The organism is Pseudomonas jessenii, from assembly GCF_002236115.1.
Taxonomy (GTDB): domain Bacteria; phylum Pseudomonadota; class Gammaproteobacteria; order Pseudomonadales; family Pseudomonadaceae; genus Aquipseudomonas; species Aquipseudomonas jessenii.
Genome location: NZ_NIWT01000002.1, coordinates 285,729 through 343,233, shown reverse-complemented (window position 1 = coordinate 343,233; position 57,505 = coordinate 285,729). Strand labels below are relative to the sequence as shown.

The window sequence follows — 57,505 nt, the reverse complement described above, 5'->3', positions numbered from 1 at the left end:
AAAGATGACAGTCGGTGAAAAATGCGAAAAATCAGGCTTACAAAGTGAATATAAAGTTGTATACAATCAGCCCATCGCTGTGACGCAAGCCCGCCATCCCATTTTCAGCTGCGTCACACCAACCGTCATCATCGAATAAGAAGGAAGCCTGCAGTGAGCGCTGACTACCCACGCGACCTGGTCGGTTACGGCAGTAACCCTCCTCACCCCCACTGGCCGGGCAATGCCCGTATTGCCCTGTCGTTCGTACTCAATTACGAAGAAGGCGGCGAGCGCAACATCCTGCACGGCGACAAAGAATCCGAAGCGTTCCTCTCGGAGATGGTTTCAGCCCAGCCGCTGCAAGGCGCGCGCAACATGAGCATGGAATCCCTCTACGAATATGGCAGCCGTGCCGGCGTGTGGCGGATCCTGAAGCTGTTCAAGGAATTCGACATTCCACTGACCATCTTCGCCGTGGCCATGGCCGCCCAGCGTCACCCGGACGTGATCCGCGCCATGGTCGATGCCGGCCACGAGATCTGCAGCCATGGCTATCGCTGGATCGACTACCAGTACATGGACGAAGCCCAGGAACGCGAGCACATGCTCGAAGCGATCCGCATCCTTACCGAAATCACAGGCACTCGCCCGCTGGGCTGGTACACCGGCCGCACGGGTCCAAACACCCGTCGCCTGGTGATGGAAGAAGGTGGTTTCCTCTACGACTGCGACACCTACGACGACGACCTGCCCTACTGGGAACCGAACAACCCGACCGGCAAGCCGCACCTGGTGATCCCGTACACCCTGGACACCAACGACATGCGCTTCACCCAGGTCCAGGGTTTCAACAAGGGCGACGACTTCTTCGAATACCTGAAAGATGCGTTCGACGTGCTCTACGCCGAAGGCGCCGAGGCTCCGAAGATGCTGTCGATCGGCCTGCACTGCCGCTTGATCGGCCGTCCGGCGCGTCTAGCTTCGCTCAAGCGCTTTATCGAATACGCTAAAAGTCATGAACAGGTGTGGTTCAGCCGTCGCGTCGACATCGCGCGTCACTGGCAAGAAACCCACCCGTACACAGGGGCTGCCAAATGAGCACCTTTCAAACCGTCAAACCTTCGGCCCTGAGCCGCGACGCCTTCGTCGCCGCTTTCGCCGACATCTACGAACATTCGCCATGGGTGGCCGAGAAGGCCTACGACCTGGGCCAGGATGCCTCGATCGATGAGATCGAAACCCTGCACCAGCGCATGAGCGACATCCTGTTGAGCGCCGATCACACCAGTCAGCTGGCATTGATCAACGCTCACCCGGACCTGGCCGGCAAAGCCGCCGTCCAGGGCCAACTTACCGAAGCCAGCACCAATGAACAGGCTGGCGCCGGTATTCACCAATGCACGGCCGAAGAGTTTTCTCGCTTCACCGAGCTGAACGACGCCTACAAAGCCAAGTTCAAGTTTCCCTTCATCATGGCGGTAAAAGGCAGCAACCGGCATCAGATCCTCGCAGCGTTCGAAACGCGCATCCACAACCCGGTCGACACCGAGTTCAAGTGCGCGCTGGCGGAGATCAACAAGATCGCCCTGTTCCGATTACTGACCCTATAGCAAGCCTGGCCCCAGCGGATTCAAGAACGCCGAAACCGCCCGGGGGCCTGGCAAGTATCCCAAGCCACTTATTTAAAGGCAGACAAGAAGAATGAAAGCTTACGCCGTACCTTTCGAGAAGTTCGTCAACCTGGCCGATGCCCGCCTGGGCACCAAAATCATCTCGGTCACCGATGACTGGTTCGCAGACGCCAACCGTCTGTTCCAACCGACCCCGGCCGTATGGAAGGAGGGCGTGTTCGATGACAACGGCAAGTGGATGGACGGCTGGGAATCGCGCCGCAAGCGCTTCGAAGGCTTCGACAGCGCAGTGATCCGCCTGGGCGTACCGGGTTCGATCAAGGGCGTCGACATCGACACTTCATTCTTCACCGGCAACTTCCCGCCATCGGCGTCCCTGGAAGCCTGCTTCCTGACCGAAGGCGAGCCGAACGAAAACACCCAGTGGGTTGAAGTGCTGTCGGCCGTCGAGCTGCAAGGCAACAGCCACCACTACCACGAAATCAACAACGACCAGGCCTTCAGCCACCTGCGCTTCAACATCTACCCGGATGGCGGCGTGGCCCGTCTGCGCGTGTACGGCGTGCCGTTCCGTGACTGGTCGGCTACCGGCGACAACGAGCAAGTCGACCTGGCTGCGGCCCTTAACGGTGGTCGCGCCCTCGCCTGCTCCGATGAACACTTCGGTCGCATGAGCAACATCCTCAACCCGGGCCGTGGCATCAACATGGGCGATGGCTGGGAAACCGCGCGTCGTCGTACTCCGGGCAATGACTGGGTCATCGTCGCGCTGGGTCATGCCGGCGAAGTCGAGAAAGTCATCGTCGACACCCTGCACTTCAAGGGCAACTACCCGGACAGCTGCTCGATCCAGGGCGCGTTCGTGAAGGGCGGTACCGACAGCCAGATCGAAACCCAGTCGCTGTTCTGGCGCGAACTGCTGCCAAGCCAGAAGCTGGAAATGCACGCCGAGCACACCTTCGCCGAGCAGATCAAGGCACTGGGCCCGATCACCCACATCCGCCTGAACGTGTTCCCGGATGGTGGTGTGAGCCGCCTGCGTGTACTGGGCAAGGTCGCTAAATAAGCGGTGGGACCAATCGCGAGCAAGCTCGCTCCCACAGGTTTTGTGAACGCCACAGTCCACTGTGGGAGCGAGCTTGCTCGCGATGGCGATAGAACTAACAACACAGAATTCGGATAAGAACAGCATGCGCACACTGACGATTGAACCGCTGACCAAAGAAGCCTTCGCCCCTTTCGGTGACGTGATCGAAACCGACGGCAGCGATCACTTCATGATCAACAACGGTTCGACCATGCGCTTCCATAAACTGGCTGTGGTCGAAACCGCCACGCCAGAGGACAACGCGATCATCAGCATCTTCCGCGCCGATGCGCAGGACATGCCGCTGACCGTCAGCATGCTGGAGCGCCATCCGCTGGGCAGCCAGGCTTTCATTCCGCTGCTCGGCAACCCCTTTCTGATCGTGGTCGCGCCACTTGGCGATGAACCTGTATCAGGCTTGGTCCGCGCCTTCGTCACCAACGGCAGGCAGGGCATTAATTACCATCGCGGCGTCTGGCACCACCCGGTGCTGACGATCGAAAAGCGGGATGACTTCCTGGTGGTTGATCGCAGTGGCACAGGCAATAACTGCGATGAGCATTTTTTCAAAGAGGATGAGCGTTTGATCCTCGCCCCCCACCAATAAGAGAAGGTCTGATCACTCGACAACAGAGTGACAGGCGAGAGGTAAAGACTGTGGAAGCACATCTGTTGGAATGGCTGAACCTGAGCGTGCGCTGGGTTCACATGATTACTGGCGTGGCCTGGATCGGTGCGTCGTTCTACTTCGTCTGGCTGGAAAACAACCTCAATCGGGTCAATCCGAAAAGCGGTCTGGCCGGTGATTTGTGGGCGATCCACGGCGGCGGTATCTATCACCTGGAAAAATACAAACTGGCTCCACCGACCATGCCGGACAACCTGCACTGGTTCAAATGGGAAGCCTACTTCACCTGGATGTCGGGTATCGCGCTGCTGTGCGTGGTGTTCTACTCCAACCCGACGCTCTACCTGCTGGCTCCGGGCAGCACCCTGAGCGGTCCTGAAGGCGTGGCCATCGGCCTCGGCTCGCTGTTCATCGGTTGGTTCATCTACTCCTTCCTGTGCGACTCGGCCCTGGGCAAACGCCCTGCCCTGTTGGGTTTCATCCTGTTCGTCCTGATCATCGGCGCTGCCTACGGCTTCAGCAAAGTGTTCAGCGGTCGGGGTGCGTACCTGCACGTCGGCGCGATCATCGGCACCATCATGGTCGGCAACGTGTTCCGCATCATCATGCCGGCACAGCGCGCACTGGTTGCGGCGATTGCCGAGAACCGCACGCCGGATCCGGCGCTGCCGGCCAAAGGCCTGTTGCGTTCGCGTCACAACAACTACTTCACCTTGCCGGTGCTGTTCATCATGATCAGCAACCACTTCCCGAGCACCTACGGCAGCCAGTACAACTGGTTGATCCTGGCCGGGATCGCGGTACTGGCGGTGTTGGTGCGTCACTACTTCAACACCCGTCACGACAGCCACAAGTTTGCCTGGACCCTGCCAGTGGCAGCGGTGGGCATGATCTGCCTGGCTTATGTGTCCGGTCCGAAGCCGATGTCCAGCGCCCCAGAAGTGGCCAACGCTCCAGCGAAAATCGAATACCAGCCGCTGCCGGAAACCGCAGTGGGCGGTGGTTTGAAACCTGCTGAAGCCAAACCTGCACAAGCACCTGCTGCCGCTCCGGCTCAGGCATCCAATGCCGGCCCGGGTTTCGACAAGGTGCACAGCGTGATTCAGGAACGTTGCACGGTTTGCCACTCGGCCAAACCAACCAGCCCGTTGTTCAGCGCGGCCCCGGCCGGGGTGATGCTGGACACTCCCGAGCAAATCCGCCAGAACGCACCGCGGATTCAGGCGCAAGCCGTCACCAGCCAGATCATGCCACTGGGCAACATCACGCAGATGACTCAGCAGGAACGTGACCTGATCGGTGCCTGGATTGTGCAGGGAGCCCAGACCAATTAATCGCTAAAGCATCGCGGGCAAGCTCGCTCCCACAGGTTTTGCATGGCCTGTGTGGGAGCTGGCTTGCCTGCGATTGGCCGCAACGCGGTCCACCAGATTCGAATACAGCTGCCAGCAGCACTGCAGCTGTAAATCACAAGAATAAAAAGATCCGAGGTGTTGCATGTCCGAGCTATCCGAAGCGCGCATCCCCGACGCACCCGCCATTCAGCGTTTGCCCCTCTTGCAACTGATCCTGGTCGGTTTGCAACATGTTCTGCTGATGTACGGTGGTGCCATCGCGGTACCGCTGATCATCGGACAGGCCGCTGGCCTGAGTCGTGAAGAAATCGCCTTCCTGATCAACGCCGACCTGCTGGTGGCGGGTATCGCCACCATCGTCCAGTCCCTCGGCATCGGCCCCATGGGCATTCGCATGCCGGTGATGATGGGCGCCAGTTTCGCCGCCGTCGGCAGCATGGTCGCCATGGCCGGCATGCCCGGTATCGGCCTGCAAGGGATCTTCGGCGCGACCATCGCCGCCGGGTTCTTCGGCATGATCATCGCCCCGTTCATGTCCAAAGTCGTACGCTTCTTCCCGCCGCTGGTGACCGGCACAGTCATCACCTCGATCGGTTTGTCGCTGTTCCCCGTGGCTGTGAACTGGGCCGGCGGCGGTGCCAGCGCCACTCAATTCGGTTCGCCGATTTACCTGACCATTGCCGCGCTGGTGCTGGGTACCATTTTGCTGGTGCATCGCTTCATGCGCGGTTTCTGGGTCAATATTTCCGTGCTGATCGGCATGTGCCTGGGCTACGTGCTCTGCGGCCTGCTCGGCATGGTCGACCTCAGTGGCATGGCTCAGGCGCCATGGCTGCAATTCGTCACTCCGCTGCACTTCGGCATGCCGAAATTCGAACTGGCACCGATCCTGTCGATGTGTCTGGTGGTAGTGATCATCTTCGTCGAGTCCACCGGGATGTTCCTGGCGCTGGGCAAGATCACCGGCCAGGAAGTCTGTCCACGGATGCTGCGTCGAGGCTTGTTGTGCGATGCCGGCGCTTCGTTCTTCGCCGGGTTCTTCAACACCTTCACCCACTCCTCCTTCGCCCAGAACATCGGCCTGGTGCAGATGACCGGCGTGCGTTGCCGTTCGGTGACCATCGTTGCCGGCGGGTTGCTGATCGTCTTGAGCCTGCTGCCCAAAGCCGCGTTTTTGGTGGCGTCGATTCCTCCGGCAGTACTGGGCGGCGCAGCGATTGCGATGTTCGGCATGGTCGCCGCCACCGGAATCAAGATTCTCCAGGAGGCCGACATCGGTGACCGTCGCAACCAGTTGCTGGTGGCGGTGAGCATCGGCATGGGCCTGATCCCGGTTGTACGCCCGGAGTTTTTCGCCCACCTGCCCGTGTGGATGAGCCCGATCACCCACAGCGGCATCGCCATGGCCACCCTCAGCGCGCTGACGCTGAACCTGCTGTTCAACATCCTTGGTGGCGCCGAACGCGCGGCCATCAATGACTGCCACGCCCACTAACAGGTAAAGACACAACTCCTGTAGGAGCGAGCTCGCTCGCGATGGACCTGAGAGCATCACGGGTATTCAGACAACACGCGTAATCGTTGACGACCATCGCGAGCAAGCTCGCTCCTACAGGGTTTGGGGTTGCCTGCGCCTCGCAAAAATAAAAACAAGAGGGAGCAACAGATGATTCGGACACAAACCAACCTGCTGTTGGGTGCTGGCCTGCTGGCCGCGAGTCAGGCCATGGCCGGCGATCTGCTGCTGTGGCAGACCAACAGCCTGAGCTATCTGTATGGCAAGAACTTCGCGATCAACCCGGCGATCCAGCAGACGATAACCTTCGAACACGCCGACCGCTGGAAGTACGGCGACAACTTCATGTTTATCGACAGCACCTACTACAACGGCGAGAAAGACCGAAACAAAGGCGTTCATGCCTATTACGGCGAGTTCAGCCCACGCCTCTCCTTCGGCAAGATCCTCGACCGCCGTTTCGAATTCGGCCCGATCAAGGACGTGCTGCTGGCCATGACCTACGAGAACGGCGAAGACGACACCGAGGCCTACCTGATCGGTCCCGGTTTCGACCTAGCGGTACCGGGCTTCAACTTTTTCACCCTGAACTTCTATTACCGCCAGACCGAAGGCTCGCGCCCTGGCGATGATGTCTGGCAAATCAGCCCGGCCTGGTCCTACACCCTGCCACTGGGCAACTCGAACCTGTTGATCGACGGCTACATCGACTGGGTGGTGGATAACGACCAGAACGCCCGCGGCACCTATCACGCCAACCTGCACTTCAACCCGCAGATCAAATACGACCTGGGCAAAGCCCTGGGCTGGCGCGAGAAACAGGTGTATGTCGGCACCGAATACAGCTACTGGAAAGACAAATACGGCGTCCAGGACAGCTCCCGTTTCAACACCAATGAAAACACCGCCAGCCTGCTGGTAAAGGTGCACTTCTGATGCTGCTCCGCAACCGTGCCCAAAACCTGCCGTCGGTGCGCCGTTGCGGAGCACTTGAGACCTGGCCGAGGAGTCAGTATTCTCCGCGGCCGCCCGAATCCGGTTTAAAAAAAAGCCCGGATGTAAAACCTGACCAGAAAGCCAACTTATCCCGGCTCTGGCAGGCACCAAGGCACTCCAAAACCCCTCTCAATCGACCGCTCTTGAGCCGTCGAACGGGAGTTTTTTTGCTTTTTGAAAGCCTTGGCTCAGCTCTTGCTAACAGCATTAAAGCTGACCGAATGGATGATTTTTTACCGCTACAGAAAAAGGCGCCACACCAGAGCGCCGACCTTAAAAAAATAACGTGGAACCACCTACTTTTTGGGAGCAACCGAATGAAACGTACGTGCACTAGCCTGATGCTGGCGGGATCGATGCTGGCCGGGGGCCAGGCCATGGCCGGCGATTTGCTGCAGTGGCAAAACAACAGCCTGACCTATCTGTATGGCAAGGACTTCCAGGTCAACCCGCGCATCCAGCAGACGGTGACCTTCGAACACGCCGATGCCTGGAAGTACGGCGACAACTTCTTCTTCATCGACAAAATCTTCTACAACGGCAAGGAAGACCATTTCGCGGGTGAAAACACTCACTACGGCGAATTCCAGCCACGCCTGTCGTTCGGCAAGATCTTTGACCAGAAGCTGGAGTTCGGCCCGATCAAGGACGTGCTGCTGGCCATGACGTATGAGTTCGGCGAAGACGACACCGAGTCGTACCTGGTCGGTCCTGGTTTCGACCTGGCCATTCCTGGTTTCGATTACTTCCAGTTGAACTTCTATAATCGTCACACCGAGGGTGGCCGTCCGGGTGACGATGTCTGGCAGATCACTCCGGTCTGGTCCTACACCATTCCGGTGGGTGGCTCGGACGTCCTGATCGATGGCTTCATGGACTGGGTGGTAGACAACGACGTCAACAGCAAAGGCGAGTACCACGCCAACCTGCACTTCAACCCGCAAGTCAAATACGACCTGGGCAAGGCGTTGAATCTGGGTGCCAAGCAGCTGTACGTCGGTGTCGAGTATGACTACTGGAAAAACAAATACGGTATCGAAGACAGCCAGGGCTTCAAGACCGATCAGAGCGTGACCAGCTTCCTGGTCAAGGTTCACTTCTGATCTGAAAACCTCCTGTAGGAGCGAGCCCGCTCGCTATCGTCGTAAACGATAACGCTGGGGTCCTGATACCCCGCGGTGTCCTTTCGTCCATCGCGAGCGGGCTCGCTTCTACATCTCAAGCCGAAACCAAAGACTCCCCAATTCCAAGAAACCGGCACAACTCCCCGCGCTTGGCCAACGCATCCCGCCGCCCCAGTTCAATCAATTCGCTGCAATACCCCGCCTCGAACAGCAGGTAGCTCAAAACCCCCGCCCCACTGGTCTTGGTCGCCCCCGGCCCGCGCAGAAACAGGCGCAATGCCGCCGGCAATTCCTGGCGATGACGCGCGGCAATCTCATCGATCGGCTGGCTCGGAGAAATCACCAACACGTCCACTGGCGCCACGCCCAAAGCGCGGGTGGGTGTACCGTCGGGCATCAGGTGACTGAACTGGTTCAGCCGCTGCAACAGCTCGATGTCGCTTTCCAGGCTGTCAATGAACGTACTGTTGAGCATGTGCCCGCCGATCTGCGCCAGTGACGGCTGCTGACCGGTGTAGCTACGCAACAAGGGTTGTCGCGGGTCAATCCCGCGGGGGTTGCCACTGACGCCCACCACCAGCACCCGACTGGCACCCAGATGCAACGCCGGACTGATCGGCGCCGACTGACGCACCGCGCCATCACCGAAATACTCTTCGCCGATTTTCACCGGGGCGAACAGCAGCGGGATGGCCGAACTGGCGAGCAGGTGTTCAACGGATAACCGGGTGGGAACACCGATACGCCGATGGCGCAACCAGGCATCGATCTTGCCGCCGCCCTCATAGAAGGTGACGGCCTGGCCGGACTCATAGCCGAACGCGGTAACCGCCACCGCATGCAATTGCTTCTGTGCGATCGCTTCGGCGATGCCACCCATATGCAGCTTGTCGTTGAGCAAATCCCGCAACGGAGAACTATTGAGCAGCGCCACCGGAACCTGGGCACCGATGCCGAGCAAACTGTGGCTGACAAAGCGGCTGGCCTGGCGGATCACCCCGGGCCAGTCGCTGCGCAACACCAGATGACTGCGAAAGCCCTGCCAGAATGCCGTCAGGCGCTCGATGGCGTTACGAAAGTCCATCGCCCCGCTGGCGAGGCTGACGGCGTTGATCGCGCCCGCCGAGGTGCCGACGATCACCGGAAACGGATTGCGGGCCCCCGGCGGCAGCAATTCGGCAATCGCCGCCAGCACCCCGACCTGATAGGCCGCCCGAGCCCCGCCACCGGAAAGAATCAACCCTGTAACCGGTTCGCCTGGACTCATGCACAACTCTCCATGGTGCTTGATGGGATTTCGTTGTTTCAACCTGTTCCCTTGCTCGCGATGGTTGTGAAAACGCCGCGGGGGTCAGGTGTCCCGCGTTATCGTTGGCCACCATCGCGAGCGAGCTCGCTCCTACACGCGTTTGGCGTACAGCTTGGGCTCGCCCGGTGGGCGGCTCTTGAAGCGGCGATGGGCCCACAGGTATTGCTCGGGATGCTCGCGCAGAACGCTTTCGATCCATTGGTTGATGCGCAGGCAGTCGGCCTCCTCGGTTTCGCCTGGGAAGCCTTCGAGCGGCGCATGGATCACCAGGCGATATCCGCTGCCGTCCGCCAGACGTTCCTGGGTGAACGGCACCACCAGCGCCTTGCCCAGTCGCGCAAACTTGCTCGTGGCGGTGACGGTCGCGGCCTGAATGCCGAACAGCGGCACGAAAATGCTTTGCTTGGCGCCGTAGTCCTGATCCGGTGCGTACCAGATCGCCCGGCCCGAGCGCAGCAGTTTGAGCATGCCGCGCACGTCTTCGCGTTCCACCGCCAACGAATCGAGGTTGTGCCGCTCGCGGCCCTGGCGCTGGATGTAGTCGAACAGCGGATTCTTGTGCTCGCGGTACATGCCGTCGATGGTGTGCTGTTGACCGAGCAACGCTGCGCCGATTTCCAGCGTCGTGAAGTGCAGGGCCATCAGGATCACGCCCTTGCCCTCACGCTGAGCCTGCTGCAAATGCTCCAGCCCTTCGATATGAGCAAGATTTGCCAGGCGCTTGCGCGACCACCACCAGCTCATCGCCATCTCAAAGAACGCGATGCCGGTGGAGGCGAAGTTTTCCTTGAGCAGGCGTTTGCGTTCGGCGGCGGTTTTTTCAGGAAAACACAGTTCCAGATTGCGCTTGGCAATGCGCCGTCTGTCGCCGGCCACGCGATACATCAATGCGCCCAGTGCGCGACCGATCCACAGCAGTGCCGGGTACGGCAGCTGGACGATCAGCCACAACAGCCCCAGGCCACACCACAGTGGCCAGAAACGTGGAGATAGAAATGCTTTTCGAAAACGCGGGCGGTCCATTAATGCTTCCGGAATGACAATGGCCGCGCATTCTACATCGTTCGACCCGGCTTGCGGCCCGCGGGCGTTCTCGTTATAAGTCTCGGCACTTTTAGTGACAAGTCGTTGTATGCCGACCATGAGCCAAACCGAACCGCTAGACCAAGATCCCGTGTTCCAGTTGAAGGGCAGCATGCTGGCCATTACGGTGCTGGAACTGGCCCGTAACGACCTCGAAAGCCTTGATCGGCAACTGGCCGCCAAGGTCGCCCAGGCGCCCAACTTCTTCAGCAACGCGCCACTGGTACTGGCCCTGGACAAACTCCCGGCCAACGGAGGCGCGGTCGATCTGCCAGGGCTGATGCGCGTCTGCCGCCAGCATGGCCTGCGTACCCTGGCGATCCGCGCCAGCCGCATCGAAGACATTGCCGCCGCCATCGCGGTCGACCTGCCGGTGCTGCCACCGTCCGGTGCCCGGGAGCGTCCACTGGACCTGACCGAAGGCGAACCGAAGAAAAAACCGGAAAAACCGCCCGAGCCGACCATCAAGCCGACGAAAATCATCACCTCGCCGGTACGCGGTGGCCAGCAGATTTATGCCCAGGGCAGCGATCTGGTGGTGATCTCCTCGGTAAGCCCGGGGGCGGAACTTCTCGCCGATGGCAACATCCATGTATACGGCCCGATGCGTGGTCGCGTGTTGGCCGGCGTCAAGGGCGACACCAAGGCGCGGATTTTCTGTCAGCAAATGAGTGCTGAACTGATTTCCATCGCCGGGCATTACAAGGTTTCCGAAGATCTGCGCCGCGACCCGCTATGGGGTTCGGGTGTGCAGGTCAGCCTGTCCGGCGACGTGTTGAACATCATTCGGCTTTAACGGATACTGCCGCATTTTCCAAGCATCTCTAAAACGTAGCGAAAACGGCTCAAACGAAGTAGGAAAAAGGCCGAAAGCAGTGTTTACCGGGGGTAAACGCCGCTCAAAACCGGATTCCAGCCAAGGCTGTCCGACTGCAGTAGTTTTTCAGGAGATGTTTTTCAGGGACTGAAAAGTCCTTTTTCCTTAGGGGTGAAACACCTTGGCCAAGATTCTCGTGGTTACATCCGGCAAGGGTGGTGTGGGTAAGACCACCACCAGCGCCGCTATCGGTACCGGCCTCGCTCTGCGCGGCCACAAAACAGTGATCGTCGACTTCGACGTGGGCTTGCGCAACCTCGACCTGATCATGGGTTGCGAGCGCCGCGTGGTGTATGACTTCGTCAACGTGGTCAACGGCGAAGCCAACCTGCAACAGGCTCTGATCAAAGACAAGCGCCTGGAAAACCTCTACGTGCTGGCCGCCAGCCAGACCCGCGACAAAGACGCGCTGACCGTCGAAGGCGTGGAAAAAGTCCTGATGCAACTCAAGGAAGACTTTGAGTTCGTGGTCTGCGACTCCCCGGCAGGCATCGAGAAAGGCGCCCACCTGGCCATGTACTTCGCCGATGAAGCGATCGTCGTGACCAACCCGGAAGTCTCCTCGGTACGTGACTCCGACCGCATGCTCGGCCTGCTGGCCAGCAAGTCCCGTCGTGCCGAACGCGGCGAAGACCCGATCAAGGAACACCTGCTGATTACCCGTTATCACCCGGAACGTGTGAGCAAAGGCGAAATGCTCGGCGTAGAAGACGTCAAGGACATCCTTTCGGTGACCCTGCTCGGCGTGATCCCTGAATCCCAGGCGGTGCTCAAGGCATCCAACCAGGGTGTTCCGGTGATTCTCGACGACCAGAGCGATGCCGGCCAGGCCTACAGCGATACCGTGGACCGCCTGCTGGGCAAGACCGTGGATCATCGATTCCTTGATGTACAGAAGAAGGGATTCTTCGAGCGCCTGTTTGGAGGCAACTAAGCAATGAACCTTTTTGACTTCTTTCGTGCCAACAAAAAGCAAAGCACCGCGTCGGTAGCGAAAGAGCGTCTACAGATCATCGTGGCGCACGAACGCGGCCAACGCAGTACCCCGGACTACCTGCCAGCCTTGCAGAAGGAACTGGTCGAGGTGATCCGCAAGTACGTCAATATCGGGTCCGATGACGTGCACGTCGCACTGGAAAGCCAGGGCAGCTGCTCGATTCTGGAGCTCAATATCACCCTGCCAGATCGCTGAGTCGATCCGGCTGGAGCCACGGCGGCTCAGGCCCCTTGCGCGACTGCAAGGGACCTGAGCCGCCGTTGGCGTTTGTTACGAGGCTGTTTTAATGCCGCTGTCCAACATCCACATCATCCATCAGGATGCCGCCGTACTGGTGGTGAACAAACCGACCCTGTTGCTCTCTGTCCCTGGCCGGGCCGACGACAACAAGGACTGCCTGATTACCCGCCTGCAGGAAAACGGCTACCCGGAAGCGCGAATTGTCCATCGCCTGGACTGGGAGACTTCCGGCATCATCCTGCTGGCCCGCGACCCGGACACCCATCGCGAACTGTCCCGACAATTTCACGACCGCGAAACCGAAAAGGCCTACACCGCCCTGTGCTGGGGTCAGCCGGAACTGGACAGCGGCAGCATCGACCTGCCCTTGCGCTACGACCCGCCGACCAAGCCGCGCCACGTGGTCGACCATGAATTCGGCAAACACGCACTGACCTTCTGGCGAGTGCTGGAGCGTTGCGGCGACTGGTGCCGCGTTGAGCTGACACCGATCACCGGCCGCTCCCACCAGTTGCGCGTGCACATGCTCTCGATTGGTCATCCGCTGCTGGGTGACGGGCTCTATGCCCATGAGCAGGCGCTGGCGGCCTGGCCGCGCCTGTGTCTGCACGCGAGCATGCTCAGCTTCACCCATCCGCAAAGTGGCGAACGCCTGCGCTTCGAGTGCCCGGCACCGTTCTGAACGCAACGCACTCCCCCCTGTAGGAGCGAGCTTGCTCGCGATGGTCGTCAACGATAACGCGGGAAGCCTGGCGCCCCGCGGCGTTCTTGGGATCATCGCGAGCAAGCTCGCTCCTACAGGGGGGGGGCGCCACTCCACCCGCACGCCACCGCCAATTCCCTGACCAATACGTTAAACTGGCGCCACTGCTGTCTGGAGCTACTTTATGCGCGAAGAGTTGAACCAAGGCCTGATCGATTTCCTCAAGGCCTCCCCTACCCCGTTCCATGCCACCGCCAGCCTTGTTCAGCGTCTGGAAGCGGCGGGCTACCAACGCCTCGACGAGCGCGAACCGTGGAATACCGAAACCAACGGTCGCTACTACGTCACCCGCAACGACTCTTCGATTGTCGCGATCAAGATGGGCCGCCATTCACCGCTGCACGGCGGCATTCGCCTGGTCGGCGCCCACACCGACAGCCCGTGCCTACGCGTCAAGCCGCAACCGGAACTGCAACGCCAGGGCTTCTGGCAACTGGGCGTTGAAGTCTATGGCGGCGCGCTGCTGGCGCCGTGGTTCGACCGCGACCTGTCCCTGGCGGGCCGCGTAACCTTCCGTCGTGATGGCAAGGTCGAGAGCCAGTTGATCGACTTCAAGGCACCGGTCGCGATCATTCCGAACCTGGCGATTCACCTCAACCGTGAAGCCAACATGGGTTGGGCAATCAACGCCCAGACCGAACTGCCGCCGATCCTCGCGCAATTTGCCGGTGACGAGCGCGTGGACTTCCGCGCGGTGCTCACCGACCAGCTCGCCCGCGAACACGGCCTGAATGCCGACGTGGTGCTCGATTACGAGTTGAGTTTCTACGACACCCAAAGCGCTGCGGTCATTGGCCTGCATGGCGACTTCATCGCTGGCGCGCGCCTGGACAACCTGCTGTCGTGCTACGCCGGCCTGCAAGCGCTGTTGACGGCCGACACCGACGAAACCTGCGTGCTGGTCTGCAACGACCACGAAGAAGTCGGTTCCTGCTCGGCCTGCGGTGCCGACGGCCCGATGCTTGAGCAAACCTTGCGTCGCTTGCTGCCTGAAGGTGATGAATTCGTACGCACCATTCAGAAATCCCTGCTGGTTTCGGCTGACAACGCCCACGGCGTGCATCCGAACTACGCTGACAAGCACGATGCCAACCACGGCCCGAAACTCAACGCCGGCCCGGTGATCAAGGTCAACAGCAACCAGCGCTACGCCACCAACAGTGAAACCGCCGGGTTCTTCCGTCACCTGTGCATGGCTGAAGAAGTGCCGGTGCAAAGCTTCGTAGTGCGCAGCGACATGGGCTGTGGTTCGACCATCGGCCCGATCACCGCCAGCCACCTGGGCGTGCGCACCGTGGATATCGGCTTGCCGACGTTCGCCATGCACTCGATCCGCGAACTGTGCGGCAGCCATGACCTGGCGCACCTGGTCAAGGTGCTGAACGCGTTCTACGCCTGCCGCGAATTGCCGTAAACCCCGCAATACCCTGTAGGAGCGAGCATGCTCGCGATGGACGTGAACGATTACGCGTGTTTTCTGGATAAACACGGCGCCCTGAAGTTCATCGCGAGCAAGCTCGCTCCTACAGACAACACGGTGCAAAAAAGCCGCCTAGACTTCCAGTATCCCTTCGACAAGGCCGTCTCCATGATTTCGATGTCTACCTTTCACGCCATGCTGATTCCGATTCTTGCCGGGATGCTCCTGCTGGCGGTCGGCTTCAACTTTCGCGACAAAAATGCCGGTGTGTTTGCCATGTGGATCGGCATGCTGACCATTCTCGCGACCGTTGTTCTCAAGATCCTCGCCAAACTCAACGAATAATTCCTCGCCCTTGGCTCGCATTGATTTTGACGGGCTCGTACACTCGGTCGATCCGCTCCCTGCGAGGTTGACCGCCTAGTGTTCGCTCGTCTTTTTTCCCTCCCGTGTATTGTCCTTGTCTGCCTGATGACGCTGCTGTCAGTGGCGCCTGCCCAGGCGGCCGGCCTGCCGGGCCTGCTCAACAACCAGGCCAAGGCGCAGCCCGAAGCACAGGAACCGCTGGGGCAATCTCTGGACGAAGTGATCAAGTCACTGGAGAACGACCAGCAACGCTCCAAGCTGCTGGCCGACCTGAAAAAGCTCCGCGACACCACCAAACAGGCCCAGCCGATTACCGAAGAGGGCGTACTGGGCCTGATTGGCGGAACCCTGGCCAATTTCGAGAAGAAATTTTCCGGCGTCGACAGTCCGCTCACGCTCTGGTCCAGTGAATTCGATCAGGCCAGGGAAGAACTGGTGGCGCTGGCGCTGCCGGCCAATGAATGGCTGCCCATGCTGTTCGCCTTTGCCATGATCCTGATGGTCTGGAGCCTGCTGGCCGCCGCCCTGATCTGGATCAGCCACCGCGTGCGGATGCGTTTCGGCCTGACCGAAGAACTGCCGCAGCATCCCAGGGCCCTGGACATGTTGCGTTTTGCGCTGCGCAAACTCGGGCCATGGCTGATCGCCCTGATGATCACGGTCTACATGAGCTACGCCCTGCCCTCGTCCCTGGGCAAAAGCCTGGCGATGGTGCTGGCCTATGCACTGGTGGTCGGCACCTGCTTCTCGGCCATCTGCGTGATTGCCTTTTCCCTGCTCGACGGCCCACACCGCCACCGCGCCTTGTACATCCTGCGGCACCAGGCGTTTCGGCCGCTATGGCTGATCGGCAGCTTCGCCGCGTTTGGCGAAGCGCTGAGCGATCCGCAACTGGTCAACAGCCTCGGCAGCCATCTGGCCCATACCGCCGCGACTGCCGCCAACGTCCTGGCCGCGCTCTCCACGGGGCGCTTCATCCTGCGTTTCCGCCGGCCGATCGCCCACCTGATCCGCAACCAGCCGCTGTCCCGGCGCCTGACCCGCCGCGCCCTCAACGACACCCTGTCGATTCTCGGCACCTTCTGGTACGTGCCGGCGTTGGTGCTGGTGGCCATTTCCCTGTTCGCGACGTTCATTTCCGCCGGCGACACCAGCACCGCCCTGCGCCAGTCGCTGATCTGCACCGTTTTGCTGGTGTTGTGCATGGTCATCAACGGCCTGGTACGCCGCCACGCCCTCAAACCGCAGCGCGGCATCCGGCGCTACGCGGTGTATTCGGAACGGCTGAAAAACTTCTTCTACACCATCGTTCACCTGTTGGTGTGGCTAGCCTTTATCGAACTCGGCCTGCGGGTCTGGGGCATGTCGTTAATCCGCTTTACCGAAGGCGACGGCCATGAAGTCAGCGTCAAACTGTTCAGCCTCGCCGGCACGCTGCTGTTTGCCTGGCTGATCTGGATTCTCAGCGATACCGCCGTGCATCACGCGCTGACCCGCTCGCGCAAAGGCCTGGCCAATGCCCGCGCACAGACGATGATGCCGCTGATCCGCAATGTGTTGTTCATAGCGATTTTCATCATCGCGCTGATCGTTGCCCTGGCGAACATGGGCATGAACGTCACGCCCCTGCTGGCCGGTGCCGGTGTGATCGGTCTGGCCATCGGTTTTGGTGCGCAGTCGCTGGTAGCCGACCTGATTACCGGGTTGTTCATCATCATCGAAGACTCCCTGGCCATTGACGACTACGTGGATGTCGGCGGCCACCTCGGCACGGTCGAAGGCCTGACCATCCGTACCGTGCGTCTGCGGGACATCGACGGCATCGTCCACACCATTCCGTTCAGCGAAATCAAAAGCATCAAGAACTACTCCCGGGAATTCGGCTACGCGATCTTCCGGGTAGCGGTGCCGGCCAACATGGACATCGACAACGCAATCAAACTGATGCGCGAAGTCGGCCAGAAAATGCGCACCGACCCGCTGCAGCGGCGCAATATCTGGTCGCCGCTGGAGTTCCAGGGGGTGGAAAGTTTCGAGTCGGGCAACGCGATCCTTCGCGCCCGGTTCAAGACGGCGCCGATCAAGCAGTGGGAGGTTTCGCGGGCGTTCAACCTGTCGCTCAAGCGGCACATGGATGAAGCCGGACTGGATCTGGCGACACCGCGGATGAGTATTCAGGTGATTACCGCGGGTGGTGCACCAGAACAGTCCGTGTAGGAGCGAGCTTGCTCCGGGCGGCGTTCCGACGATGAACTCAAGAACGCCGCGTTTAGCCAGTAAACACGCGTAATCGTTAACGAGCATCGCGAGTAAGCTCGCTCCTACAGGAAGGTCGGACGTTAGACCACATCCACCCCGACATGAATCGCATCATGCCGCCAGAACTCCAGGTCGCAGTCGATCAAGCGTTCATGCTGGTCATAGTTGACCCGGGCAATCTGCAAGCCCGGGCTACCCACCGACACTTTCAACGCCGCCGCCGCATCCACCGACAACGCCGTAGGTACAATCTCGAAGCGCACCCGCCCGTAGTGCAAATCGTAATGCCGCGCATACAACTCGGTAATCGACTGATTCAGATCGAACTCAAGAATCCCCGGGAAATACTGTGGGTTCAGATAGTGTTCCACATACAACACCAGTCGCCCGTCAATCCGCCGTGAACGGCAGATCTGAATCACGCTCGACAGCGCCGGCAATTGCAGCCAGGCACACACCGCCGCCGACGCCGGCTGCAATCGCGCCGAAATCACCTCGGTCGACGGCACCCGCCCCTGGGCGCTGACCATCGCGTGAAAGTGGCTACGCTGCATGAGGTTGTAGGCCAGGCGTGGCGGCGAGACGAACCAGCCGCGACGCTCCTCGCGATAAATCTGCCCCTGGGACTCCAACTGCAACAACGCTTCACGCAAAGTGATCCGTGTGGTGCCAAACAATTCACTGAGCTTGCGCTCGGCCGGCAATTTGCTGCCGGGGGTCAACAGTCCATGGTCGATCTGCTCCTGAAGCACCTGGCCGATGGCTGTTACCGCTTTTGTTGCCTCTTCACGCATCAACGTTTCCTTTCTGGACTAGACCAGCACCATTTCAGGGCAGAACCGCAGTGTAAACCGGCTCATTCAATAGTCTGCAAGCGTAGGCAGCGCAGATGAACCAGATGTGACAAAGCCGCCCAACGGTCGCCATTCCCTGCCTTCAACAACTTGCAATTCATCGGCCAAGTCCCTTGTCTTCCGGGGCCTTGACCATGGTCTACGCTTAGCAGGCCAGTCGCGATACCGATGAACAAAAAGTCATTCCGGGCGACGAACGACATCAAAGTGTCATCCAGCCTCCTTAAATTGGCTCAGGTATTGCTGACCTAGACCAACAAACCGTAATCGCAGCGTTGAACACGACCCAAGGAGCTTCGGAATGAAAAAGCTTTTCCTGGCATCACTGTTAGGCTCGACCATCGCAATGTGCACCGCCGCCATGGCGGCCGATGATCTGAAAACCCTGGAAGCCGCTGCGAAAGCGGAAGGCGCCGTCAACAGCGTTGGCATGCCCAATGACTGGGCCAACTGGGCCGGCACCTGGAAAGACCTGAGCGACAAGTACGGCCTCAAGCACATAGACACCGACATGAGCTCGGCCCAGGAGATCGCCAAGTTCGCCGCGGAAAAAGACAACGCCAGCGCCGACATCGGCGACGTCGGTGCAGCGTTCGGCCCGATCGCGGTCAAGCAAGGCGTGGTCCAGCCCTACAAGCCTTCGACCTGGGATCAGATTCCGGCCTGGGCCAAGGACAAAGACGGCAACTGGGCACTGGCCTACACCGGCACCATCGCTTTCATCGTCAACAAGAAATTGCTGCATGGCTCCGAGGCGCCAACCAAGTGGGCTGACCTCAAGGACGGCAAATACAAGGTCTCCATCGGCGACGTGAGCACCGCGGCCCAGGCAGCCAACGGCGTATTAGCCGCGGCACTGGCCAACGGTGGCGACGAGAAGAACCTGCAGCCTGCCCTGCTGCTGTTCGCCGACATCGCCAAGCAAGGTCGCCTGTCGATGTCCAACCCGACGATTGCCACCATGGAAAAAGGCGAAATCGAAGTCGGCGTGGTCTGGGACTTCAACGGCCTGAGCTACAAGGCCAAGATGGCCAACCCGGATGACTACGTGGTGCTGATCCCGTCCGACGGCTCGGTGATCTCCGGCTACACCACCATCATCAACAAGTACGCGAAAAACCCGAATGCGGCCAAGCTGACCCGCGAATACATCTTCAGTGACGCCGGCCAGATCAACCTGGCCAAGGGCAACGCCCGTCCGATCCGTGCCGAACACCTGACCCTGCCAGCCGAGGTGCAGGCCAAGCTGCTGCCTAACGAGCAGTACAAGAAGGTCACGCCGATCAAGGACGCGGACGCCTGGGAGAAGACTTCCAAGGCCCTTCCTCAGAAGTGGCAGGAAGAAGTCATCATCAATATGCAGTAAGCGGGTAGCCCACCAACGGGAGGCCTGATGGAGATCCCTGTGGGAGCGAGCTTGCTCGCGATAGCGACCTGACATTCAGCATTGATGTTGAATGGAAGTCCCTCATCGCGAGCAAGCTCGCTCCCACAAGGGATTGGTTGCGTACTTGAATCATCTGTTTCACGGAGTCATCGCCCCTATGAAGCACAACGTCATCCTTGTCGTGCTCGACGGCCTCAACTACGAGGTCGCCCGCCACGCCATGGGGCACCTGCAGGCCTACGTCGGCGCAGGACGCGCGGCACTCTACAAACTGCAGTGCGAGTTGCCGGCCCTGTCCCGCCCCCTGTACGAATGCATCCTGACCGGCGTCGCGCCGATCGACAGCGGCATCGTCCACAACAACGTCTCGCGCCTGTCCAACCAGCGCAGCATCTATCACTACGCCACTGACGCAGGTCTTGTCACCGCGGCGGCGGCCTATCACTGGGTCAGCGAGCTGTACAACCGTTCGCCCTTCGTGGCGGCCCGGGATCGTCACACCGATGACCCGCAACTGCCGATCCAGCATGGGCATTTTTACTGGAACGATCACTACCCGGATTCGCACCTGTTCGCCGATGCCGAAAACCTGCGCCTGCGCCATGCACCGAATTTTCTGCTGATCCACCCGATGAACATCGACGACGCCGGGCACAAGCACGGCCTCGACACCCCGCAGTACCGCAACAGTGCCCGCTCGGCCGACATCATCCTGGCCGACTACCTGCAAGGCTGGCTCGATGCCGGTTACCAAGTGCTGGTCACCGCCGACCACGGCATGAACAACGACCGCTCCCACAATGGGCTGCTTGCCGAAGAGCGCGAAGTACCGCTGTTCGTCCTCGGCGACGCATTCAGTTTCGATTCGGGCGCTGCGCCCGAACAGACTGACATTTGCGGCACCGTCTGCGAACTGCTGGGCGTGCCTCACGACAAGCCGGTGTGCCGGGAGCTTCTGAAGTGAATTCCATGACTCGCGGCAAATGGCTCGCGGCCTTGTGCCTGGTGCCATTTGCGCTGTTCTTCATCGTGTTCGAAATCGCACCGCTGACCTGGGTGATGATCAACAGCCTGCAATCGGAAGAGTTCGGCTGGGGCCTGGCCAACTTCACCAAGATCTTCAATTCGAAGTTCTACTTGCAGGCGATCCAGTACAGTCTCGAGATCAGTTTCTGGTCCAGCGTGTTCGGGATCGTCATCGCGGTACTCGGCGCCTATTCCCTGCGCCGGGTGGACTCGAAACTGCGCAATTTCGTCAACGCCTTCGCCAACATGACCAGTAACTTCGCCGGCGTGCCCCTGGCCTTCGCGTTCATCATTCTGCTCGGCTTCAACGGCAGCTTCACCATCCTGCTCAAGCAGGCCGGAATAATTCAGGACTTCAACCTGTACTCGAAAACCGGGCTGATCATTCTCTACACCTACTTCCAGATTCCCCTCGGCGTGCTGCTGCTGTATCCGGCCTTCGATGCACTGCGCGAAGACTGGCGTGAGTCCGCTGCGCTGCTCGGCGCCGACGGTTGGCAGTACTGGCGGCACATCGGCTTGCCTGTTTTGACGCCGGCACTGCTGGGCACCTTCGTGATCCTGCTGGCAAACGCCCTCGGTGCCTACGCCACGGTGTACGCCCTGACCACCGGCAACTTCAACGTGCTGCCGATCCGCATCGCGGCGATGGTGTCCGGTGACATTTCCCTGGACCCGAACCTGGCCAGCGCCCTGGCCGTGGTGCTGGTGGCCTTGATGACCCTGGTGACCATCGCGCATCAGTTGCTGTTGAAGAGGAGCTACCATGTCTCGCGCTGAACTGGGGCCCGCCGGTGTCTACCACCGCGTCGTGGTGTATCTGCTGTTTGCCATCCTGCTGTTGCCGCTGCTCGGCACGCTGATCTATTCGATCTCCAGCAGTTGGTCGGCGACCATTCTGCCCAGTGGCTTCACCCTCAAGTGGTACATCCAGCTGTGGAGCGATCCGCGCTTCCTGAATGCGTTCGGGCAGTCGCTGCTGGTCTGCGTCGGTTCGCTGATTCTTTCGGTAGTGCTGATTCTGCCGTTGCTGTTCGTGGTGCATTACCACTTCCCGAAACTCGACGCACTGATGAACATCCTGATCCTGCTGCCCTTCGCCGTGCCGCCGGTGGTGTCGTCGGTGGGGCTGTTGCAGCTTTATGGTTCCGGACCATTCGCCATGGTCGGCACGCCGTGGATCCTGATCGGTTGCTACTTCACCGTGGCGCTGCCGTTCATGTACCGGGCGATCACCAACAACCTGCAGGCGATCAACCTGCGCGACCTGATGGATGCCGCCCAGTTGCTCGGCGCCAGCACCTTTCAAGCCGCCTTCCTGGTGGTGCTGCCGAACTTGCGCAAGGGCCTGATGGTGGCGTTGCTGCTGTCGTTCTCGTTCCTGTTCGGTGAGTTCGTGTTCGCCAACATCCTTGTCGGTACCCGCTACGAAACCCTGCAGGTCTACCTCAACAACATGCGCAACAGCAGCGGTCATTTCACCAGTGCGCTGGTGATTTCCTACTTCTTCTTTGTGCTGGTTCTGACCTGGATTGCCAATATCTTGAACAGGGACAAAAGCGAATGAGCTATGTCAGCGTCCAACATCTTCAGAAAAGCTTCGCCGGCACCACGGTGTTCAGCGACATCAATTGCGAAATCCAGAAAGGTGAATTCGTCACCCTGCTCGGTCCGTCCGGTTGCGGCAAATCCACCCTGCTGCGCTGCATCGCCGGCCTGACTTCGGTGGATGGCGGCAAAATCCTGCTCGATGGTGCCGATATCGTGCCGGTGAGCCCGCAGAAGCGCGGGATCGGCATGGTGTTCCAAAGCTATGCGCTGTTCCCCAACATGACCGTGGAGCAAAACGTCGCCTTCGGCCTGCGCATGCAAAAGGTCAATGCCGATGACAGCCGCAAACGCGTCGCAGAAGTGCTCAAACTGGTGGAACTCAATGACTTTGCCGCGCGTTACCCGCATCAACTGTCGGGCGGTCAGTGCCAGCGCGTGGCCCTCGCCCGCTCCCTGGTGACCCGGCCACGCCTGTTGTTGCTGGACGAACCGTTATCGGCCCTGGACGCGCGGATTCGCAAGCACCTGCGCGAACAGATCCGTCAGATCCAGCGCGAACTGGGCTTGACCACGATTTTCGTCACACACGATCAGGAAGAAGCCCTGACCATGTCTGACCGGATTTTCCTGATGAATCAGGGAAAGATCGTACAAAGTGGCGACGCCGAAACCCTCTACACTGCGCCAGTCGATGTGTTCGCCGCCGGGTTCATCGGCAACTACAACCTGCTGGACGCCGACAGCGCCTCGAAGCTGTTGCAGCGACCGATCAACAAGCGCATTGCGATTCGCCCGGAAGCCATCGAACTGAGCCTCGACGGTGAACTGGACGCGCAAGTGCGCAGCCACAGCCTGCTGGGCAACGTGATTCGCTACCGGGTCGAAGCCCGGGGCGTGGAATTGGTGGTGGATGTGCTGAACCGCTCGGCGGCCGACCTGCATCCCGATGGTCAGCGCCTGGCGCTTTCCATCGATCCGACGGCCCTGTGTGAGGTAGCCTGATGCCTTTGCTGACGCTGAAGAGAGAACTGCACTGATGGCCCTGGCAATTTTTGATCTGGACGAAACCCTGATCCACGGCGACTGCGCCTCACTGTGGAGCGAGCAAATGGTCCGCCTCGGCTGGGTCGATGGCGAGTCGTTCCTGCGTCGCGACAAGGAGTTGATGGATGCCTACGGCAGGGGCCATCTGGCCATGGAGGATTACATGACCTTCAGCCTGGAACCGTTGATTGGTCGTACGCCTGAAGAAGTCGCGCACCTGGTTGGTCCGTGGGTAGAGGACTTCATCGAGCCGATCATTTTCAGCGATGCCACCAAAGCCATCGCCGCGCATCGCAAGGCCGGCGACCGGATCCTGGTGATCTCGGCCTCGGGCACCCACCTGGTCGGTCCCATCGCCGAGCGCCTGGGCATCGACGAGATTCTGGGCATCGAACTGGAAGTGGCCCATGGCGTCTACACCGGCCACACCGTTGGCACCCTGACCTACCGCGAAGGCAAGATCACCCGCTTGCTGGAGTGGCTGGATGCAGAGGAGGAAAACCTCGAAGGCGCGAGTTTCTATTCCGACTCCCGCAATGACCTGCCGCTGTTGCTGAAGGTGGATTTCCCCCACGTGGTCAACCCGGATCCGGTGTTGCGCGAGCAGGCTGAAAAGGCTGGCTGGCCGATCCATATCTGGAAGTAACCCGGATCCCCTGTGGGAGCGAGCTTGCTCGCGATAGCAGTGTGTCAGTCAACGTTAATGCCGACAGACAGGCCGCCATCGCGAGCAAGCTCGCTCCCACAGTTTTTTGTGTTGTCAGGTGAGGCTTTCGTCAATCACCAGCACCACTTTCCCCGCCACGGTATTACTCGCCAACTCGGCAAACGCCGCCTCGGCATCCTTGATCGGGAATGTCCCGGCCAGTTGCGGGCTCAAGCGCCCCTCGGCAAACAACGGCCACACATGCTGGCCCAAATCACTGAACAGATCGGCCTTGAACTGATCGTCGCGACTGCGCAAAGTCGAACCCAGCAACTGCACACGCTTTGCCAGCACCTGGGCCAGATCCAGCTTGGCCTCGCGGCCGCCCATCAGACCGATCAACACCCAGCGGCCATCCTGCGCCAGCAGCTTGAGGTTCAGGGCCGCGTAATTGCCGCCCACCGGATCGAGAATCACATCGAACGGCCCCAGATCCCGCAGACTCTCCAGATCGCCATTACGCACCACGCCGCCCTGGGCGCCCAGCGCTTCGCAGTACGCCAATCGCTCTGCGGAGCCGACGCTGACCCAGCACGGGTTACCGAAGGCTTTGCACAGCTGAATGGCAGCTGAACCGATTCCACTTGCCCCGGCATGCAGAAGAACTTTCTGACCCGGTTTGAGCGCAGCCAGTTGAAACAAATTCAGCCAGACTGTTGCATAAACTTCGGGCAATGCAGCCGCTTCGAACAGTGACATTCCATTGGGAACCGGCAGCACATGCCGCCCGTCGACAACCACCTCTTCGGCCATCCCGCCCCCGGCCAGCAAGGCGCAAACCCGATCGCCAACCTGCCAGGAGGACCCGGCGCCCACCTCGCTGATGACCCCCGAGCACTCTAGACCGAGCACTTGACTGGCCCCTGGCGGGGGCGGGTAAAGGCCGGCCTTCTGCAACAAATCGGCACGATTGAGGCCCGCTGCCGCCACTCGTATACGAACTTGTCCTACATCGCATGCAGGACTCGGCTCATCAACCCATACCACTTGACCGTCAACGCCTTGCAATGCTTTCACAGTGCCTCCATAGTGAGTCTGGACTGAGCCCGAAGCTATAGCGTCGGGTTTTTTGCATTATGCGACCGGCTCCCAAAGAACCGGCGACTTCAAAGACGGCCTAATATGCGTTATCAATTGTCCCCGCGTCGAATCAGCATGAAGCATCTGTTCCCCAGCACTGCCCTCGCTTTATTCATCGGTATCGGCTTGCTGCCGATGTCGAGCAATACATTCGCAGCCAATAGCTGGGACAAGCTTCAACCCGATCGTGACGAAGTGATCGCCAGTCTGAACGTCGTGGAGTTGCTCAAGCGTCACCACTACAGCAAGCCGCCGCTCGATGACGCACGCTCGGTAATCATCTACGACAGCTACCTCAAGCTGCTGGATCCGTCGCGCAGCTACTTCATGGCCAGCGACATTGCCGAATTCGACAAGTGGAAGACGCAGTTCGACGATTTCCTCAAGAGCGGCGACCTGAACGCCGGGTTCACCATCTACAAGCGCTACCTGGACCGCGTCAAGGCGCGTCTGGACTTCGCTATTGCCGAGCTGAACAAAGGCGTCGACAAGATCGACTTCACCACCAAGGAAACCTTGCTGATCGACCGCAAGGACGCCCCTTGGCTCAAATCCACCGCAGAACTCGACGACCTGTGGCGCAAACGCGTCAAGGACGAAGTCCTGCGTCAGAAGATCGCCGGCAAGGATTCCAAGCAGATCCAGGAAACCCTGACCAAGCGCTACAAGAACCAGCTGGCGCGCCTGGACCAGACCCGCGCGGAAGACATCTTCCAGGCGTACATCAACACCTTCGCCATGTCCTACGACCCGCACACCAACTATCTGTCGCCGGATAACGCGGAGAACTTCGACATCAACATGAGCCTGTCCCTCGAGGGCATCGGTGCCGTGTTGCAAAGCGATAACGACCAGGTGAAAGTCGTGCGCCTGGTGCCGGCAGGTCCGGCGGACAAGACCAAGCAGGTTGCACCGGCCGACAAGATCATCGGCGTTGCCCAGGGCAACAAGGAAATGGTCGACGTCGTGGGCTGGCGCCTGGACGAAGTGGTCAAGCTGATCCGTGGTCCGAAGGGCACCGTGGTGCGCCTGGAAGTTATCCCGGCCAGCAATGCGCCGAACGACCAGACCACCAAGATCGTGCCGATCACCCGTGAAGCGGTGAAACTCGAAGATCAGGCCGTGAAAAAGTCGGTCTTGAATCTGAAGCAGGACGGCAAGGACTACAAGCTCGGCGTCATCGAGATCCCGGCGTTCTATCTGGACTTCAAGGCCTTCCGTGCCGGCGATCCGGATTACAAGAGCACCACCCGCGACGTCAAGAAACTGCTGACCGAATTGCAGAAAGAGAAAGTCGACGGCGTGGTCATCGACCTGCGCAACAACGGCGGCGGCTCCTTGCAAGAGGCCACCGAGCTGACCAGCCTGTTCATCGACAAAGGCCCGACCGTGCTCGTGCGTAACGCCGATGGCCGGGTCGATGTCCTGGAGGATGAAAATCCGGGCGCGTTCTACAAAGGCCCGATGGCGTTGCTCGTCAACCGCCTGTCCGCCTCGGCTTCGGAGATTTTTGCCGGCGCCATGCAGGACTACCACCGCGCGCTGATCATCGGCGGCCAGACCTTCGGCAAAGGCACCGTGCAAACCATTCAGCCGCTCAATCATGGCGAGCTGAAACTGACCCTGGCCAAGTTCTACCGGGTTTCCGGGCAGAGCACCCAGCATCAGGGCGTCTTGCCGGACATCGATTACCCGTCGATCATCGACACCAAGGAAATCGGTGAAAGTGCCCTGCCGGAAGCCATGCCATGGGACACCATCAAGGCGGCGATCAAGCCTGCGGTCGACCCGTTCAAGCCGTACATTTCGCAGCTCCAGTCCGAGCATGACGTGCGTACGGCCAAAGATGCGGAGTTCGTGTTCATCCGTGACAAGCTGGCCCTGGCGCAGAAACTGATGGCCGAGAAAACCGTCAGCCTCAATGAAGTCGAGCGTCGTGCCCAGCACGCCGACATCGAAGCCAAACAGCTGGCCATGGAAAACATCCGTCGCAAGGCCAAGGGCGAAGAGCCGCTCAAAGAGCTGAAGAAAGAAGACGAGGACGCCATCGCGGCCGAGGATGACAAGACCAAACCGGAAGACGACGCCTACCTCAGCGAAACAGGGCGGATTCTGCTGGACTACCTGAAACTCAACACGGCAGTGGCCAAGCACTGAGTTTGTACAAACAACTGATGGCAATTTAATGCTGACGCCCCGGTAGCGTCATCAAACAGTCATCATTCTGTCGTGAAATAAAGGACCGGGCGTGCTCTTTTTACCAAGGGCACGCCCGGTCCTTTTTTTATTGCCAGAGATCGCCATGACCACAACCGAACAGCTGAGTGCCTTGAGCTCGATCCTGAGTCAAAGCGGTTTACACAGTCTGTTCCAACCGATCATCAGCCTCTCTGAACGACGCATCCTCGGTTACGAAGCCCTCAGTCGTGGCCCCTCCAACAGCCCTCTGCACTCCCCTGTCGCCCTGTTCGCCGTCGCCCGCCAGGCCGGACGCCTGAGCGAGCTGGAAATTGCCTGCCGCAAAAGCGCTTGCCGACGCTTCAATGAGCAACAACTGCCTGGCCTGTTGTTCCTTAACGTGTCCCCGGAGTCCCTGCTCGAAGCGGCCCATCAACCGGGGCGCACCCTGCAATTGCTGCAGGATTTCGGCATTGCGCCAAGCCAGGTGGTCATCGAGCTCACGGAACAGACGCCGACGGACGATTTCCAGCTGCTGCAAACCGCCCTGCATCACTATCGGGCGATGGGGTTTTCGATTGCGCTGGATGACCTGGGAGCGGGCTATTCGAGTTTGCGCTTGTGGTCCGAGCTACGGCCGGATTACGTGAAAATCGACCGGCATTTCATTGATGGCATTCATCAGGATGCACTCAAGCGCGAGTTCGTCGGCTCGATCCTGCAAATCGCCAAGGCCTCGCGGGCGCAAGTCATCGCCGAAGGTATCGAGCTCCCCGAAGAACTCACGGTGCTGACCGAAATGGGCGTGGACCTGGTACAGGGCTATCTGCTCTGCCGCCCCCAGGAACACCCGCCACGGGATGCCCGGACATTGATGCCCCGACAGGACAGCACCGCCGTTGCACTGAGCGAAGACGGCAGCGACCTCAGCGCCCTGCTCAACGAGCTGCCCGCGGTGAACCGCGACACGCCGACCGCCACGGTGCTCGAAGCCTTTCGCCGCCAGGCCAACCTGAACTCGCTGGCAGTCCTGGATGAACAGGGTCAACCCTGCGGCATTGTCCATCGTCATTCGCTCTCCGACGCCCTGCTCAAACCCTTTGCCACCGACCTGTTCGCCCGCAAGCCCATCAGCCGCCTGATGAACGATGACTTCCTCGCCGTCGAGCTGAGCCAGTCACTGCAACAAGTCAGCCGCCTGATCACCAGCCGTGCCCGCCAGCGCATCGAAGAAGATTTCATCATTACCCTCAACGGCGGTTACCTGGGGTTGGGCCGGGTGATCGACGTGCTCAAGCTGATCACGGAACTGAAGATCCAGCAGGCCCGCTACGCCAACCCGTTGACCTTGCTTCCGGGCAACGTGCCGATTCAGCAATGCCTGACGCGACTGCTGCAACAGCGAAGGGAATCGGTGATCTGCTACGTGGACATTGATAGCTTCAAACCTTTCAACGACATCTACGGCTATGGTCGCGGCGACGAAGTCCTGCTGTGCCTGGCGCAATGCCTGAACGATCGCGTCGACCCGTCCCGCGACTTCGTCGGCCACATCGGCGGCGATGATTTCCTGCTGGTGCTAGGCCCGGAAGACTGGCGCAAACGTTTGAACCAGTTGCTCGACGACTTCCAGAGCCAGTGCCGGCGCTTCTACCGCAGCGAGCACCTGGAAGCCGGCTGCTTCATCGCACCCAATCGCCAGGGGCAGCGCCAGGAGTTTGCGTTGTTGTCGCTGTCGATCGGCGTAGTGCATTTGCATCCACAGGCCTGTGGACAACTCGATGCGAGCCAGTTGGCCGAGATGGCATCACAGGCCAAGCACCATGCGAAGAATGTGCAGGGCTATAGCGTGCATGTGATTGATAGCCGGGTGGTTTCGACTGTTGAAGAGCTGCTCGTTTCCGGGCATCGATAAGGGCGCTTTCCGGCTTCACTCCCATCAACGAGGCGCCGAGGAAGACTTCAGCTCTTCGAGCTTGATCGGCGCCAATGGATGCCCGGCCTTCGCCGCCATCTCCCAGAATCGCGCCGCTTCGACCGGATCCGGAGCCTTGCTCGCCGTCCCGGCCAGTGTGATGACGCCCACCTGATACGCCGCCTTGCCATCGCCCGCCAACGCCGCCAGGCGCAACAAACGCACGCCCTCCTCACGAGCACCGAGGCCGACGCCGCGAAACGCCAGGATGTGCCCATAGAAGCTCTGGGCGCCGACATCGCCCAAGTTGGCCATGCGTGCGAACTGGCCTTCGAGCCAGCGCCAGCCACGTGGCTGACGGACAAACCATGACCAGTGAAACAATCGGCGCGCGAGCCAGTAACCAGCCCGCGCCTTGAGTTGTAAAAACACTCAGGCCTCGGCCGATTCCGGGTATTCGTACTCGAATACCCGCACCACTTCCGAAGCATGCCAGGATGCGGCGGCAACGCCGTCCGACGGCCCGGAAAAACGCCCGAGACGCTCGACACATTCAAAGAATCCAGTGCGCGGCAAGCGGCTGGCGCCCTGACTGATCACCAGTGAACTGCGCAATGGCTGCTCCGCCCTGGCGTCCAAAGCCGCCAGATGCTCAAGGGCCGCCGTTAGGGTCTGCATGGCCGGGGTCGGCAGCTGCAAACGCTCCAGCAATGCCCGGTACGTCAACAGATGGCGCTGGCGACGCGCCTGATCCAGTTCGCCGAGCAATCCGTCCCAATGTTGACGACTGATGCGTACGCTCACGATTCATCCCTCCACCCTGGCACCGTCAATTCCCAGGCCAGGCTACGGCGAATCGCGGCGTCGGGCAGACGCTCGCCACTTTCGATCATGGCCAGGTAAGACGGGCTGATGCCTACCGTGCGGGCCAACGCCTCGATGGCGATGCCCTTCCCCTCGCGCAAACTGCGTAGTTGATCCAGACCCGGAAGTATCGCGTCTGGTGTCGCCGCCTGAGGCTTCGTGGCTTGAGGCGACGCTTGCTCTTTGATGCCCGCTGCTTTCAATAACGCCTGATACTGAGCCCATGGCAGAACCGCATATTCGGGCTCGCCTTCGCGTGTAATTATCTGAATATCCATCACTACCCCGTAGGACAACAACACTTAGCGAGTCGGCACTTTTCCCTAGAAGTGTAATCCTAACAGCGGCCAAGGTCGCGGGGGGCATCAATCTATGAACTCGTCAAAATCGAATCAGTGTTTTTTCGGGCCTTGAAGTTGAAGTTGTTCGGGGGTATCAGGCAGACGCTCAACCACCGCGAGCTTCTCGGGCACCTGCCGTTTGCGCCAGGCGCGGAAGGCATTGAGCTCGTCGTCGAGCACTTTCATCAGCCATGCCAGTACCGCGATGTCATCGAGCATGCCAAATACTGGAATGAAATCCAGGATCGCATCCACCGGACTGAGGAAATACATCAGGCCCGCGACAACCGAAACCAGCGCCTTGGGGCTGATGGCGCGATACTCACCACGCCAGTAGGCCAGGCAGAGTGCCTGCAACAGCTTCAAGTCGTCCTTGATCTTGCCCAATCGATTACCCTGGCTTGCGCCTTTACTGGCGACCGCGAACAACAGGGTCGGCAATCGACCGCGTGCCAGCAGACGTCCGGCCAGCGGCAGGAAACGAGCGAAACTCCAAGGCGTTTTCATCATTCCTCCCGTTGAAATGTTATCCACACAAATTGTGGATAACCTTGTGAACAGAGCTGCTTTTCATCGCTGTAAGCCCCGTTTTACAAGGCCCGCGTTCAGATCGGGCGTTTTTTACTCATCAAAAAAAACCCATAATTTCATTGACTTGGCGGCCTTGTGCGTCTACCGCCAACACTACTATGCCTAAGACTCCAGCCTAGAGCGTCTGTTCGTTTTGTTTACCCGTACCGAACGCCAGATGCAACAACGCCCCGCATGAGCGAGGCGTTGTTATCGAAGCAGGCGCTGGTTACTTGGCAGCGGCGTCTTCTTTTGCCGGATCCTTGATGGCCAGCAGTTCCAGGTCGAATACCAGCACCGAGTTGGCTGGAATCGCCGGGCTTGGGCTTTGAGCACCGTAAGCCAGGTCAGCAGGGATGTACAGCTTGTACTTCTCGCCAACGTGCATCAGTTGCAGGCCTTCGACCCAACCCGGGATCACACCGCTGACCGGCAGATCAATCGGGCTGCCGCGCTCGACGGAGCTGTCGAATACGGTGCCATTGGTCAGCTTGCCGGTGTAGTGAACGGTCACTACGTCAGTCGGCTTTGGCTGAGGACCATCGGCTTTCTGCACGACTTCGTACTGCAAGCCCGAAGCGGTGGTGGTCACGCCAGCTTTCTTGGCGTTGTCTTCGAGGAATTTCTTGCCGGCAGCCGCCGACTCTTCGCTCATCTTGGCCATGCGCTCTTCGGCACGCTTTTGCAGTGCGGCGAACGCCTCGACCAGTTCTTCGTCTTTGAGCTTCTGCTCTTTCTTGCCGACGGCGTCTTCGATGCCCTGGGCTACAGCCTTGGAATCCAGGTCATCCATGCCTTCCTGAGCCAGGCTCTTGCCCATGTTCAGGCCAATGCCGTAGGAAGCTTTTTGCGCCGGAGTTTTCAGCTCTACGCTGGTCTGCGAATCACAACCCGCGAGTACCAGGCCAACCAGGGCTACCGCCGCCGCCAACCGATGCTGTTTCATGCTATTTCCTTGTTCATGCGCCTAAAGGGCAATCGAGTAAAGCCGCGAGCTTATCAGGCCGCCACGACCAATGGCTACCGGCATGAGAGCCGGAAACAATTGATAAGTTCAGGTGTTTAAACGCATTTCACAATTCCTGTCGATGAAGCTTCTTTCATCTTGTTCCGACGCAGGCTGATTCCTGAACCTACAATATCTGGCGTAATGGCCTCTTGCCCCACCCTGAGTGCTCGGGCATAACGGCATGATCATTCGACAAGGACGTTTATTTTGCACCTCTTCTTTCGCTTGCTGATTCTCATCGCACTACTGCTCGGGCTGGTCATCGCCGTGGTTCTTTATTACGTCGCCAACCCGAAATTGCCGGCCTGGTCGCCCGCACAACAGGTGCATTACCTGGAGCAATGGAGCGCCGCCGATCGAGATACTTATTACTTCACGCCCCAGGGCACTCAGGTCAAAGGCTTGCGCTATGACTGGTTCACTGCCCTCGAACTGCCCTTCTCGCAACAACGCTTCGCCACCCCCGAATACCTCGCCCGCTTCGGTTTCCTGGTGGACCCCGGCCAGGCACCAACACCGAACAACCCCGGCAACCTCCCGGCAGGCTTTACCCGGCACCAGAACGCGGGGAGCCCGGATGTGTTTCTGGATATCACCTGCGCGGCCTGCCACACCGGTGAACTGCGTTTCAAGGGTCAAGCCCTGCGTATCGACGGCGGCTCGGCGCAACATGTGCTGCCGTCCAGTGTTCCTACGCTCAAAGGCGGCAGTTTCGGACAGGCCCTGGTGGCCAGCCTCGCCTCCACTTACTACAACCCGTGGAAATTCGAGCGCTTCGCACGCAACGTGCTTGGCCAGGACTACGAGACGCGCCACCAACAGTTGCGCAAAGATTTCAAATCTTCACTGGATACATTCCTCAAAGTGGCCTGGAACGACACCCATCGCGGGCTCTATCCGACCGAGGAAGGCCCGGGTCGCACAGACGCCTTCGGGCGCATCGCCAACGCCAGCTTCGGTGATGCGATTTCCCCCGACAACTACCGCGTGGCCAATGCCCCGGTCGATTATCCACAGCTGTGGGACATGTGGACGTTCGAATGGGTGCAGTGGAATGGTTCGGCGAAACAACCCATGGCCCGCAACATCGGCGAGGCGTTGGGCGTCGGCGCCACGCTGAACTTCTTCGACAAGAACGGCCAGCCGCTGATGGGCGATGCCCGCTATCCGTCCAGTGTCCGCGTGCGCGATCTGCACCTGATCGAAGAAACCCTGCAACGACTCTCGCCTCCGGCCTGGCCGGAAGATCTGTTGGGCGCGGTCGACAAGCCTCTGGCAGCCCAGGGGCGCGCCTTGTTCGCCGAAAACTGCGCGGGTTGCCATGTACCGCGCACCACCCAGGGCGAGGGACGATACGTCCAGCACCTGAAAATGCTCCCGGTGGATTACATCGGCACCGACCCCGGCGCGGCCAACAACATCGCCGACCACCGCTTCGACCTGACAGCGCTGCAATGGAAGCAGGCCGAACTGGAAAAACTCGATGTCGAGCCAAAACCCGACGAGCCTCTGGACCTGAGCAAGATGTCCGTGGCCAAGGGACTGGCCTATGTCACCGCCTATGTCCAGGGCCGCGCGTATCAAGACGCCAATGTCACCCCTGCCGAGCGCCCTGAAATGGACGGTTTCGGTCTGCCAATCGGAGTGCGCGAATTGCGTTCGTACAAGGCCAGGCCATTGGCGGGTGTATGGGCGACACCACCGTTTCTGCACAACGGTTCGGTACCGAGTATTTATCAGCTGCTGTCGCCTCAGGATGAGCGTGCGACCACGTTCTATAAAGGCACTTTCGAATACGACCCGAGACACCTCGGTTACCGCACCGAAGCCTTTGCCAATGGCTTCCTGTTCGACACGCGTATCACCGGCAACCACAACAGTGGCCATGAATTCCGTGCCGGCAAACTCGGCAATGGCGTGATCGGCCGCGGGTTGCAACCGCAAGAACGCTGGGCATTGCTGGAGTATCTGAAAGTGCTGGGCGGCCCGCTGGAGGCGCAATTGCCATGACCACTGTCTCAGTCAGGAGAACGTTCCCATGCTGATAACGCTCTGGCTGCGCCTGGGCGCCTTCCTCGCCAGGCTGTTGCTGTGGTCACTGGTCCTCGGCGTGCTGGGCTGGGCCCTGGCCAGCGCCTGGTTTGCCTGGCAGCATCGCGGGCCAGTCTCGGCGCAGGAGTTGATTGCGGACGACGAAGCGGCGATGACCCAGGACATCATCCAGACCGCCGTGCGCATCGTCGATCAGCACCGTGAAAGCACCCGCTACCTGCGCGACGCCCATGCCAAGGCCCATGGCTGTGTGAAGGCCGAGGTTCAGGTGCTGCCGGAACTGCCAGGCGAACTGCGCCAGGGTGTGTTCAGCGAGCCGGGCAAAACCTGGCAAGCGACAATGCGCCTGTCCAACGGCAATGCCTACCCGCAGTTCGACAGCATCCGCGACGCCCGGGGCATGGCGATCAAACTGTTCGATGTGCCGGGCAAGCAACTGTTGAGCGACCGGCAGGGCCGAGGCGAACAGGACTTTGTGATGTTCAACCACCCGAACTTCTTTGTCAGTAATGTCGCCGAATACCGTCAGAACATCGCCGCCCAGGCCGACGGTAAAAAGATGATGGCCTTCTTCCCCGGCCGGGATCCTCGCACCTGGCAGGTTCGCCACCTGTTCATTGCCCTGGCGACACTGGCCCCTGCCCCGTCGAGCCCGACCCAGACGACGTACTTTTCGGTTTCCCCCTACAAATTCGGTGAAGCCAATGCGAAGTTCCGGGTCATGCCCGATCCCGATAGCTGCCCGACCTACAACCTGCCGGAACAGAATCGCAAGCTGCCAAACTTTCTGCGCAATGCGCTGAACCAACAGCTGTCGACCGACCGGGTGCCTGCGTGTTTCGCCTTGCAAATCCAGCGACAGGACGCCAACAGGTACATGCCGATTGAAGACACCAGCATTGAGTGGCGCGAGAGCGATGCGCCCTTCGAGACGGTGGCGCGGATCAAGGTTCCGGCGCAGGACTTCGATACACCGGCGCTGAACCTGCAATGCGACAACCAGTCGTTCAATCCCTGGTTCGGCGTCGAGGCGCACCGACCGATTGGCGGGATCAATCGCCTGCGCAAGGCCGTGTATGAAGCCGTCAGCGACTACCGGCACAGCCGTAACGCCGGACTGTAGGAGCGAGCTTGCTCGCGAAAAACCCATGGGCGCCGCTGGCTAATCTACGCGTTATCGTTAACGAGCATCGCGAGCGAGCTCGCTCCTACGGGGAGCGAGGAAAGCCAAATCCCGGACAGCAAAAAGCCCGCACAAGGCGGGCTTTCTGTGGTGACCTGGCGTTCAGTGTTCCAGGTTACCGAATATGGCGCAGCGGACGGGACTCGAACCCGCGACCCCCGGCGTGACAGGCCGGTATTCTAACCGACTGAACTACCGCTGCGCGTAGCGTTGAAAGTGGTGGGTGATGACGGGATCGAACCGCCGACATTCTGCTTGTAAGGCAGACGCTCTCCCAGCTGAGCTAATCACCCTTTACCTTCGTTGCGGGGCACATTATGCCACAGGTTTTTATAAAGTGTTGATTTATTTGAAGTTTTTTCAAAAAAATCTAAAAACCGGTGAAACGATGCAACCTGCAGGAACAACATACAAACTTGGAACAGAAAAAAACCCGCGTTAGCGGGCTTTTCGTGGTGACCTGGCGTTCAGTGTTCCAGGTTACCGAATATGGCGCAGCGGACGGGACTCGAACCCGCGACCCCCGGCGTGACAGGCCGGTATTCTAACCGACTGAACTACCGCTGCGCGTAACACTGAAAACGAATGGTGGGTGATGACGGGATCGAACCGCCGACATTCTGCTTGTAAGGCAGACGCTCTCCCAGCTGAGCTAATCACCCTTCGCTTCGGTGTGGCGCGCATTCTACGGAGCGACCCAACCTCTGGCAAGCACTTTTTAAAATAATTTTCTCAGCCCTTCCAAAGGCTTAGAGAAAGGTTGGCCTATGGCACGGCGAAGACAATAATGCCCCCCTTTGTATAAAGGAGAGACTCACCCCATGTGGTTCAAAAACCTGCTTATCTATCGCCTGACCCAAGATCTGCCTGTTGATGCCGAGGCGTTGGAAACTGCACTGGCCACCAAACTGGCGCGCCCATGTGCAAGCCAGGAGTTGACCACCTACGGTTTCGTCGCGCCATTCGGCAAAGGCGAAGATGCACCACTGGTACACGTCAGCGGTGACTTCCTGCTGGTGTCCGCACGCAAGGAAGAACGTATTTTGCCGGGCAGCGTCGTGCGTGACGCCGTCAAGGAAAAGGTCGAAGAGATCGAAGCCGAGCAAATGCGCAAGGTCTATAAGAAGGAGCGCGATCAGATCAAGGATGAAATCATCCAGGCCTTCCTGCCCCGCGCCTTTATCCGCCGCTCGTCGACCTTCGCCGCCATCGCGCCGAAACAGGGCCTGATCCTGGTCAACTCGGCCAGCCCGAAACGCGCCGAAGACTTGCTGTCGACCCTGCGCGAAGTGATCGGCACCCTGCCGGTGCGCCCGCTGACCGTGAAGATGTCCCCGACCGCGACCATGACCGAGTGGGTCACCACTCAGAAAGCCGCGGACGACTTCTTTGTGCTGGACGAGTGCGAACTGCGCGACACTCACGAAGACGGCGGCATCGTGCGTTGCAAGCGCCAGGACCTGACCAGCGAAGAAATCCAGCTGCACCTGAGCACCGGCAAAGTGGTCACTCAACTGTCCCTGGCCTGGCAGGACAAACTGTCCTTCGTCCTCGACGACAAAATGGTGGTCAAGCGCCTGAAGTTCGAAGACCTGCTGCAAGACCAGGCGGAACAGGACGGCGGCGACGAAGCCCTGGGCCAACTGGACGCCAGCTTCACCCTGATGATGCTGACCTTCGGCGATTTCCTGCCGGCGTTGGTTGAAGCGCTGGGTGGCGAAGAGACTCCTCAGGGGATCTAACGCCTTTTGATCTCTAATGTAGGAGCGAGCTCGCTCGCGCTGGAGTGTCAGTAGCCCCTCTTTGTCTGACACACCATCGCGAGCGAGCTCGCTCCTACAGGGGGGGGTTGTAGAGTCACTTAAAATAAGGATCAGGCCATGCGCGCACTGGCTGCATTAAGTCGTTTTGTCGGCAACACCTTCGCTTACTGGGTACTGATTTTCGCTGTCGTGGCGTTTCTGCAGCCGACATGGTTCATCGGCCTAAAAGGCGCCATCGTGCCCTTGCTGGGGCTGGTGATGTTCGGCATGGGCCTGACCCTCAAACTCGAAGACTTCGCCGAAGTCGCTCGCCATCCTTGGCGCGTGGCCCTGGGCGTGGTTGCGCATTTCGTGATCATGCCGGGCGTGGCGTGGTTGCTCTGCCAGATGTTCCACTTGCCGCCGGAAATCGCCGTCGGCGTGATTCTGGTCGGCTGCTGCCCAAGCGGCACCTCGTCGAACGTGATGACCTGGCTGGCCCGTGGCGACCTGGCGCTGTCGGTGGCCATCGCCGCCGTCACCACCCTTCTCGCCCCGCTGCTGACCCCAGCCCTGATCTGGCTGCTGGCCTCGGCCTGGTTGCCGGTGTCGTTCATGGAGTTGTTCTGGTCGATCCTGCAAGTGGTGCTGTTGCCGATCGTGCTGGGCGTGGTTGCCCAACGGGTGCTCGGCGACAAGGTTCGCCATGCCGTGGACGTGTTGCCGCTGGTGTCGGTGGTCAGCATCGTGATCATCGTCACCGCAGTCGTCGCCGCCAGCCAGGCGAAGATCGCAGAGTCCGGTCTGTTGATCATGGCCGTGGTCATGCTGCACAACAGCTTCGGCTACCTGCTGGGCTACTTCACCGGGCGCCTGTTCAAGCTGCCTCTGGCCCAGCGCAAGTCCCTGGCCCTGGAAGTCGGCATGCAGAACTCCGGATTGGGTGCCGCATTGGCGAGTGCACACTTCTCGCCACTGGCGGCGGTGCCGAGCGCCTTGTTCAGCGTGTGGCACAACATTTCCGGGGCATTGCTTTCGACGTATTTCCGCCGCATGAGCGAGAAACAGGATCGGGAAATGGCGGCGCAACAGGCCAGTAACTGAGTTGAAAACTTGATCCCCGGGTTAATGCTGGGCACTATATTGCGCAACGCGAGGACGACCTCGCGGCTCGATCGAGTCATTAATCAGGGGACGACCCCGTCAGACGATGGAGGTCTTCATGTCCTGGATCATTCTGTTTTTCGCCGGCCTGTTCGAAGTGGGCTGGGCCGTCGGCCTCAAATACACCGACGGCTTCACCCGCCCGCTCCCCACTGTGTTGACCGTTGCGGCCATGGCTATCAGCCTTGGTTTGCTCGGCCTTGCGATGAAGGAATTGCCGCTGGGTACGGCCTATGCGATCTGGACCGGTGTCGGCGCCGTAGGCACGGTGATCGCCGGGATCATTCTGTTTGGCGAGTCCATGGCGCTGGTGCGGTTGGCGAGTGTGGCGTTGATCATTTCCGGGTTGGTTGGCCTGAAGGTCAGCGCTTAACTTTCAGACCGCCATCGCGAGCAAGCTCGCTCCCACAGGAATCGAAGGTGTTGCGACAATCTGCGACACACCGTGGATCCCTTGTGGGAGCGAGCCTGCTCGCGAAGCGGCCCGCGCATACAACCGCTATCTGACGGCCCCACGCAAATCCCCCACCAACGCCTGCAACTTGACCGGCTCCGCCACCTCAACCGCCACCGCCGGCCCTGCCACCAACGTCACCCGCGACCACAACCGGCGAAACAGTCCTTTACCCGGATCGCGGCTGAAGAAACTCCCCCACAACCCCTGCAAAGCCAACGGAATCACCGGCACCGGGGTCTCTTCGAGAATCCGCGTCAAGCCGCCCTTGAACTCATTGATCTCGCCATCGGCGGTCAATTTACCCTCGGGGAAAATGCACACCAACTCACCGTCCTTCAGATACCGGGCAATGCGCGTGAAGGCTTGCTCATATATCTGGATGTCTTCCTGGCGCCCGGCAATCGGAATCGTCCCCGCGGTACGGAAGATGAAGTTCAACACCGGCAGGTTGTAGATCTTGTAGTACATGACAAAGCGAATCGGCCGACGTACCGCGCCGCCAATCAGCAAGGCGTCGACGAATGACACGTGATTGCACACCAGCAACGCCGCGCCCTCATCGGGAATCAAATCCAGATTGCGATGTTCGACGCGGTACATGGAATGGCTGAGCAGCCAGATCATGAAACGCATGGTGAACTCGGGGACGATCTTGAAGATGTAGGCGTTGACGCCGATGTTCAGCAACGACACCACCAGGAACAGTTGCGGGATCGACAGCTTGGCCACACTCAGCAAGACGATCGAGACAATCGCCGACACCACCATGAACAACGCATTGAGGATGTTGTTGGCGGCAATCACCCGCGCCCGCTCGTTCTCGGCGGTACGCGACTGGATCAGCGCGTAAAGCGGCACGATATAGAAACCGCCGAAGACACCCAGGCCGAGGATGTCGAGCAACACCAGCCAGGCGTGGCCAAAACCGAGGATCTCGATCCAGCCATGGCCGGCGGCGCTTTCCGGTATTGAGCCGGAATGCCACCACAGCAGCAGGCCGAAAACGGTCAGGCCGAACGATCCGAACGGCACCAGACCAATCTCGACTTTGCGCCCGGAGAGTTTCTCGCACAGCATCGAACCCAATGCGATGCCGACCGAGAACACCGTCAGAATCAGCGTCACAACGGTTTCGTCGCCGTGCATCCATTCCTTGGCATAGGCCGGGATCTGCGTCAGGTAAATCGCCCCGACAAACCAGAACCACGAGTTGCCGACAATCGAGCGTGACACCGCCGGTGTTTGCCCCAGGCCCAGCTTCAACGTGGCCCAGGACTGGCTGAAAATGTTCCAGTTCAGGCGCATTTGCGGCGTGGCCGCCGCCGCCCGGGGAATGCTGCGGCTGGCCAGGTAGCCGAGCACGGCAATGCCGATGATCGCCGTGGACACCACCGGCGCGTAATGCGCCGAAGACATCATGACCCCGGCGCCAATGGTACCGGCCAGGATCGCCAGGAAGGTGCCCATTTCCACCAGGCCGTTGCCGCCTACCAGCTCATCTTCCCGCAGGGCCTGCGGCAGGATCGAGTACTTCACCGGCCCGAACAGCGCCGAATGGGTGCCCATGGCGAACAGCGCCAGCAGCATCAACGACAGGTGATCGAACATGAAGCCGACGGCGCCGACCGCCATGATGGCGATTTCCCCAAGCTTGATCAGGCGGATCAACGCGTCCTTGGCGAACTTTTCCCCGAATTGCCCGGCCAGGGCCGAGAACAGGAAAAACGGCAGGATAAACAGCAGCGCACACAGATTGACCCAGACAGAGCGGTCACCTTCGATGGTCAGCTTGTACAGAATGGCCAGGATCAACGACTGCTTGAACACGTTGTCGTTGAACGCCCCGAGGGACTGGGTGATGAAGAACGGCAGGAAGCGCCGGGTGCGCAGCAAGGTGAACTGTGAGGGGTGACTCATCTTCCATGTGTCCCTGATGTTAGGTAGCGAGTGGCCTGGATTCTTATTGGATTATCAAAAGTCGATCCAGGCCACACCTTACCTAATCTTTGCCGGTTATTTCTTCAATCCGGCAATGCACGGCGAGACAAACAGCTCGCCACGCCAGGCGCCCAGCACCGTGCGCTTGCCGACGATCAGCCACATCACCGCCAGCAACGCCACCAGCACGCAGCCAAACACACTGAAGAACATCAGGCTCAAGATACTGGCCAGTTTCAACGTCGCCAGAGAATAGACGCCCAGCGGGAAAGTGAAGCCCCACCAGCCAAGATTGAAGGGAATGCCGGCACGCAGGTAGCGCACAGTGATCAGCAACGCCATCAGCATCCACCACAGGCCGAAGCCCCACAGGGTGATGCCGGCCACCAGACCCAGTCCTGCGGCAATCTCACCGACTCCCGGCATACCGTTGGCCGCGAAAATCAGCGGTGCATCGCCGCCCAGTACCAGCATGCCCAGGGCACCGGTGCCGATCGGGCCAAGGGCCAGCCAGCTCGAGGCGGCCATGTTTTCGTGGGGCAGTTTATGCAGGGCCATGCGCAGCAACAGAATGGTCAGGATGCTGAAGGCCACCGGCAGGGAAAACGCCCAGAGCACATAGCTGGTCACCAGCACTATCAGTTGCGAATGAGCGTCGGCCAAATGCGGCGCCAACAGGCCCCCGCTGGCGGCCGCCACTTCTGCCGCGACCACCGGTAACAGCCAGACCGCTGTCATCTGGTCAATGCTGTGCTCCTGACGGGTGAACATCATGTAGGGAATCAGCACGCCACAGGCCAGCGACATGGCCACATCCAGCCACCACAGCACCTCGGCGAGGTGAATCACACCGTCGCCCCAGCGCGGCAGGCCAAACACCAGGAAGCCATTGATGATGGTCGCCAGCCCCATGGGGATGGTGCCGAAAAACATCGAAACCGTGGAATGGCCGAAAATCCGCCGCGCCTCGTCGAAAAACAGCACCCAACGCGCCGTGTATACCGCCGTAAACAGCAGGAACAGAGCGATATTGAACAGCCAGAGGGCTTCGGCAAAGGCGTGCAAGGCAGGTGTGGCGACCGGCAACTGCGCCAGTGCCAACGCCAGCACACCGGTGCCCATGGTGGCCGCGAACCAGTTGGGGGTGAACTGGCGGATCACCTCGCGGGGATGCTGCAAATGACTGAAAGGTTTGATTCCGGGCTTGATGCTATTGGCGCATGTCATGGCGAACTCCTGTCCTCTCGTGAGGTAGAGCCCATGTTAGATCCGAATAGAATATCTATATAACGGGTAATATCTCTATATCTTATCGATATCACTTATATAGCGTCAGACACTCCCTTCCGATTCGATCACCAATATCCGAGCCGTTCCTACCGGTTGGCCTCGCAGACCCTGGCCGAGCGTGATCGCAGTAGACTCGCCATTGCGCTGAGAGCCAGCACAATCAGCATCGCACCATAACCATCGGTCGTTGCCACCAGACCAAAAGTGCGCTCCAGGTTCCCGGCCAATAGCGCCGGGAGGCAGAACGCCAGATAACTCAGCGCATAATATGCCGACATCAACCCGGCGCGCTCATGGGGCAAGGCCTGCGGCACCAGACTGCGCACCGCCCCGAGGAAACCGGCGCCGAAACCGCAACCGGCGACCAGCGTGCCGAGGAAAAACAGCGGCAAACTGGCGCTGTGCACGCCCAGTAGAATCAGGGCGACTCCCGCCGGCAGCGAACAGGCGCCCAGTTGCAGCGCCTTGGTCACAGCCTGATTGCGCAGGGTGTAAATCATCAGGGCGCCGGTCACCGTCAATGCGGCGACGGTCGCCCCGCCAATCAGATTCGAGGTCGAGCCAGTCGCCGTGCGCACCAGCGAAGGTGCCAGCGACGCGTAAAAACCGCCGAGTGCCCAGACCGCCGTGTTGAGCGGCAACACCCGCCACAAAGTGGAACGTGCCTGAGCCGGCACATGCAGGGTCGGTCGCAATGAGGCCCATACACCGGGCTGGCGCGAGACGCTTTCCCGCAATCGCCAGACATACACGGCCTGCATCGCGAACAGGGCCAGCAGCAGCCAGAAGGTCAAATGCAGCGGCGCGGGGGCAAACTCGGCCAACACACCACAACCCAGCGCCCCCAGAGCCATCCCGAGTAAAGGCGCGACGCTGTTGACCAGCGGCCCCTGCTCGCGGTCGGTGTCGAGCAGCGTTGCACTCAGAACCGCGGTTGCCATGCCGGTGGCGAACCCCTGCAGCACCCGGGCATTGATCAGCCAGGCGACGCTGTCGGCATGGATAAACAGCAACATCGCCAGGATGTTCAGCATCACCGCCGTAAAGATCACCGGTTTGCGCCCCAGGTAATCCGACAGCGAGCCGACCGTCAGCAACGCCGCCAACAGGCTGAGGGCGTACACGCCGAAAATCAGGGTCAGGGTCGCTGCCGAAAACTGCATCTGCTCCTGATACAGGTGATACAGCGGCGTCGGCGCAGTGGAGGCCGCCAGGAAACTGAGCAAGGTAACGGCCAAAAACCACAGGCTGGCACGATTTGAATGAGAACCGGGCATCGACACACTCCGCAAAAGCTAATTTTTTGCTTTTGCGGAGTGTGCTACTGGATCCCTCTTAAAGCAAATTCTTTGTGTTAAGGTCCGATGCATGGCTTTAGGGACCGGTTGCCAGCCGCAAGATCCGGTGCAATACAGGAAACACAAGATGACAGCTCCCACATTACGCCCCGGCGGCCGCAGCGCCCGGGTGCAAGAGTCGATTCATTCGGCCGTGCGCCAACTCCTTGAGGAGCAGGACCGCGCCAGCGTGACGGTGCCGCAAATTGCAGCGCGCGCGGGCGTCACGCCGTCCACCATCTATCGACGCTGGGGCGATGTGTCGGCGCTGCTGGCAGACGTCGCCCTCGCCCGCATGCAGCCCGACAACGAACCGGCCAACACCGGCAGCCTTCACGGCGACGTGCGGGCTTGGGCGGAGCAGTACCTGGACGAAATGAGTTCCGAGCCCGGCCGCAACATGCTGTGCGACGTGCAGGCGGCACTGAAGCCGAGTTATTGCGCGACAATCATCGGCGGGCAATTGCAGACGATTCTGGATCGCTATCCGGATGAGCCCAGGCCCAGTGTCGATCGGTTGATCAATCTGATCGCCGCGCCGACGGTGTTTCGCATCCTGTTTGCCGAGGCGCCGCTGGAGATCGAAGAGTTGCATCGGTTGATCGAGATCGCGTTCAGCCAGTAAGTCCCCTATCGCGAGCAAGCTCGCTCCCACAGGGGGGGGGGGGGCGAACACAGGGCAAATGTGGGAGCGAGCTTGCTCGCGATGGGGCCCGTCCAGACACTGCAAATCCCCCTGCGACACCCCGCCACGCCACGACCTTGGTCGACACTGACTAACGCTGGCGGTCGTGCGAGACTGTCTGTCCGGGCGGGAGGTCCGGATGTCTTTTGTCTGGAGTCCCCATGTCGCTGTCCACCGGGCTGATTGCCGTCGTCGCCCTGGCCTATATGGCCATCCTGTTCGCCATCGCCTTCTATGGCGACCGTCGCAGCGCGCCCTTGCCGCCGCGTGTGCGGGCGTGGGTGTATAGCCTGTCGCTGGCTGTCTACTGCACCAGCTGGACCTTTTTCGGCGCCGTGGGCCAGGCCGCCGAACAGCTCTGGTCGTTCCTGCCGATCTACCTCGGGCCGATCCTGTTGCTGGTCGGCGCGCCGTGGGTCCTGCAAAAAATGGTGATGATCAGCAAACAGGAGAACATCACATCGATCGCCGACTTCATCGCCGCACGCTATGGCAAATCCCAGTCGCTGGCGGTGGTGGTGGCGCTGATTTGCCTGGTCGGTGTGTTGCCCTACATTGCGCTACAGCTCAAAGGCATCGTGCTCGGCGTGAACCTGCTTATCGGCGCCGGTGCCGACGCCATGGGCACCCGTGCCCAGGACACCGCTCTGATTGTGTCGCTAGTGCTGGCGCTGTTCACCATCGTCTTCGGTACCCGCAACCTCGACGCCACGGAGCACCACCGCGGCATGGTGCTGGCCATCGCCTTCGAATCATTGGTGAAGCTGTTCGCGTTTCTCGCCGTCGGCGCCTTCGTGACCTATGGCCTGTACGACGGTTTCGACGACCTGTTCGACCAGGCCATGCTTGCGCCGCGCCTTGAACAGTACTGGAAGGAAACCATCAACTGGCCGTCGATGGTGGTGCAGACCGGTGTGGCGATGATGGCGATCATTTGCCTGCCACGGCAGTTCCACGTGACCGTTGTCGAGAACATCGATCCCCAGGATCTGCGCCTGGCCAAGTGGGTATTCCCGGCCTACCTCGCCCTCGCCGCCTTGTTTGTCGTGCCGATCGCCCTGGCCGGCCAGATGATGCTGCCCAGCTCGGTGTTGCCGGACTCGTTTGTCATCAGCCTGCCCCTGGCCCAGGCGCATCCGGCGTTGGCCCTGCTGGCGTTTATCGGTGGTGCATCGGCCGCCACCGGCATGGTGATCGTGGCCAGCGTGGCGCTGTCGACCATGGTGTCCAACGACATGCTGCTGCCTTGGCTGCTGCGTCGCAACAACGCCGAGCGCCCGTTCGAAGTGTTCCGCCAGTGGATGCTGTCGGTGCGCCGCGTCAGCATCGTGGTGATTCTGCTGCTGGCCTACGTCAGTTATCGCCTGCTGGGCTCGACCGCCAGCCTGGCGACAATCGGCCAGATCGCCTTCGCTGCCGTGACCCAGCTGGCCCCCGCCATGCTCGGCGCCCTGTACTGGAAACAGGCCAACCGCCGCGGTGTTTTCGCTGGCCTCGCCGCAGGCACCTTCCTGTGGTTCTACACCTTGATCCTGCCGATTGCCGCCCTCAGTCTCGGCCTGTCCTTGAACACGTTCCCGGGGCTGGCCTGGTTGCACAGCAATCCACTGAACCTGCCGATCACCCCGCTGACCCAGGGCGTGGTGCTGTCGCTGGCAGGCAACTTCACATTGTTCGCCTGGGTCTCGGTGCTGTCCCGCACCCGGGTTTCCGAGCACTGGCAGGCAGGTCGCTTCATCGGCCAGGAAATCAGCGCCCGCCCCAGCGCACGCTCGATGCTGGCAGTGCAGATCAATGACCTGCTGCAACTGGCGGCGCGCTTCGTCGGCGAAGAACGCGCCCGTCAAAGCTTCATCCGTTTTGCCTATCGCCAGGGCAAGGGCTTCAACCCTAACCAGAACGCCGACAGTGAATGGATCTCCCACACCGAACGCTTGCTGGCCGGTGTGCTGGGTGCCTCTTCGACCCGCGCGGTGGTAAAAGCCGCCATTGAAGGCCGGGAGATGCAACTGGAGGACGTCGTGCGCATCGCCGACGAAGCCTCGGAGGTGCTGCAATTCAACCGCGCCTTGCTGCAAGGCGCCATCGAGAACATCACCCAGGGCATCAGCGTGGTCGACCAGTCGCTGAAACTGGTGGCCTGGAACCGCCGCTATCTTGAACTGTTCAATTACCCGGACGGCTTGATCAGTATCGGCCGCCCCATTGCCGACATCATTCGCTACAACGCCGAGCGCGGATTGTGCGGCCCCGGCGAAGCCGAAGTGCACGTTGCCCGCCGCCTGCACTGGATGCGTCAGGGCCGCGCGCATACTTCCGAGCGGATGTTCCCCAATGGCCGGGTGATCGAACTGATCGGCAATCCGATGCCCGGCGGCGGCTTCGTCATGAGTTTCACCGACATCACCGCGTTCCGCGAAGCCGAACAGGCGCTGACCGAAGCCAACGAAGGCCTGGAGCAACGGGTCACCGAACGGACCCACGAATTATCGCAGCTCAACGTTGCCCTGACCGAAGCCAAAGGCACCGCCGAGGCGGCCAACCAGTCCAAGACCCGTTTCCTCGCGGCCGTCAGCCATGACTTGATGCAACCGTTGAACGCGGCGCGTCTGTTCTCCGCCGCCCTCTCCCATCAGGAAGATGGTTTGTCCGGCGAAGCGCAGAAACTGGTCGGACACCTGGACAGTTCGCTGCGCTCGGCCGAGGACTTGATCAGCGACTTGCTGGACATTTCCCGCCTGGAAAACGGCAAGATCAATCCGAATCGCCAGCCATTCGCCCTCAACGAACTGTTCGATACCCTCGGTACAGAGTTCAAGGTGCTGGCGCGAGAGCAAAAACTGGAGTTCCGGGTTCGCGCAAGCACGTTACGGGTCGACAGCGACATCAAATTGCTGCGACGGATTTTGCAGAACTTCCTGACCAACGCTTTCCGCTACGGCAAAGGGCCGGTACTACTGGGGGTTCGCCGGCACAAGGAGCAACTGTGCCTGGAAGTCTGGGACCGCGGGCCAGGTATTCCGGAAGATAAATTGCAGGTGATTTTCGAAGAGTTCAAGCGCCTCGACAGCCACCAGACCCGAGCCGAAAAAGGCCTCGGCCTGGGGCTGGCGATTGCCGACGGGCTATGTCGCGTGCTCGGTCATACCTTGCGCGTACGCTCCTGGCCGGGACGCGGTAGCGTGTTCAGCGTCAGTGTGCCGCTGGCCCGGGCGCAAACCGCAGCGCCGGTCAAGGTCGCCGAGTTCAATGGCAAATTGCTCAATGGCGCGCAGGTGCTCTGTATCGATAATGAAGACAGCATCCTGATCGGCATGAACAGCCTGCTCAGCCGCTGGGGTTGCCAGGTCTGGACCGCGCGCAATCGCGAGGAATGCGCCGCGTTGCTGGGCGAAGGCATGCGCCCGCAATTGGCGCTGGTGGACTACCACCTCGATCATGGCGAGACCGGAACCGATTTGATGGCCTGGTTGCGCACGCAAATGGGCGAGCCGGTCCCTGGCGTGGTGATCAGCGCCGATGGCCGGCCGGAGACGGTCGACCTGGTGCATGCCGCGGGGCTGGATTACTTGGCCAAACCGGTGAAACCGGCGGCGTTGCGGGCGTTGTTGAGCCGGTACATACCATTGTAACGAGGTTCAACACAGCCTCCTGTGGCGAGGGGGCTCGCCCCCGTTGGGCTGCGCAGCGGCCCCAAACCATTCAATGAGCCTCTTCAGATAAAACGCGTTGCCGGACTGACGACTGCTGCGCAGCCGAACGGGGGCAAGCCCCCTCGCCACAAGGTCCACGCTCGCCCGGGGCTACTCCGGTAACTCGACCAATCCATCCACATCGGTCATCGCCCGCTCCAGCAAGTCCGCCGGCAGACTCTTGCTTGCCCGCGCGCCCAGCAGCTTGAGTTGTTCACTGCGACTGACCAGGTTGCCGCGCCCCTCTGTCAGCTTGTTGCGTGCCGAACTGTAGGCCTTGTCCAGTTGCTGCAGGCGATTGCCGACCTCGTCCAGATCCTGGATGAACAGCACGAACTTGTCGTACAGCCACCCGGCCCGCTCGGCGATTTCCCGGGCATTCTGGCTCTGGCGCTCCTGTTTCCACAGGCTGTCGATGACCCGCAGGGTCGCCAGCAACGTGGTGGGGCTGACGATCACGATGTTGCGGTCGAATGCCTCCTGAAACAGCGTCGGCTCAGCTTGCAATGCGGCAGAAAACGCCGCCTCGATCGGCACGAAGAGCAACACGAAATCCAGGCTGTGCAAGCCATCGAGGCGCTTGTAATCCTTGCCGGCCAGGCCTTTGACGTGATTGCGCAACGACAGGACGTGCTGCTTGATGGCGATCTGGCCGATGGCCTCGTCCTCAGCCGCGACGTATTGCTGATAGGCCGTCAGGCTGACCTTGGAGTCGACCACCACCTGCTTGTCGCCCGGCAGATAAATGATCACGTCCGGCTGGAAGCGCTCGCCGTCCGGCCCCTTGAGATTGACCTGAGTCTGGTACTCGCGGCCCTTCTCCAGCCCCGCATGCTCGAGCACGCGCTCAAGAATCAGCTCGCCCCAATTGCCCTGGGTCTTCTGCCCTTTCAAGGCGCGGGTCAGGTTGGTGGCTTCATCGCTCAAGCGCAAATTCAGCTGTTGCAAGCGCTCCAACTCCTTGGCCAGGGAGAAACGCTCACGGGCCTCGTTCTGATAGCTTTCCTCGACACGTTTTTCGAAGGACTGGATGCGTTCCTTGAGTGGATCGAGCAACTGCCCCAGGCGCTGCTGGCTGGTTTCGGCAAAACGCTGCTCGCGCTCATCGAAAATTTTCCCCGCCAGCTCGGCAAACTGCGCGCGCAACTCGTCTCGCGAACCTTGCAGGTCGTTGAGGCGTTGCTGATGGCTGTCCTGTTGCTCGCGCAATTCGGCATTGAGCGACGCGGCCTGGGCATCCAGACGGCGCAATTCGGCTTCTTTGCCGGCGCGTTCGATATTCCACGCATGGGCGGCGTCCCGAGCGTCGTCGCGCTCGATCTGCAGCAACTCGACTTCACGACGCAGCGCAGCCAGATCAGCTTGTTTGGCGGCGTTGGCCTGGGTCAGATCAGCCGCTTCATCGCGGCTGGATTCGAGTTGTGCATTCAATCCGTCCTGCGCCAGTTGCGCCATGGCCAGGCGTTCTTGCAGCAGCGCGACATCGGCTTGCGTGGTGCTGGCCCGACGCTGAAGTTGCCAGGCCAATACCAGCAACGGCAACGCAGCCGCTGCCAGCCCCAGCAATACGCTGGTCAAGTCCATTGCCATAGCCACTCCTGCCATTCGGATAAAGCTTGAAGGTTAACCAAGGCGTCCGGTCTTGGACAGCTCAGTCTTCGATCAGCCCCAGTTCCTGTTGAGCGCGGTGATCGCCTGCCCGAGCGGCCTGACGCAGCAGGTCCTGACCGATCCGGCGGTCCCGGGCATTCCCGCATTCGCGGCACATCAACTGGCCAAGGCGACTTTGCGCAGCCACCACGCCTTCACGGGCCGGTTGCTTGAGCAGACGTCCGGCGATGTGTTTGACGTTACGGTTTTCGCCCAGATGCGGACTGTCCAACAGCCACTCCGCCACGCGCATGGAAAAGCGCTTGGTAGGGGCAACAGGGGGCGGTGTGGAGGAAGAGGAAACAGGGGCTGAGCGAAACTTCATAAAGCACTGTGGGGCAGATCAGAAGGCGCGCAACTTTACTCTCTTTTTCTTACAGGTAAAGCTGAAAATATCCCGGCACGCCCGTCCTAGAGCAAGCGCTCGGGACAATCCACAGAAGCTGTGGATAACTCAGTGGACAACCGCCCTTGAACTCGCTCAAAGCCCTGTGGAATGGGGCTCGCAGTCAAACTGACGATTTTTTCACCAGTAAAAAAAAGCGATGTTTTTCATTGACTTAAATTTTGGTTACAGGCAGCCATTACGCTTGAACGTGAGATGACAGCGGGGTGACAGACCGCGCAACTAATGTGCACAAGTGCCTTTACGATGGTTATATCCATGCACTTTTTCGGCGCATTTTTTTGTCATGCCTGGGGATAAGCCCTGGCAAACCCGGTGTCCAGACGGCTGCGCGGCTACAAACGTCGATGACCGATGGTCGGATTTTGTCCCGAAACAGGGCGCATGAATCCCAGGCCTTGCAGCTTTATGCGCGCCTCCACAAGACAAAACAGCCCGATCAGGCACCGGCCAGGAAACTTTTTTCGCTACCACACTTCCCTTGCCCAGTTCAATCCGTTAGTATCCGCGGCGTTAGTACCAAGCTGAAAGTCAATTCTGGTCGAACAAATCCCCCCGGTCAGCCTTCCCGACGGAAGCCTCCACCGAACAAGCGGGATCGACCACCTCGATGGTTTCCAGGTAAATCTTGCGCCAACACAACCTTTGAATCGAAAGCAAAGGATGTTGCTCCGCCTGCCTACTCTGCTCGAACCAACCTGCAAATTGATCAGGATCTTCACCCCGGGCCCAGAACCTTTGCCCTCGATGTGTTGCCTGCCCTCCTAAGTACCTACCTGCCAGCCCAAGCGCGCCAACTTATCAGCGCTTCAAACTGGCTGCTTTGTTCCAGTCGGGTTCTTCGTTCGATCAATGGTGATCGACGTTACTGGAACGTTTTAACGCTGCACGGTTCTTATCCGTGTCATTTGTAGGAACACCCAATAATGTCTACTCAAATCCAGACTCAGGATGCCATTCGCACCCTAACCAACGCTTTTGCACCAATGAACTGCCTGATCATGGCCGCTCGCAAAGGCTGCTTCAGCTTCACCCTGGTCAACGAACACGGCATCGCTCGTCACAGCGAACGCCTGTACCCCGATCAATACTCCAGCGCCGAGCCGCTGCAGGCCGTGATCGAGCGTACCCGTCAGGCACTGGTTGCCTGAAACGCCAGAAAGGCTGAAAAACCCAAAAGCCCTGCCCGAAAAGCGGGGCTTTTTATTGCCCGATATTTCCCTTTCCTCGAATCACGACTAAGCACGATCCGATATAACGGTTATAACTGATCGCTGGAAATATTTTAAAAACAGGCCTTTACAGCGCGAATATGACACTACACTTCAACTCAAGCGGCTTGACCCGCTTGCGGCGAGCCTGAGTCGATTCACTGCTGCCAAGCCCCCCCCTTCAGGTATCGCCGTCCATTTCAGGTTTCGAGGGTTTTATGGGTATCGCTGCCAGCGAACTGTGCCGTTATGTGATTCGTCCGACCTTGATCTACCTCGGACGCCATAGCGCTACGGCCGAATCCCTGCTGTTGGGCATTGCCGCCAGCCAGTCCGCCCTTGGTTCCGCCCTGCATGACCGCCGTGGGCACGGCCTGTACCGTATCGCCGAGCCCCGTCACCAGGCCCTTTGGGACCATTACCTGGCCCTTGATCCGGAGCGTGCGAGCCTGGTCCGCGGCCTGGCCAGTCAGCATGCGTTCCTGAGTGGCCCGCACCTCGAGTTGACCGTCAACCTGCGTTACGCCACTGCCATCGCCTGGCTGCTGGTGGAAGAACAGAACACCCCCCTCCCCGCCCCTGATGATTTGCTGGGTATGGCCAGAATCTGGCGCCAGACATTTCAGCCCCAGGGACGTCTGCGTGATTTCACCTGCGCCTGGCAAACCTGTGTTTCACCGTTGAATCAGGTAGCCTGCTGACACACCTGGATCCAAAGATCGCGCAACACGCCGCGATTTTGGTCGGATTGTCCTACAAAACCGCTCTAAATCAAGGCATACAGCCTATGGCGCCGGGACGAAAATGTTGGTAATTTTCGCCCCGGTGATCACCAGGAGTTCTAATAATGAAAAAAGTAATGCTCAAAACCACCATTAGTCTCGCCGTTGCCATGGCATCCACCCAGATCTTTGCAAGTGGCTTTGCCCTCAACGAACAAAGCATCAGCGGGATGGGGTCAGGTTTTGCCGGGCGATCTTCCTCTGCCGACGACGCATCCACCATTTTTGGCAACCCTGCCGGCATGTCGCGCATCAAGCGCGAACAAGTTACCGGCGGTGTTGCGATGATCGACGCACACACTGACATCAGCCACGCAAGCTCCTCCCCGAACAATCGTGGCAGCAATGACGGCGACATGGTTCCGTTCATCGCTGTGCCCATGGGTTACTACGTCAAGCCAATCGACGACCATTGGGCCTTCGGTATTGGCATATACGCCCCGTTCGGCCTGGTAACCGACTACGAAAACGGCTTTGAGGGTCGTTACTTCGGCAGCAAGAGCGAAGTCAAGATCGTCACCGTGCAACCGACTGTCAGCTACGCCTTCAACGACAAGGTTTCCATCGGTTTCGGCCCGACCATCAACCGCATCGACGGCAGCCTGGAATCGAACATAACGGCCTTGCCGACCTTAACGAATTTGCCCGATGGTCATGTCAAGATCAAGGGTGACGACACCGCCCTGGGCTACAACATCGGCGTGCTGGTCCAAGCCACCGACAGCACACGTGTCGGCCTGACCTACCACTCGAAAGTGAAGTACAAGCTCGAGGGTGACACCAAGGTCAACTACAACCTGCTGGGCCTGGTCGGCCAGAACCCGAGCCAGAAATACGACGCTTCGCTGGATGTGACTACACCTGAATCGGTGGACTTTTCGGTCACTCACCAGCTCGACGACAAGTGGACTCTTTACGCAGGCAGCACCTGGACCCGTTGGAGCCGCCTGAAAGAAATCACCGTTGAAAACACAGGTGTTCCGGCGGTTCTGAACGGCCAGTTCGGCACCATCACCGAAGAACAGAACTGGCACGATACCTGGGCTCACGCCATCGGTGCGTCCTACCAGTTGAACAAGCAATGGGTACTGCGTACCGGCCTGTCCGTTGACCAGGCACCGACCAACAACGTCGACCGTTCCCCACGCATCCCGACTGGCGATCGCACGATTTTCAGCGTGGGCGCCGGCTGGAGCCCGACCGACGACCTGACCATCGACTTGGCGTACTCGTACCTGCGCGAGGAATCGGTCAAGGTCAACGGCGACGACCATGGCCAGACCTACAACGCCAAGTATGACAACTACGCGAACGGCTTCGGTCTCGGCGCGACCTACCGCTTCTGATGATTCCCGGCGAGCCTGAACCGCTCGCCATCGGAATCACAAAAGCCCCGCTCTCCTCACGGAGGCGGGGCTTTTCATTTGTAGGAGCGAGCCTGCTGGCGATGAACGCGAACGATGACGCGTACTTTCAGGATTTACGAGGCGCCTTGAGATTTTCGCGAGCAAGCTCGCTCCTACAGGTCAGGGGGTCGAAACAAGTGGTGGCGAAGCCAGGGCCTTTTCCACCGCCGCAATGAACTCGGGATCGTCCGGCTTGGTCAGGCTGGAGAAATTGGCGACCACCTTGCCTTGGCGGTCCACCACATACTTGTAGAAATTCCACTTCGGCGCGCTGCTTTGACTGGCGAGGACCTTGAACAAGTGCGTCGCATCGTCGCCGCGAACCCTTTGCGGCTCGGTCATGGTGAAGGTCACACCATAGTTGACGTAGCAGACCTTGGCAGTCTCGGCGCCATCCTTTGACTCCTGCTTGAAGTCATTGGACGGAACGCCAATTACCTCCAGCCCTTGATCCTTGAAGCGCTGGTTCAGCGCCTCAAGGCCTTTGAACTGCGGAGCAAAGCCACAGAAGCTTGCGGTATTGACCACCACCAACGGTTTACCGGCGAAGCGCTGGCACAAATCGATGGATTCCTTGGCGCGCAGCTTTTGCAGTGATCCTTGCAACAGCTCCGGGCACTCGGCCGCGTAGGCCAGCCCGGTAAACGCCACCAGCAACGCGGGAACTGCAATCCAGCGCATCAGCATGTCGGTGCACCCTTGATAATTCGTCAAAAGCGACGTTACTCGCCCTCGCCGCTCGCTAGCAAGCACCCATGCCCAACTGCATCAGCGCCAGCCCGCCCTGATGCCAGCCCCACCACGACAACGCCAGCAATAAGGCGCAGACGGCGGCTACAGCGATCCGTGGCCAAAGGTTGTTCATATCGCACTCATTTGTGATTGCAGACGCTCTACCGGCCGCTCACGCACCGGCCAGTTGAGGGCAGCGGCCAACAGGCTCAAGAGAATCGCCACTTGCCAGATCAAGTCATAACTCCCGGTTCGGTCATACACCACGCCACCCAACCAGCCGCCCAGGAACGAACCGAGTTGGTGAAACAGGAAAACAATCCCACCGAGCATGGACAGGTTTCGCACACCAAACAAGGTCGCCACCGTACCGTTGGTCAATGGCACCGTCGACAACCACAGGAAGCCCATGGCCATGCCGAAAAGATAAGCCGTGGTGGTGGTCACCGGTGCCCACAGGAACAACGCAATGACCACCGCCCGCAGCAAGTACAACCCGGTGAGCAAACGCGGCTTGGACATGCGCCCGCCGAGCCATCCCGCGGTATAGGTGCCGAAGATGTTGAACAGGCCGATCAGTGCCAGCACCGTGGTGCCGACCGTCGCCGGAAGGTGTTGATCCACCAGATAGGCCGGCAGGTGCACACCGATGAACACCACCTGGAATCCGCACACGAAAAAGCCGAACGCCAGCAGCCAGAAGCCGGAATGGGAGCAGGCTTCGCGCAGCGCTTCGCCAAGGGTCTGTTCGTGGCCCAGGACGGGCAGCGGCTTGTCCTTGAGCATGCCCACCAGCGGCACGATCAACGCCACCAGCAAGCCCAGCGCCAGCAGCGCCGCGGACCAGCCAAGCCATCCGATCAAACCGAGCGTGCCGGGCAACATCGCGAACTGGCCGAACGAACCGGCCGCACTCGCGATCCCCATGCCCATGCTGCGTTTTTCCGGTGGCACCGCGCGGCCGACCACCCCCAGGATCACCGAGAACGACGTACCCGACAGTCCGATGCCGATCAGCAGGCCGGCGCTCAGGGACAGGGTCATCGCCGAGTCGGAGAGCCCCATGCAAATCAGCCCGGCCGCGTACAGGACGCCACCGATCAGCACCACTTTCGCTGCGCCGAAGCGGTCGGCCAGGGCACCAGTGAATGGCTGGGCGAGGCCCCAGATCAGGTTTTGCAGGGCGATGGCGAAGGCAAAGACTTCACGGCCCCAACCGAACTCGGCGCTCATCGGCGCCAGAAACAGCCCGAAGCCATGGCGAACACCCAGAGACAACGCAAGGATCAGCGCACTCCCAACAGAACCCAGCCGCAAGTACGCCACATCGATGTCATTGTTATTCTCCAATAGCGGGTATATACCCGCTTAAGATCGAAAAAACCGGCATCATGCCAGTTCGTCCAGCAGCTTCAATAAGGTTTCGCGCTTCTCGGCACCCAGGCGATCGATCAAACGCTGCTGCGCGGCTTCCCAGGCCGGCAAGGCAGCCTTGAGGCGCTCTGCCCCGGCCTCGGTCAGCAGGACGATGCGGTTGCGCATGTCCTCGCCCTCGACCAGCGTCACCAGGCCATCGCCCTCCAGCACACGCAAATTGCGCCCCAGGGTGCTGCGGTCCAGGCCCATGGCCTCGGCCAGGGTCGAGATGCTCGGCTGATCCAGACGCTGCAGATTGCACAGCAAAGAATACTGCGCAACGTTGATCCCGAAGCCGTCGAGAGCGCCGTCGTAGTGCCTGCTGACGCCACGGGCGGCGCGACGCAGGTTGATGCATAAACATTGGGAATCGAGCATGGTGCGTGTATATACCCGCGAGTCGGTTAAATCAAGTGGCATGGGGTTTGTTCAGTGATTGGGCGGTGTCCTGTAGATCGCCATCGCGAGCAAGCTCGCTCCCACAGTTGATCGCATTCCAATGTGGGAGCGGGCTTGCCCGCGAAGAGGCCGGAACATTCAACACAACCCGATCAGGCCAACGCCAAGCCTACCAGCACTGCAACTTCCAGCAACTCCAGCATCGCGCCCGCCGTGTCCCCTGTCGTGCCCCCCAGGCGCCGCAACATCACCTGGCGCAGCCAGACAAACCCCAGCGCCGCCAACACCACCGCCAGCGCTCCACTGACGCCGGCGATCAACACACAAGCCAATGCGCTGACCGCCAACACCTGCTTGCCCGGCGAACGCGGAAGATGATCGGCCAATGCCTGGCCCAGGCCACCGGCACGCACATAGGGCGTAGTCAGGAACAAGCCGAGCAATGCGCTGCGACCGATCAACGGCACAATGATCAAGGCCAGCGAATGCGGCTGCTCGATCAACGCCAGCAGTGCGGTGAATTTAAGCAACAACACCAGCACCAGCGTCACCACGGCGATCGGCCCGCTGCGCGGGTCTTTCATGATGGTCAGCGTGCGCTCACGGTCGCCAAAACCGCCGAGCCAGGCATCGGCGCTGTCCGCCAGGCCATCGAGATGCAAGCCGCCGCTGAGCAGCACCCAAAGGCTCAGCAACAACGCCGCGTGCAGCAAGGTTGGTGTACCCAGCAACAGCCAGTTGACTGCCCACAGAATCGCGCCAAAGAGCAATCCCACCAGCGGATAAAACAGCAGCGACCGCCCCATTTCCCGGGGCTCAGGCATTCCGGGCAGGCGAATCGGCAGGCTGCTGAGAAATTGCAGGGCAATCCAGAATGGCAGCATGGTCAGAGCACTTCCTTCAACACGCCCGCAGGCTCCACCGTCAGCGAAAACAGTGCACCATGCCCGACCTCAACGTTGAGCAGTTGCTCCCGTGGCAACCCGCGCGCCTGTGCCAGCAACAGACGCATCACACCACCATGGCTGATCAGTAGAATGCGCTCACCGGCACAGGTCGCGTGCAAACGCTCCAGCGCTGCCAGCACCCGTGCCGAAAAGTCTGCAACCGGCTCACCCTGAGGCGGCGTGAACGAATAGGGATCGGCCCAGAACAAACCCAGGGCCTGCGCGTCGGTTTCCATCAACGCCGCCGCGCTCTGCCCTTCCCAAGCACCGAAATGCAACTCTTGCAGGTCTTTGTCCAGTTGCACCGGAACACCCAGTTGCGCAGCGAGTTCCTCGGCAAACCGCGCACAACGCTGCAACGGCGAACTGACCAGCCGATCCCACGGACCTTGCCCGATCACGGCGGCGCGCATCTGCGCCCAGCCCGTGTCGGTCAACGTATCATCGATACTGCCGCGCAGGCCGCCGCCGAGTTCGGTTTCACCGTGACGCAACAGATCCACGCGCAAGGTCATGCCGGACGATCTGCCACGGCGGCTTCGGCAAAGGTCGCCATTTGCCCGTGCAGGTCGCAAGCCAGGCGCAGCAGCGGCACAGCCAACGCCGCACCACTGCCTTCACCAAGCCGCAGGCCGAGATCGAGCAAGGGTTGCGCATCCAGGGTTTCCAGCACATGACGATGCCCCGGCTCGGCGCCGCGATGACCGAACAACAGCCACTGACGACACTCTGGATTCAAGCGCACCGCTACTAGCGCCGCGACACTGCAAATGAAGCCATCCACCAGCACCGCGACACCTTCCTGGGCACACGCGAGATAGGCACCGACCAGCGCGGCGATCTCAAAGCCGCCGAGGT

General features: G+C 60.1%; 53 protein-coding genes, 4 tRNA genes and 1 pseudogene (1 of these 58 running past the window's edge). 33 read left to right on the top strand and 25 right to left on the bottom strand.

What is annotated here, in order from left to right:
* Positions 1-153: 153 nt before the first annotated feature.
* The 8 genes from puuE (at position 154) to PSJE_RS06165 (ending at position 8,298) form a co-directional block, all read left to right on the top strand.
* Entirely contained in the window at positions 154-1,080 is a 927-nt protein-coding gene (gene puuE, locus PSJE_RS06200) for an allantoinase PuuE (protein ID WP_057715758.1), read from the top strand.
* The gene (gene uraD, locus PSJE_RS06195) at positions 1,077-1,592 is read left to right on the top strand and encodes a 2-oxo-4-hydroxy-4-carboxy-5-ureidoimidazoline decarboxylase (protein ID WP_057715759.1); all 516 of its coding nucleotides are present in this window, start codon (positions 1,077-1,079) and stop codon (positions 1,590-1,592) included. The genes puuE and uraD overlap by 4 nt, the downstream gene beginning before the upstream one ends.
* Positions 1,593-1,683: 91 nt before the next feature.
* Complete coding sequence (alc, locus tag PSJE_RS06190) at positions 1,684-2,679, top strand: allantoicase (protein ID WP_057715760.1); 996 nt, start codon at positions 1,684-1,686, stop codon at positions 2,677-2,679.
* A gap of 124 nt (positions 2,680-2,803) precedes the next feature.
* Positions 2,804-3,307 (top strand): ureidoglycolate lyase, encoded by a 504-nt coding sequence (locus PSJE_RS06185; protein WP_085723223.1) that lies wholly within the window; start codon positions 2,804-2,806, stop codon positions 3,305-3,307.
* Positions 3,308-3,357: 50 nt separating this feature from the next.
* Positions 3,358-4,662 carry a urate hydroxylase PuuD gene (locus tag PSJE_RS06180; protein WP_057715761.1) on the top strand — a complete coding sequence of 435 codons (1,305 nt, stop codon included), beginning with the start codon at positions 3,358-3,360 and terminating at the stop codon, positions 4,660-4,662.
* 163 nt (positions 4,663-4,825) lie between these two features.
* Positions 4,826-6,178 (top strand): nucleobase:cation symporter-2 family protein, encoded by a 1,353-nt coding sequence (locus PSJE_RS06175; protein WP_090453974.1) that lies wholly within the window; start codon positions 4,826-4,828, stop codon positions 6,176-6,178.
* 171 nt (positions 6,179-6,349) lie between these two features.
* Entirely contained in the window at positions 6,350-7,135 is a 786-nt protein-coding gene (locus PSJE_RS06170; RefSeq protein WP_057715763.1) for an outer membrane protein OmpK, read from the top strand.
* Between the two features lie 377 nt (positions 7,136-7,512).
* Positions 7,513-8,298: an outer membrane protein OmpK gene (locus PSJE_RS06165; protein ID WP_090453972.1), complete on the top strand. Its 786-nt coding sequence runs from the start codon at positions 7,513-7,515 to the stop codon at positions 8,296-8,298.
* A gap of 115 nt (positions 8,299-8,413) precedes the next feature.
* On the opposite strand, the gene PSJE_RS06160 is transcribed toward PSJE_RS06165, so the two are convergent.
* A complete protein-coding gene (locus PSJE_RS06160) occupies positions 8,414-9,586 on the bottom strand; it encodes a patatin-like phospholipase family protein (protein WP_090453970.1) in 1,173 nt (390 codons plus the stop codon).
* Between the two features lie 132 nt (positions 9,587-9,718).
* Complete coding sequence (locus PSJE_RS06155) at positions 9,719-10,651, bottom strand: lipid A biosynthesis lauroyl acyltransferase (protein WP_090453969.1); 933 nt, start codon at positions 10,649-10,651, stop codon at positions 9,719-9,721.
* 118 nt (positions 10,652-10,769) lie between these two features.
* On the opposite strand from PSJE_RS06155, the gene minC reads away from it, so the two are divergent.
* From minC to PSJE_RS06120, 7 genes are all read left to right on the top strand, one after another.
* Positions 10,770-11,507, top strand: a complete 738-nt coding sequence (gene minC / locus PSJE_RS06150) for a septum site-determining protein MinC (protein ID WP_090457784.1) — start codon at positions 10,770-10,772, stop codon at positions 11,505-11,507.
* A 202-nt stretch (positions 11,508-11,709) separates the two neighbouring features.
* Positions 11,710-12,522 (top strand): septum site-determining protein MinD, encoded by an 813-nt coding sequence (gene minD, locus PSJE_RS06145; RefSeq protein WP_090453967.1) that lies wholly within the window; start codon positions 11,710-11,712, stop codon positions 12,520-12,522.
* A gap of 3 nt (positions 12,523-12,525) precedes the next feature.
* The gene (gene minE, locus PSJE_RS06140) at positions 12,526-12,780 is read left to right on the top strand and encodes a cell division topological specificity factor MinE (protein WP_007974947.1); all 255 of its coding nucleotides are present in this window, start codon (positions 12,526-12,528) and stop codon (positions 12,778-12,780) included.
* Between the two features lie 91 nt (positions 12,781-12,871).
* Entirely contained in the window at positions 12,872-13,507 is a 636-nt protein-coding gene (locus PSJE_RS06135; protein WP_046037585.1) for an RluA family pseudouridine synthase, read from the top strand.
* A 205-nt stretch (positions 13,508-13,712) separates the two neighbouring features.
* Positions 13,713-15,002, top strand: a complete 1,290-nt coding sequence (locus tag PSJE_RS06130) for a M18 family aminopeptidase (protein ID WP_090453965.1) — start codon at positions 13,713-13,715, stop codon at positions 15,000-15,002.
* 27 nt (positions 15,003-15,029) lie between these two features.
* Positions 15,030-15,353: a hypothetical protein gene (locus PSJE_RS06125; protein ID WP_090453963.1), complete on the top strand. Its 324-nt coding sequence runs from the start codon at positions 15,030-15,032 to the stop codon at positions 15,351-15,353.
* 126 nt (positions 15,354-15,479) lie between these two features.
* The gene (locus tag PSJE_RS06120; RefSeq protein WP_408003757.1) at positions 15,480-17,591 is read left to right on the top strand and encodes a mechanosensitive ion channel family protein; all 2,112 of its coding nucleotides are present in this window, start codon (positions 15,480-15,482) and stop codon (positions 17,589-17,591) included.
* 122 nt (positions 17,592-17,713) lie between these two features.
* Here the strand turns inward: PSJE_RS06120 and PSJE_RS06115 are convergent, their stop codons facing one another.
* Positions 17,714-18,427 (bottom strand): UTRA domain-containing protein, encoded by a 714-nt coding sequence (locus tag PSJE_RS06115; RefSeq protein WP_057715771.1) that lies wholly within the window; start codon positions 18,425-18,427, stop codon positions 17,714-17,716.
* Positions 18,428-18,788: 361 nt separating this feature from the next.
* Here PSJE_RS06115 and PSJE_RS06110 point away from each other — a divergent pair, with 361 nt between their 5' ends.
* The 6 genes from PSJE_RS06110 to PSJE_RS06085 all read left to right on the top strand — a co-directional run bounded on the left by PSJE_RS06110 (position 18,789) and on the right by PSJE_RS06085 (position 24,141).
* A complete protein-coding gene (locus tag PSJE_RS06110) occupies positions 18,789-19,853 on the top strand; it encodes an ABC transporter substrate-binding protein (RefSeq protein ID WP_090453959.1) in 1,065 nt (354 codons plus the stop codon).
* A gap of 178 nt (positions 19,854-20,031) precedes the next feature.
* Positions 20,032-20,838, top strand: coding sequence for an alkaline phosphatase family protein (locus PSJE_RS06105; protein ID WP_057715773.1), 807 nt, complete (start codon positions 20,032-20,034; stop codon positions 20,836-20,838).
* 5 nt (positions 20,839-20,843) lie between these two features.
* Positions 20,844-21,680, top strand: coding sequence for an ABC transporter permease (locus PSJE_RS06100; RefSeq protein WP_167362884.1), 837 nt, complete (start codon positions 20,844-20,846; stop codon positions 21,678-21,680).
* Positions 21,667-22,467 carry an ABC transporter permease gene (locus PSJE_RS06095; protein ID WP_090453956.1) on the top strand — a complete coding sequence of 267 codons (801 nt, stop codon included), beginning with the start codon at positions 21,667-21,669 and terminating at the stop codon, positions 22,465-22,467. Before PSJE_RS06100 ends, PSJE_RS06095 begins: the two co-directional genes overlap by 14 nt.
* A complete protein-coding gene (locus PSJE_RS06090; protein WP_057715776.1) occupies positions 22,464-23,453 on the top strand; it encodes an ABC transporter ATP-binding protein in 990 nt (329 codons plus the stop codon). The genes PSJE_RS06095 and PSJE_RS06090 overlap by 4 nt, the downstream gene beginning before the upstream one ends.
* Positions 23,454-23,487: 34 nt before the next feature.
* The gene (locus PSJE_RS06085) at positions 23,488-24,141 is read left to right on the top strand and encodes an HAD family hydrolase (protein ID WP_090453955.1); all 654 of its coding nucleotides are present in this window, start codon (positions 23,488-23,490) and stop codon (positions 24,139-24,141) included.
* Between the two features lie 114 nt (positions 24,142-24,255).
* On the opposite strand, the gene PSJE_RS06080 is transcribed toward PSJE_RS06085, so the two are convergent.
* Positions 24,256-25,218, bottom strand: coding sequence for a zinc-binding dehydrogenase (locus tag PSJE_RS06080; protein ID WP_090453953.1), 963 nt, complete (start codon positions 25,216-25,218; stop codon positions 24,256-24,258).
* Positions 25,219-25,356: 138 nt separating this feature from the next.
* Here PSJE_RS06080 and PSJE_RS06075 point away from each other — a divergent pair, with 138 nt between their 5' ends.
* Together PSJE_RS06075 and PSJE_RS06070 are read left to right on the top strand one after the other, a co-directional pair.
* Positions 25,357-27,438 carry a carboxy terminal-processing peptidase gene (locus tag PSJE_RS06075; protein WP_167362851.1) on the top strand — a complete coding sequence of 694 codons (2,082 nt, stop codon included), beginning with the start codon at positions 25,357-25,359 and terminating at the stop codon, positions 27,436-27,438.
* Positions 27,439-27,583: 145 nt separating this feature from the next.
* Positions 27,584-29,374, top strand: a complete 1,791-nt coding sequence (locus PSJE_RS06070; protein ID WP_090453949.1) for a bifunctional diguanylate cyclase/phosphodiesterase — start codon at positions 27,584-27,586, stop codon at positions 29,372-29,374.
* Positions 29,375-29,398: 24 nt separating this feature from the next.
* Here the strand turns inward: PSJE_RS06070 and PSJE_RS06065 are convergent, their stop codons facing one another.
* The 5 genes from PSJE_RS06065 to bamJ form a co-directional block, all read right to left on the bottom strand.
* Entirely contained in the window at positions 29,399-29,806 is a 408-nt protein-coding gene (locus tag PSJE_RS06065; RefSeq protein WP_057715781.1) for an SEL1-like repeat protein, read from the bottom strand.
* Positions 29,807-30,178: a hypothetical protein gene (locus tag PSJE_RS06060; RefSeq protein ID WP_007898892.1), complete on the bottom strand. Its 372-nt coding sequence runs from the start codon at positions 30,176-30,178 to the stop codon at positions 29,807-29,809.
* Complete coding sequence (locus tag PSJE_RS06055; protein WP_007974980.1) at positions 30,175-30,516, bottom strand: helix-turn-helix domain-containing protein; 342 nt, start codon at positions 30,514-30,516, stop codon at positions 30,175-30,177. The genes PSJE_RS06060 and PSJE_RS06055 overlap by 4 nt, the downstream gene beginning before the upstream one ends.
* Before the next feature lie 114 nt (positions 30,517-30,630).
* On the bottom strand, positions 30,631-31,086 hold the full coding sequence (locus PSJE_RS06050; protein ID WP_057715782.1) for a YkvA family protein: 456 nt from the start codon (positions 31,084-31,086) through the stop codon (positions 30,631-30,633).
* 292 nt (positions 31,087-31,378) lie between these two features.
* Complete coding sequence (bamJ, locus tag PSJE_RS06045; protein ID WP_090453947.1) at positions 31,379-32,095, bottom strand: BamJ family beta-barrel-assembly machinery protein; 717 nt, start codon at positions 32,093-32,095, stop codon at positions 31,379-31,381.
* Between the two features lie 270 nt (positions 32,096-32,365).
* Between bamJ and PSJE_RS06040 the strand changes: the two genes are divergently transcribed.
* Positions 32,366-34,168, top strand: coding sequence for a di-heme-cytochrome C peroxidase (locus PSJE_RS06040; protein WP_090453946.1), 1,803 nt, complete (start codon positions 32,366-32,368; stop codon positions 34,166-34,168).
* Between the two features lie 28 nt (positions 34,169-34,196).
* Positions 34,197-35,333, top strand: a complete 1,137-nt coding sequence (locus PSJE_RS06035; protein WP_090453944.1) for a catalase family protein — start codon at positions 34,197-34,199, stop codon at positions 35,331-35,333.
* 185 nt (positions 35,334-35,518) lie between these two features.
* Here PSJE_RS06035 and PSJE_RS06030 read toward each other — a convergent pair.
* From PSJE_RS06030 to PSJE_RS06015, 4 genes are all read right to left on the bottom strand, one after another.
* A tRNA-Asp gene (locus PSJE_RS06030) sits at positions 35,519-35,595 on the bottom strand.
* Positions 35,596-35,610: 15 nt separating this feature from the next.
* A tRNA-Val gene (locus PSJE_RS06025) sits at positions 35,611-35,686 on the bottom strand.
* A 197-nt stretch (positions 35,687-35,883) separates the two neighbouring features.
* A tRNA-Asp gene (locus PSJE_RS06020) sits at positions 35,884-35,960 on the bottom strand.
* Positions 35,961-35,979: 19 nt separating this feature from the next.
* Positions 35,980-36,055, bottom strand: a tRNA-Val gene (locus tag PSJE_RS06015).
* Positions 36,056-36,214: 159 nt separating this feature from the next.
* Between PSJE_RS06015 and rdgC the strand changes: the two genes are divergently transcribed.
* The 3 genes from rdgC (at position 36,215) to sugE (ending at position 38,672) form a co-directional block, all read left to right on the top strand.
* Positions 36,215-37,135: a recombination-associated protein RdgC gene (gene rdgC / locus PSJE_RS06010; protein WP_007969735.1), complete on the top strand. Its 921-nt coding sequence runs from the start codon at positions 36,215-36,217 to the stop codon at positions 37,133-37,135.
* A 138-nt stretch (positions 37,136-37,273) separates the two neighbouring features.
* Complete coding sequence (locus PSJE_RS06005) at positions 37,274-38,239, top strand: bile acid:sodium symporter family protein (RefSeq protein ID WP_090453942.1); 966 nt, start codon at positions 37,274-37,276, stop codon at positions 38,237-38,239.
* 118 nt (positions 38,240-38,357) lie between these two features.
* On the top strand, positions 38,358-38,672 hold the full coding sequence (gene sugE / locus PSJE_RS06000) for a quaternary ammonium compound efflux SMR transporter SugE (protein WP_007977599.1): 315 nt from the start codon (positions 38,358-38,360) through the stop codon (positions 38,670-38,672).
* Positions 38,673-38,798: 126 nt separating this feature from the next.
* Here the strand turns inward: sugE and PSJE_RS05995 are convergent, their stop codons facing one another.
* The 3 genes from PSJE_RS05995 to PSJE_RS05985 form a co-directional block, all read right to left on the bottom strand.
* Positions 38,799-40,673 (bottom strand): MFS transporter, encoded by a 1,875-nt coding sequence (locus PSJE_RS05995; RefSeq protein ID WP_090453940.1) that lies wholly within the window; start codon positions 40,671-40,673, stop codon positions 38,799-38,801.
* A 96-nt stretch (positions 40,674-40,769) separates the two neighbouring features.
* Positions 40,770-41,921 carry a TDT family transporter gene (locus tag PSJE_RS05990; protein ID WP_090453938.1) on the bottom strand — a complete coding sequence of 384 codons (1,152 nt, stop codon included), beginning with the start codon at positions 41,919-41,921 and terminating at the stop codon, positions 40,770-40,772.
* A 149-nt stretch (positions 41,922-42,070) separates the two neighbouring features.
* The gene (locus PSJE_RS05985; protein ID WP_090453936.1) at positions 42,071-43,261 is read right to left on the bottom strand and encodes an MFS transporter; all 1,191 of its coding nucleotides are present in this window, start codon (positions 43,259-43,261) and stop codon (positions 42,071-42,073) included.
* A 148-nt stretch (positions 43,262-43,409) separates the two neighbouring features.
* On the opposite strand from PSJE_RS05985, the gene PSJE_RS05980 reads away from it, so the two are divergent.
* Positions 43,410-43,946 carry a TetR/AcrR family transcriptional regulator gene (locus PSJE_RS05980; RefSeq protein WP_090453935.1) on the top strand — a complete coding sequence of 179 codons (537 nt, stop codon included), beginning with the start codon at positions 43,410-43,412 and terminating at the stop codon, positions 43,944-43,946.
* Between the two features lie 221 nt (positions 43,947-44,167).
* Positions 44,168-47,638 (top strand): hybrid sensor histidine kinase/response regulator, encoded by a 3,471-nt coding sequence (locus tag PSJE_RS05975; RefSeq protein ID WP_090453934.1) that lies wholly within the window; start codon positions 44,168-44,170, stop codon positions 47,636-47,638.
* A 171-nt stretch (positions 47,639-47,809) separates the two neighbouring features.
* On the opposite strand, the gene PSJE_RS05970 is transcribed toward PSJE_RS05975, so the two are convergent.
* Complete coding sequence (locus PSJE_RS05970) at positions 47,810-49,174, bottom strand: DNA recombination protein RmuC (protein WP_162252406.1); 1,365 nt, start codon at positions 49,172-49,174, stop codon at positions 47,810-47,812.
* A gap of 175 nt (positions 49,175-49,349) precedes the next feature.
* Positions 49,350-49,673 (bottom strand): SEL1-like repeat protein, encoded by a 324-nt coding sequence (locus PSJE_RS05965; protein ID WP_090453933.1) that lies wholly within the window; start codon positions 49,671-49,673, stop codon positions 49,350-49,352.
* Between the two features lie 1,007 nt (positions 49,674-50,680).
* On the opposite strand from PSJE_RS05965, the gene PSJE_RS05955 reads away from it, so the two are divergent.
* The 3 genes from PSJE_RS05955 (at position 50,681) to PSJE_RS05945 (ending at position 53,093) form a co-directional block, all read left to right on the top strand.
* A complete protein-coding gene (locus tag PSJE_RS05955; protein WP_008051046.1) occupies positions 50,681-50,905 on the top strand; it encodes a hypothetical protein in 225 nt (74 codons plus the stop codon).
* A 278-nt stretch (positions 50,906-51,183) separates the two neighbouring features.
* On the top strand, positions 51,184-51,666 hold the full coding sequence (locus PSJE_RS05950) for a hypothetical protein (RefSeq protein ID WP_007984504.1): 483 nt from the start codon (positions 51,184-51,186) through the stop codon (positions 51,664-51,666).
* A gap of 146 nt (positions 51,667-51,812) precedes the next feature.
* Entirely contained in the window at positions 51,813-53,093 is a 1,281-nt protein-coding gene (locus tag PSJE_RS05945) for an OmpP1/FadL family transporter (protein ID WP_057715795.1), read from the top strand.
* 180 nt (positions 53,094-53,273) lie between these two features.
* Here PSJE_RS05945 and PSJE_RS05940 read toward each other — a convergent pair whose 3' ends face one another.
* The 7 genes and pseudogenes from PSJE_RS05940 to cobT form a co-directional block, all read right to left on the bottom strand.
* The gene (locus tag PSJE_RS05940) at positions 53,274-53,840 is read right to left on the bottom strand and encodes a glutathione peroxidase (protein WP_090453930.1); all 567 of its coding nucleotides are present in this window, start codon (positions 53,838-53,840) and stop codon (positions 53,274-53,276) included.
* Positions 53,841-53,895: 55 nt separating this feature from the next.
* The gene (locus PSJE_RS31915; RefSeq protein ID WP_008051054.1) at positions 53,896-54,018 is read right to left on the bottom strand and encodes a hypothetical protein; all 123 of its coding nucleotides are present in this window, start codon (positions 54,016-54,018) and stop codon (positions 53,896-53,898) included.
* Positions 54,015-55,222: pseudogene (locus PSJE_RS05935) on the bottom strand (MFS transporter). Before PSJE_RS05935 ends, PSJE_RS31915 begins: the two are co-directional and overlap by 4 nt.
* Before the next feature lie 52 nt (positions 55,223-55,274).
* Positions 55,275-55,679: a MarR family winged helix-turn-helix transcriptional regulator gene (locus tag PSJE_RS05930; RefSeq protein ID WP_046037619.1), complete on the bottom strand. Its 405-nt coding sequence runs from the start codon at positions 55,677-55,679 to the stop codon at positions 55,275-55,277.
* Between the two features lie 173 nt (positions 55,680-55,852).
* Entirely contained in the window at positions 55,853-56,584 is a 732-nt protein-coding gene (locus PSJE_RS05925; RefSeq protein ID WP_090453928.1) for an adenosylcobinamide-GDP ribazoletransferase, read from the bottom strand.
* Between the two features lie 2 nt (positions 56,585-56,586).
* The gene (gene cobC, locus PSJE_RS05920; protein ID WP_090453926.1) at positions 56,587-57,162 is read right to left on the bottom strand and encodes an alpha-ribazole phosphatase family protein; all 576 of its coding nucleotides are present in this window, start codon (positions 57,160-57,162) and stop codon (positions 56,587-56,589) included.
* A protein-coding gene (gene cobT / locus PSJE_RS05915) for a nicotinate-nucleotide--dimethylbenzimidazole phosphoribosyltransferase (RefSeq protein WP_090453924.1) crosses the window boundary here: on the bottom strand, positions 57,159-57,505 show its end. The gene runs 709 nt beyond the window's last position; only the last 347 of its 1,056 coding nucleotides appear in the window; its start codon lies off the right edge, out of view; its stop codon occupies positions 57,159-57,161. The genes cobC and cobT overlap by 4 nt, the downstream gene beginning before the upstream one ends.

Bases quoted from the DNA above. Each gene is read 5' to 3' on its own strand.
- uraD (WP_057715759.1), top strand. From the start codon at position 1,077: ATGAGCACCTTTCAAACCGTCAAACCTTCGGCCCTGAGCCGCGACGCC.
- alc (WP_057715760.1), top strand. From the start codon at position 1,684: ATGAAAGCTTACGCCGTACCTTTCGAGAAGTTCGTCAACCTGGCCGAT.
- PSJE_RS06185 (WP_085723223.1), top strand. From the start codon at position 2,804: ATGCGCACACTGACGATTGAACCGCTGACCAAAGAAGCCTTCGCCCCT.
- PSJE_RS06175 (WP_090453974.1), top strand. From the start codon at position 4,826: ATGTCCGAGCTATCCGAAGCGCGCATCCCCGACGCACCCGCCATTCAG.
- PSJE_RS06170 (WP_057715763.1), top strand. From the start codon at position 6,350: ATGATTCGGACACAAACCAACCTGCTGTTGGGTGCTGGCCTGCTGGCC.
- PSJE_RS06165 (WP_090453972.1), top strand. From the start codon at position 7,513: ATGAAACGTACGTGCACTAGCCTGATGCTGGCGGGATCGATGCTGGCC.
- PSJE_RS06160 (WP_090453970.1), bottom strand. From the start codon at position 9,586: ATGAGTCCAGGCGAACCGGTTACAGGGTTGATTCTTTCCGGTGGCGGG.
- PSJE_RS06155 (WP_090453969.1), bottom strand. From the start codon at position 10,651: ATGGACCGCCCGCGTTTTCGAAAAGCATTTCTATCTCCACGTTTCTGG.
- minC (WP_090457784.1), top strand. From the start codon at position 10,770: ATGAGCCAAACCGAACCGCTAGACCAAGATCCCGTGTTCCAGTTGAAG.
- minE (WP_007974947.1), top strand. From the start codon at position 12,526: ATGAACCTTTTTGACTTCTTTCGTGCCAACAAAAAGCAAAGCACCGCG.
- PSJE_RS06135 (WP_046037585.1), top strand. From the start codon at position 12,872: ATGCCGCTGTCCAACATCCACATCATCCATCAGGATGCCGCCGTACTG.
- PSJE_RS06130 (WP_090453965.1), top strand. From the start codon at position 13,713: ATGCGCGAAGAGTTGAACCAAGGCCTGATCGATTTCCTCAAGGCCTCC.
- PSJE_RS06125 (WP_090453963.1), top strand. From the start codon at position 15,030: ATGCTCGCGATGGACGTGAACGATTACGCGTGTTTTCTGGATAAACAC.
- PSJE_RS06120 (WP_408003757.1), top strand. From the start codon at position 15,480: ATGACGCTGCTGTCAGTGGCGCCTGCCCAGGCGGCCGGCCTGCCGGGC.
- PSJE_RS06115 (WP_057715771.1), bottom strand. From the start codon at position 18,427: ATGCGTGAAGAGGCAACAAAAGCGGTAACAGCCATCGGCCAGGTGCTT.
- PSJE_RS06110 (WP_090453959.1), top strand. From the start codon at position 18,789: ATGAAAAAGCTTTTCCTGGCATCACTGTTAGGCTCGACCATCGCAATG.
- PSJE_RS06105 (WP_057715773.1), top strand. From the start codon at position 20,032: ATGAAGCACAACGTCATCCTTGTCGTGCTCGACGGCCTCAACTACGAG.
- PSJE_RS06100 (WP_167362884.1), top strand. From the start codon at position 20,844: ATGACTCGCGGCAAATGGCTCGCGGCCTTGTGCCTGGTGCCATTTGCG.
- PSJE_RS06095 (WP_090453956.1), top strand. From the start codon at position 21,667: ATGTCTCGCGCTGAACTGGGGCCCGCCGGTGTCTACCACCGCGTCGTG.
- PSJE_RS06090 (WP_057715776.1), top strand. From the start codon at position 22,464: ATGAGCTATGTCAGCGTCCAACATCTTCAGAAAAGCTTCGCCGGCACC.
- PSJE_RS06085 (WP_090453955.1), top strand. From the start codon at position 23,488: ATGGCCCTGGCAATTTTTGATCTGGACGAAACCCTGATCCACGGCGAC.
- PSJE_RS06075 (WP_167362851.1), top strand. From the start codon at position 25,357: ATGAAGCATCTGTTCCCCAGCACTGCCCTCGCTTTATTCATCGGTATC.
- PSJE_RS06070 (WP_090453949.1), top strand. From the start codon at position 27,584: ATGACCACAACCGAACAGCTGAGTGCCTTGAGCTCGATCCTGAGTCAA.
- PSJE_RS06055 (WP_007974980.1), bottom strand. From the start codon at position 30,516: ATGGATATTCAGATAATTACACGCGAAGGCGAGCCCGAATATGCGGTT.
- PSJE_RS06050 (WP_057715782.1), bottom strand. From the start codon at position 31,086: ATGAAAACGCCTTGGAGTTTCGCTCGTTTCCTGCCGCTGGCCGGACGT.
- bamJ (WP_090453947.1), bottom strand. From the start codon at position 32,095: ATGAAACAGCATCGGTTGGCGGCGGCGGTAGCCCTGGTTGGCCTGGTA.
- PSJE_RS06035 (WP_090453944.1), top strand. From the start codon at position 34,197: ATGCTGATAACGCTCTGGCTGCGCCTGGGCGCCTTCCTCGCCAGGCTG.
- rdgC (WP_007969735.1), top strand. From the start codon at position 36,215: ATGTGGTTCAAAAACCTGCTTATCTATCGCCTGACCCAAGATCTGCCT.
- PSJE_RS06005 (WP_090453942.1), top strand. From the start codon at position 37,274: ATGCGCGCACTGGCTGCATTAAGTCGTTTTGTCGGCAACACCTTCGCT.
- sugE (WP_007977599.1), top strand. From the start codon at position 38,358: ATGTCCTGGATCATTCTGTTTTTCGCCGGCCTGTTCGAAGTGGGCTGG.
- PSJE_RS05995 (WP_090453940.1), bottom strand. From the start codon at position 40,673: ATGAGTCACCCCTCACAGTTCACCTTGCTGCGCACCCGGCGCTTCCTG.
- PSJE_RS05990 (WP_090453938.1), bottom strand. From the start codon at position 41,921: ATGACATGCGCCAATAGCATCAAGCCCGGAATCAAACCTTTCAGTCAT.
- PSJE_RS05985 (WP_090453936.1), bottom strand. From the start codon at position 43,261: ATGCCCGGTTCTCATTCAAATCGTGCCAGCCTGTGGTTTTTGGCCGTT.
- PSJE_RS05980 (WP_090453935.1), top strand. From the start codon at position 43,410: ATGACAGCTCCCACATTACGCCCCGGCGGCCGCAGCGCCCGGGTGCAA.
- PSJE_RS05975 (WP_090453934.1), top strand. From the start codon at position 44,168: ATGTCGCTGTCCACCGGGCTGATTGCCGTCGTCGCCCTGGCCTATATG.
- PSJE_RS05965 (WP_090453933.1), bottom strand. From the start codon at position 49,673: ATGAAGTTTCGCTCAGCCCCTGTTTCCTCTTCCTCCACACCGCCCCCT.
- PSJE_RS05955 (WP_008051046.1), top strand. From the start codon at position 50,681: ATGTCTACTCAAATCCAGACTCAGGATGCCATTCGCACCCTAACCAAC.
- PSJE_RS05950 (WP_007984504.1), top strand. From the start codon at position 51,184: ATGGGTATCGCTGCCAGCGAACTGTGCCGTTATGTGATTCGTCCGACC.
- PSJE_RS05945 (WP_057715795.1), top strand. From the start codon at position 51,813: ATGAAAAAAGTAATGCTCAAAACCACCATTAGTCTCGCCGTTGCCATG.
- PSJE_RS05940 (WP_090453930.1), bottom strand. From the start codon at position 53,840: ATGCTGATGCGCTGGATTGCAGTTCCCGCGTTGCTGGTGGCGTTTACC.
- PSJE_RS31915 (WP_008051054.1), bottom strand. From the start codon at position 54,018: ATGAACAACCTTTGGCCACGGATCGCTGTAGCCGCCGTCTGCGCCTTA.
- PSJE_RS05930 (WP_046037619.1), bottom strand. From the start codon at position 55,679: ATGCTCGATTCCCAATGTTTATGCATCAACCTGCGTCGCGCCGCCCGT.
- PSJE_RS05925 (WP_090453928.1), bottom strand. From the start codon at position 56,584: ATGCTGCCATTCTGGATTGCCCTGCAATTTCTCAGCAGCCTGCCGATT.
- cobC (WP_090453926.1), bottom strand. From the start codon at position 57,162: ATGACCTTGCGCGTGGATCTGTTGCGTCACGGTGAAACCGAACTCGGC.